Below are 51,131 nucleotides of genomic sequence, written 5' to 3'. Positions count from 1 at the left end.
AAAGCTCTGTAGCTTATTTTGCCAGTTAAATATTCGGCAACTAATTCTTCTTTTGTGATTTGTTTTCTTTTCATTTTGTGCGAATAAATTTACAGTTTTTTCTGTAAACCTATTTCAGGACGAGTCATATGGCCCGTGTGATAGCGTGGGTAAGCAAAAGGCAGCTTATACAATGCAAACACTTTTCTTCCTTAATCTAATCATTGTATAGGCTGCCTGTGGGCTTTTGTGGGAGATTGCAGGGTTTACACCGCAAAACACTTTCTACCTTAATTTAAACAGGTGTAAATTCTGCAATGTGGGTTTGGCTATTCTCCTTTTTTTGTTTTAAATCCTATCTGTTTCCGGGGCTTGGGATTTTCTTTCTTTTCCAGTAATTCATCAAGGTATTGAAAAACAAGTTCAATATTTTTTCCGTGGTTATCCACTTTCTTTTTTATGTATTCAATTTCCAAACGTAATTCTGTATTGCTTAATAGCATTTTACGAAGGGCTACAAAAGCCCTCATTATGGCAATGTTCATTTCTCTGGCTCTTTTACTTTTCAATACACTTGATAACATTGCCACTCCTGTTTCTGTAAAAGCAAATGGGCTGGAACCTCCTAAATATTGTCTGGAAGGTATCACGTTTTGCGATACCACTATTTCCACTTCTTTTTCTGTTAACACGAACATAAAATCATCAGGGAACAAATCCATATTTCTACGTACTGCTTGTTTTAATGCCCTGTTTTCTACTCCGTAAATTTCAGCAAGATGAACATCAAGCATTACTTTTTCTTCCCGTAATACAAGTATTTTACTGATTATCTGTTCCTGCGGTATTAGTAATACTGTTTCTTTCTTTGCCATAGTATCATTGATGTTTGGAAGGTATCACAATTTGTGATACCTTATTGGTTTGCAAAAATAATTTTTATTTAACTAAACGGGTGATGTTTTGTAAGTAAGTCGGTTAATCCTGTTAGTTCCTGTATTTCATAATGCTCGGTGCTGCTGATGTGCTTGTGTCCTACCATATACTGAACCTGTCTTTTGCTATACATTTTTATCCAATGCAGGATTATACTTGCTCTTATATGCCCCGCATTTTTTACTACCTGATTAATTCCTTTCAGTTCGTTCACTAAATACATCATTGTGTTTGCAGGATGGCAATCAAAAAGTTTTTCATTTATAAAATTGTTTTCGCTGATGTATTGGTGCAGTAAAATTATTTGCTTGCTTTCAAGCTTTATTTCCCTGCTGTTGCTTCTTCTTGTGGATGGGATATAGATTACCCCTTCATTTAATTTTACGTGGCTTATTTCAATTTTATTTAGTTCCCCGCTGTGGATGGCCTGCCATATCATCAGGCTTAATATTACTGTATTTCTCTTGTGTGCCTTCTTTCCTTTTTCTTCCCTGTAGTGTTCTTTGGGTTTTGCATATTCCTGGTAAAGCTGTTCAAGCTCTGTATAACTCAAAGGCTGATGGATGACTTTTTTTATATTCCCTTTTATATGCACTCTTCTTGCGGGATTGGCTTCTATTGTTCCTTCCGCTTTTAAATGCTCGTAATACTTTCTAATGCTGTTTAAGCGGTTGTTAATGGATGATATGCCTACGGATTTGCTTTTTAAGTGCTGAACAAAGCCTAATATTTCTGTGTAGGTTATCTGCTCTGTTCCTGTCATTCCTTCCTGCTCTGCCCATTTCTCAAAACGTTCAATATTTTTAATGTGTTCCTGTATGCTGCTTTCTGCAAGCTTTTCATCTTTCAGGAAGTAGTAAAAATTCTGTTGGTTCATCTTCTTGTTTTTTTAATGTGTTTACTATATGGGTGTAAATTTGTGTGCTTTCCAAACTGCTGTGACCTAAAAATTTTGCTATTTCTTCTATTGGCATTCCGCTTTGTAAAAGGTGCGTGGCTATGGAGTGGCGCAGGCTGTGGGTGGAAAACTGTTTTTCTATTTCTGTTTTTTCTTTCAGGTATTTAAAACGGGCATCAAAGCTTTTCATTCGCTTGCCTTCCACATTCAGTAAAAGGGCTAAACTGTCTGCATTCTCTTTTTTCATTCCTTTTTTTACGTGCCAGGCTGTGCGGTTGTCCTGTAAATACCAATAGCGCCCTTCTTCAATATAGCTGCGTAAATCTTCTAAATGTTTCTGTGCTATTGGCACGTATCTTTGTTTGTTCCCTTTGCCTTTCCTTACAAAAACAAGCCCTTTGATTAAATCTATATCGGTAATGTCTAATTTTGTTCCTTCATCTTTTCGCAGTCCGCAACCGTAAAAAATAGCAATGATTGCCCTGTCCCTTTGTCCCATTGCTTTGCTGTTAAAAGTCGGGTGCGGTTCAAAACTGGCTTCGTAAAGGGTTTTTATTTCTTTTCCGGTTAGTATGGTTCTTTCATCTACATCGTTTGTCATTCGCTTTGTAATGATGTCTATTACAGATTTTCCGGTCTGGTTCAGGTAGCGGGCAAAAGTGTTTATTGATTGTATACTTTTATTGATGTGGCTTGCGCTTAATGAACCGCCATACATATTGTTCCTGCGGGTTTTCAGGTATTTTATAAATTCGCTTATGTGTCTCGGCTTTACCTGTGTGATGTGGGTTATTTGCTTGATGGTTTCAAGGTAGTTCAGTAATTCCCGAACGTGAACAGGCAAGGTATTTACTGTGGTTTCTGCATAGCCCAATATGTCTAACCATTCTTTAAAACCTTGTTCTAAATGTTTAAAGTTGCTGCTTTTCAGGTGTAGGTGTTTCATTTTTTTTCTGTGTGGGTCTCTTTTTATTTTTCTGCAACTTCTTTTGTTTTTGCTTTCTTTCCTTTTGTTGGTGCGGTTTTAAGTGGTTGGTTTTTCTTTACAACTTCTTCCAACTTCTCAACTTCTGTTCCTTTCAGTTGCTGCAATATCTGGTCTAATACTGTATTTATGCGGGTTTCCAATTGCTCATATTCTTCAAAGCTGATTACTTCATAATTAAATCCTTTCTTTTTGTCCCCTTCTGTTTTGCGGATGTAGCCGTATTGCTGTAATTCTACCATAAACATTTTTTGCGTGTTGTGATTGATGCGGAAGGCTGACCGGATTTCTTTGTTTGTAAATTTCTGTTGGTTGTGTGCTTTCAGGTGTTGTTTCAGGTTTTCAAAAAAGGCTCTGCAAGCCCCATTTAATTCATCTGATTTTCTTAATAAAATATGCTTCATCAGGGCGTTTGCTTCTGCAATGTCTTCCAATGTGGTTTGTATGTAAAGTTCCCCCGTTTCTTCATCTGCTTTTTGTTCTCTCTGGTATTGATTGTAAAATGTGATTGCTTCTATAAATGCTATGTAGTGGGCGTTTGTCCTTCTCGGCTTAAATACTTCTTTTGGGATTTTTAAATATTCTGCATAGGGGTTTCTGATGGTTACAGGCTGCAAAACTCTTTGAACATTCTGCATAAATTCTTTTACCTTCTTTTCTTCATAGCTGTTGATTTTTCCGGCACTCAATAATCTTTGATACTGCATTACTTTTTCGTCCTGTTCTTCTGATTCATCAAGGTAAATCAGGAAGGAACGGTTTGCATTGTCTTCATAAATTCTTTCCTGTGTGGTACAGCCTGCAATACATACAGGCCCGTAAACTACAAGGTGTATGGTTTTGGCATTTCCTTTTTTGTCTTTGATGGTTACGGTCTTGCTGATTTTCTGCTTGCTCTGTAGCTCCCTGATGGGATAGAGAGCCGCAAGAGCTCCGTCTAAATCTTCTATTAATACAAGCTTGTGGCCTAACTCGTCTTTGTCAAAGTAGTAAAAGGCATTTCCGGTAAGTGATGTAATTTCTATTTTTTCTTCCTGCGGTATCAGTTCCCCTACTTTTTCCTGAAGGTGGCTTTTTCCTACGCCTGAACTTCCAAAGCTTACAATGTGCAAAGGGCGGTATGTTTTTCTGCTTGTAAAAATCAGGAACATTAACAGCCTGTTTAATTCTTCCCCTATTACCCCTGCTTTTCCTATTATTTCATTAGTTCGCTTTAGTAATTCAGGTTGCTTTAAAAATTCTATGGCTGCCTGTTTTTCTTCTGCTGTAAGGACTTTGCGGGTTTCCTGCTTTACTGCCTGTTTCTGTATTTCTTCCAACCTGTAATTTTCAAGCTCATTGATTAACTGTCCTATTGCTTTGCTGATGTAGCTTGTGCCTATCTCTAACCTTTCTGCGGTCTTCCTGATTAATTTGTCTGCTTGGGTATCGTTGTATAAGTCTAAATTGTGCCTGATGGCTTGCTGCTTAAATTCTATTTTTACCGTTACTCTTAACCTGTCCAGTCCTTCAAGCCTTATCCCGCCAAGCACAGAAAATAAAAGCTGCTCATATTTCATTGTAATGTGGTCGGAGTTCTGTGTGTTCAGAGTGTTTGCCATTGTAAAATATTTTTCTTGTTACGTTTCGGTGACAAAAGTAAACTATCCATTCCAAAAAAACAACACTTTTACTAATTGCTTGTTACGTTTACTTGTCTTATTTTTGCCAAAACATTACAGATAAACAACTTTTAGGCACGTATGAGTGTAAAATTTGGTGATAGAATGATGCAAGCCCGTAAAGAAAAAGGGCTTTCCCGTGAAGAACTCGCAGAGAAGATAGGCACATCTGGGCCTATTGTGGGGCGTTATGAACGTGGGGATATGATGCCTTCCGTTGAGATTGCCACTAACATTGCCGAAGCATTGGAAGTAAGTTTAGATTTCTTGGTAGGTAAATCTTCTTTGCTTGTGAAGGATGCTAATATGTTGGAACGGTTGGAAGATATTTCAAAGCTGCCAACTGCTAAACAAACGGAACTCTTTAATGTGATGGATGCTTATTTGAGAGATTATAAAACAAGTAAAGCGTATAGAAAATAAACGCCCAAGCTGTTAAGCCTGGGCGGTGGTACGCTATGGATATATTGCAAAAAGGCTATCGCAAAGATGATTTTGTTTTCTAATGTTTACACTAAAATTTTCTGGAGTAGATACAATATCACATTTAGAGTTTTCTCTTATTTGAGTATGCTTTAAATGAAGGTAAACAGTATTACTGTCTTTTTGAGTATAGTTCCCTAAAGCAATCGGTATTTCTGTTTTATTTCCAACATTGTCCACATAATAATATTTAAGATTTGACAAAAGATTTGAACCTTCTATAAACTTGCCTTTCAGCCTCAATATTACTGATTCTCTAAAATCAAAAACAATAGTGTCTTCTTTTATTTCAAGCGTGTCTTCTGCTTGTGGGTCTTCAATCAACACCAAAGGCCCTTCATATCCTTCAGGAATTAAATAAACCATTACTTTTTCATTCCTGCTACAGCCAAAAAGAAAGAATAAAAGAACAAATATTTTAAACTGTTTCATTATTTTTTCTCTGTTTCTGGTGCTATAATGTCTAATGCTGTTTTATTCCCCTTACCATCTATTGACCAGGCTTTACTAAAGTTCCCATCTTTTGTTAGTTCAACCTGCACATTTACACCAATCATTTGTTTATTTCCATCACCTGGCAAAGACCACGCTGGATTACCCATTGACCCGTGGTTATATGTTCCTAACATCAATGATTGTCCGGAGTTGTCTTTAATGAATGTTTCTGCATCTGGAAAGCCATCACCACTTATTTGTCCTTTAATACTTAAAATCCCATCTTTTTCCGTAATATTCATTAACCCTTTAATATCAATATCGGGTGTTAAGCCACCTACTATTGGTAATTTACCCATAATTGGTTCCGCAGCCGAAGCTTTAAAACCATACATTCCACTTTTATCAGCACCAGCAATTGCTTTTGGACTTGCTACATCAACTTTAGGATTTAAGAAAGGTGCTATTGGATAATGTAATTGAATTGATGGGCTACTAAAGGCATTATATTTTTCCAATTTATTACCATCTGTTTCAATATGCATTTTAAAATGAATACGTGCAGAAGCTGACTCAGAAGTGCTCGCAGTTCTGTTATCCCCTATTGAAGTGAACGGACGTCCAAAAACACCACTGCTTTCATAAGACCTAACAAAGAAAGTAAAAGGGTATTGACCATCTTGGTCAATGTATAAAATAGGGTTTCCTTTAGCATAAGAATAGGGTGACCAACCAGGCATCAATTTGCTCATTGGGTCGACTTGCCATCTTCTTACTAATCTTGGGTCATATCCATAATCCCCAAAACTTATATGATTTCCTGTGCCTTTAACTTCATTATCATTTTCGTGCCCCCCGTATGAGTAGCGGTAATCTGGGCTATTGAAAGAGCGCCCGGGCATTTCCATTCCGCCCGGATAAAAATCCCGTGTCACTAAAATATCGGCAGTATAATAATCAATGGTTCCGTCATTGTTGTCATCAACAGGAATTTTGCGGTCAGACACAACTACCAGCACGTTCCCTAAATGGTCGATTAATTCATACTGCTTTTTACCAACTGTACGCACTATAGGTGAAGGAGTTTCAGTGGAACCTACTTTAAATAATTGGGCAGGAAGATTACCAGTAAGTTTGTAACCTAAAGTTTGGTCTAATCCTTTTGTTCCATTGTTATTGATTGTTGTGAAATAATTGTCGTTGCCAATACCCGGTATATACATTGACCCATCCCTGGCTCTTCTCACTTCTCCATACTGGATGGAATCAGTATAGGTTGAAGCTAACCATCTACCAGTAATAGGATTTGTTGTGTTAATATTAAATTGGAATATATTTTTCTCTGACAACTTGCCCGAACCGTAATCTTGCATGTAAATACCATGTTGAGCAAAGTAAACGTCCTCTGACAGCGGAGAAAAATCCATCCCTGATTTCCCAATGGTTCCTGCCCCGTTATCTGCTATTATGCGTGTTTCTGCGGGAACAATAGCATTGCGATTGCTGGGATCAAAGGTAAATATATTAATTTCAGTTGCCCGGTGATCAAATCCTCCGATTTTCTTCTTCCTACTGTAGTAGGCTATCTTTTTACCATTTGCAGATATATGTAATTCACCGTTACCCGTTGCGTCTCTTCCTGGAATGGAAACCATTACTTCTTTGGAAGGAATTATTGTTCCTGGTAAAAATTCAAAAGCAACAAGTTCTGTAGTGCCGTCATCTGCGGCTGTTACCGGTGCTATGTACCTAGTTGTATACATGTAATTTATTCCTGTCAAGGCATCTTCCAATGCAGTAAGATGAGAGCCGTAATTACCACTGTTATCAAGTGGTGTGTTCTTCTGAACTACTTCTCCCATAGGATTGCTTAGGCCATATCCAACTGAATTCATATTTATACTATGGATAAATGGATTTCCATCGTTTCCTACCGTAAACAAATAATATTCGTTGTTATTGCCAGGACGTTTCATTACTATCGGTTTGGCGTTAAAGTTAGCAATTATTCCATTGCTGTTTTTCATTAAATCACCATTTTTATCGTAAATTAAACAAACATTTTCATTTCCCAGGTAGTTTTTGGCAACTACAGTGTAAAACTGTAAATTTCCATTTATATCTTCCGCAACACTCACTGCATTGCCTGCCTGTCCCATAAATTCAGCAATATTAACAGTATCGCTATATACATTCGCAGTTCCAGTAAAATTTGCCCTTTTGATCTGGCAATTACAGGTTTCTGTTTGGGAGTCAATCGAATATTTTTTTATGGCAGGACTTATCCAGTTTAAGAGTTCGCTATTCTGCATGATGCCTGCTGCTATAAAATCAACATTGTTGGCTGCATTGGATGTAAAACTAGCAGTACCTATTTTAAATTCTGTATCACTTGAGTTTATTGACTGACCTATACGACTGCTTCCATAGATGGGCTGTTCACGCATAAAGTAATCGGCTTCATAGCCTCCGTTAACCGAACGGTTCTTTCGCTCATAAGTTCCCATTACATTCCCTGATGCATCTCTTACATAATAAGTAGTACTTAAAGTAGTAATATTATAGGGCTGTGGTATTACTTCCTTACTTATACGATTACCAGAGGCGTCATATTTAAATTTAATGGTTTGAATATGGGAACCAGCCTGATTTTTTCTTATGCTGTCTATTTTGCCATAAACATTCCAACTAATGGAATTACTCACTGTAACAGGAATTCCTTCTATAATTTCAGGACCTGTTTCGCTGATTAAGTTCCCAATTGGATCATAAGCATAACTGTGAGTTCCATGAAATGTTCCGGAGTTTATGGTATTGAATTCTCCATCTACAACTGTAACCAGTTTATTGGTGCCTGCTGTATAAGTATAACCTAAATCATCCATTAGGTTTGTTGTCTGGTCGTTTCTCTTTAAACTAAGGATATTGCCATTGCCATCGTAAGTATATTCAGTGCCATAACTATTTGGATTATTCCAATTAAGACCTTGATCTGAAGAATTCCTAAAATCTGTTTTCACCAATCGGTTGAGTTGATCATAAGTAAATACTTCCCCTTTTAACTCATTTCCAAAAGCATAAGCTGTTGGCCCAGAATATACATTGGTTAAATCAGTATTTGTGGTCCATGACGAAATGTTACCATTAAAAAGGGCATTATTGGGGCCCGCATAATTATTTGCAGTATTTAAAGGTGAGATGTTCCCCATGTTGGAGCGGATAAAATCACCATTGAAATAACCTAAGCTCATCCCAAAAGCATCTTTCATATAATCTGATCCCACGTAACCATCTTTCCCCGGATCTTTGTATGGATCAAGCAAGGGGGTATTGATACCCTTTAACCAGCCTGAAATGGTATAGGTGTAATCTATTCCTTGTAACTTATCTTCTCCAATTGTGGTGCGTCTTAGAGGGCCATGGTCATAGTAATCATAGGTTCCGTCCCTGTCCCATAATATTCCATTGCGGGAGGTTTGCACCTGTTTTATGCGGTTGTCCTCATCATAACTGTATTTATGAAAAAAACGATCCAGGCGGTTTTCATTAAAACGCACCTTCAGCACATTTCCGCTTATAAGGTCATAATCATAGGCCATGTAGTTCTTACCAAAGCCTGGTATGTCCTGCACAAGCCATTCCACATTTCCATGAGGATCATAGCTGTAAAAAGTCTCTGCACGGTCATCCAGTGTTAAAACATCACCGTCTTTATCTGTAAAAGAATGGCTTACCCTGTTATTTAAAAACCTCTGCTGCTTACCGTTGTAATGAACCGAACCTGCATCAGTGTATACTGTGGTGGTTACCTCTTTATTGTTGGTAAGTGGAAATACCTGATCGTTTGCGTCAAGGTTTAAAAAATGATTATTCAATCCGCTTTCTCCAACTTCTTGTATCCGGCTTAAATAATCATACTTAGTATAAGAAAAGGATGAATCTGCCTTTTGTTTTGCATTTTGCGAATAACGCAATTGTGCGATATCATTGTATTTAAACCTTGAGGTTCCTCCATCAGGAGTGGTTTGCAATACCAATTGAGCAAGGCTATTATAATCATAGGTGGTTGTATGAGTGTGTTCTGGGCGAAAAATAGATGGTGTGTAAGTTGGATTGGTACGGGACTTCAAAAGGTTTGCTATTTCTGTACTGTTCAAGAAATTAACACCCTCCGGAGGCACAGTCTTTGTAAGGTTGCCTGCCCTGTCGTAATAATAAAGTGTATAATGATAATAAGGCAGTCCATATATTATATTAACTTCATCCTTGAAATTGTCTTTTTCCAAACAAGAACTTTGAATGGTTTGCTTTACACTTGCTTCCATTATATCAAGGCATTTGGCAAGCTGCTTTTTAAGGTCATCTTTTATTTCTTCAATTAATTCAGGTATTTGTGTGTTTTGGGCCAATTCTTCCGGTTCTTCTCCATAAAATGGCCGCTCCCATACATACCGAATTTTAAAGGTACGTGAAGGACGTGTGCCATTTGAAAGGGTATCTGTATCTTCTGCAATACATCCCATTGAATCCACTACTTGCACTATATAACTTCCAAGTGGAAGATTTGTACCGAAGGCTGTTTGAAAACTTGTTTCTGTTATACTTTCCTCATTTGGTAGTATGTTTACACCTGATTCATCTTTAACTCTAATCCAGTGGAAAACAAATGGTGTAATGCCATTGTCGGCAGTGGCAGCTAGTTCACATGGGGTTGCATTGGCTTCAAAACTCACACTAAATGGCAAAGGATCAATTAAAATTGTAGATTCTGATTTTGTACAACCTTTAATGTCTGTAACTGTAAGAGTATAATTTCCCGAACTTAAATGATCAGCTGATTGTCCTGTGGATACTAAACTTCCTCCACGAATCCATTCATAGTAATAATCACCGCTACCGCCAATAACGGCCGCATGTATAGATCCGTTCTCAGAACCATTGCAGGTCGGGTTAGATGGAATAAGTACAATTTTCAATGTATCTCCCTGAACTACTGTAAAATCCGTTGATGCCTGGCATTGAAAATTGTTGTCAGAGGCAGTTACCCGGTATGTACCTGATAAAAGTCCGGTTCCTGATGATATACTACTTTCAATTCCATTAATAATTGAAAACCAGCTAAAACTACCACTAAAGGTAGATCCGCCACTAATGAAAACTTGTGGTATTACATCAGCCGATTCATCAAAACAACTTTCAGTGTTTGATACATTAACTGAAAGAATGGCTGGGGATATGTGGAAGTAATTGGTAATGACACAACTGCTATTATCTGTTACGGAAATGCTGTAAACTCCTGCACTTAAACCAGTAATTGTTGAATTGTTGGTTCCTATTTGGATTCCTGATGCATTTTTCCATACATACTGATTTGCTCCTGAACTTAATTGAGCTGTTGCCGATCCCGAGGTGGAACTAGGAGAACAGCCAGAAGGCGTAGTGGTTATTGATAAGGATGGACCTGTATATGGAACTTCAATTATTAAAATTTTACTGCAGCTCCCATTACTCACACTAACCTGATTTACACCTTCTACTAAAGCGTTTGCAATTGCCGTTGTCTCTCCAGAAGGACTCCAACTAATTATATCTCCGCCACTTATACCCAAAACCTCAGCTGAACCATTTGCTGTTCCCGGGCATTTAATACCGTCTAAAAGGTTTAGTGAAACTTGGGGCAGGTTTAAAATTGCAATGGTATGTATGGCAACGCCTTGCTGACCACAGGAATCTGTTACTACAACTGTATAATTACCGCTTAAAGTAACAGGCAATATAGATTGGGTTCCTCCGTATTCACTAGCAATATTTACTGGTGTACCTCCATCAGAATAACTCCATTGATAACTATATTGATTGGAAGGTGTGGAAATGTTAGATATTACCGCATAAAGGTTGGATGATGAACCTTCACAAACTGTTTCTGACCCTGAAATACTAACTAAAGGGGGACCTTTTATTGTTATATACTTGTTAACTTCCTTATAACATCCACCATTGCTTGCCTTCAGTTTAACTTGATAACCTTGGTTAGGGGAAAATGCAAAATAAGTAAAGGTAGTATCAATTGCATTGGATTCATAACCGTTTCCAAAGTTCCATAAAAATTCAGTTGCATCGTTGCTGCTGGTATTGGTAAAAACTACCGGACTGCCTATACAGGCTGGACTTGGTTGCATGGTAAAAGAGGCACTAACAATGGGAGCTTTTACGCTAATTTGTTTTGTTATTAAACTTGTACAATTTTCAAAAGTGGTGGTTAGGCTTACATAATAAGTCCCTGTTGTAGGATAAACATATTGCGGATATTCAGCTAGGGAAGAAGTGCCATCTCCAAAATCCCATAAATAACTAGTTGCCCCTACTGTTACATTGGTCACAAAAAGTGGACTACCCACACATACATCAGTAATGTTGAAAAAAGCCTGTGGATTTCCTGACTTTACATAAAGGGAACATACGTACACGCAGTTTCCGTTATTAACAGTTAGGGTTACTAAATACATTCCAGGGTCAGCATAGTTGTGGCTAGTGTTTTGAAGACTTGAGGTGTGTCCGTCCCCGAAATTCCAGAAATAATTAAGTCCGATTCCGTTTCCGCTGCTGCCACTTCCAAAAAATTCAACAAGAGTAGTATCACAATTTGATAATGCGGTAATAGTGGTTACAGGGCTTGCAATTACTGTTACAGTTACGCTTTTATATACAGTATCTCCCAAAATAATTGAACTTACCGTATAGGTTGTAGTTACTGAAGGACTAGCTGTTACACTGGATCCGGTGTTTGCACTTAATCCAAAAGCAGGTGTCCAAATGTAGTTGTCGTTATCTCCTCCGCAAGCAGTTAAAATGACAGAACTTCCTGCACAAATAGTTACATCTTCTAAACAACCTATGGAACAAGGTAAAACTGTAAGAGTAAATTGGTCAGGACAAGGTCCACGAGTCATCCCCACGAAATAAGTTGTAGTGCTGTCTGGGCTAGCTGTTACTGTTTCTCCTGTGCTGTTGCTTAATCCAATATCTGGGTTCCAAAAAACGCCCTCTTGATAAGGACTAACAGTTAATATAGCACTATCTCCTTTGCAAATAACTGCTGTAGTAGAAGAAATATGAAATGCTTCTCTTGCATATATAATTATGGATTCACAACTCGAAATAAAACTTCCTTCTGACCTTACATAATAGATAGTTGAAATGTTGGGGGATACCTGAATGCTAAACCCTGTATCTATTGGCGTTCCTCCACAACTATCTGCATACCAACTCCAAAAAGAAGCAGGGGCTAGGTTTCCCCCAGTTACACTTAGTGTTTTAGTTTCGCCTGGACAGATCCATGAACTATCAGGGCCTTGAGAAATAAACATTGGTGCAAAACTGAAATGAGCAAGTTCGGAAGTACTGTTATAGTAATCCCTTGCTGTTGCTGTTATGAATGAATGCGTTATTGCTCCAATCAATGCACTCCAATTGCCAGAACTATCGGAAATAACCGTAGTAAAATAGTGATTCGCATTTTCTGGCCCTGTTCCTCCAAATATTTCTATGCTGTCTCCTGCTTCTGATGTTCCGATGACTAATCCTGAAAGATCTACAGAACTTATTACCGGTTTTGCCTTGGGACCTTCATTTGCTAGACGTATAGCATTTGAGTTCTCATAAATTAAATTTCTAGTGAGAAGAATATTGTTCCCGTTAACCTTAATTCCTGAATTATAATTATGATAAGCTATTATATTGAATTCATTTACTCCTGAACCACCCACCAATACCCTGTTGCTGCTGTAATCAATATGTATACCTGAGCCATACAAAGATAAATTTGGGTTATTTATATAGTCTGTCCCTATTATATTTCCTTTTATCTTTCCATCAGATGATTGGGATAAATAAACATCATTCTGACCACTTTGATTTATTGTATTGAATAGGATTTCAAAATAGTTAGCATAATAAAAAGAAACTGCATTATAAGAAAAGTTTCTTATATATAATCCCTTTATAATACTGCTATCATGAGAATGAAAATTAAATCCATCAGATATTAATGATTGCCCATCAACAATAACAGATGGTTCATTTAAAAGGTATCCTGTTTGGGTGCTACCGTCAATAGTTACTTGTTTAGTAATTGTTGGTAACTGATAATCTAATGCTATAATATGCGGAGCTGTGCCGAGAATATTAAAATTAATGGTACTTACTCCGCTTGTGTCATTTGATTTGCGAATAGCCCATTGCAAGGTTCCTGTCAATGCAGTATCATTGGGATTCACTGAATATAAATAGGGATCAAAATCTGTTGTCTTGGTTACAGTTAATACGTTTTGGGCATTTAAACCAAGGCTTAATACGCATAGAAAAACAAGTGTCGTTACAGGTACCTTTAAATCGAGAAAAAAACGAATAGGAGCTTTTTTATTCATTGTAATTTTATTTTTAATCATGCGTTTTTCACTGTGTGCGTATTAGACTAATTCTGTAAAAAAGTGTATACAAATTGAAATAAATACTAAAACTAATGTATTTATTATTTGATTCTCATGATATAGTATAATGCATAAAAAGGCGGTCTGTTTTCATGAGCAGCAGTTGCATCTGCGCCTGAACTGTTTTCTGTATCGCCATTAATTTGACCAGATAAATTAACATTTCCAGTAATTTTAATTGCATGCTTATGAATACCAGCTGTTGCAGTTTTAACATCTCCTGGTTTAATTGGTCCTCTACGAAAACCAGTATTATGAATTCCAGTTTGAGATCCCTTTTGCCTAACCTCAATATTATGAAAATGACTTCCATCGTCTTCTGTAAATCCATCATAATTCATTGTTGCCCCTGGTGCTATTGAAGCAGTCACTTGATGTTTATGGGCAGGTGAGCCAGATTCATTCGATTTAAGCGTATATTTATTTAAACCTCCCTGATTAGTAAATTGATAATTTGTATTTTCCAGTTCTCCATTAGAAGCAGGAAGCTTTTGGCCTACTCCAACAATAAAACTACCTTGTAAATCAGGAGTATAATTATTGCCATTACAAATTGCCCAACCATCATACTTGGCATGTCCTAAACCAGTACCATCAAAAAGATTAGTAATATCATTTGGATTCATTGGGAAAAATGAAATAATTCCACCTACAGGAACCTTGCCGGATGATTCATCACATGTTAATGTTCCAGTCTTATGATTTTCCATTTCTCTCCAGCATGAGGCTTGATCTACATAATAAAAAGCTTGTTTAGTAAGGTCATACACCAACAAGCCTTCTTCAAGAGGGGTTATTGCCATACGTTGAGATGTAGTTAAACGAGGCAATAAAACTCCCTTATTGCTTGAAATTATATCCAGCATTGCAGATACATGAGGAGGATTATCACCCTGTACCAAAGATACTCCCCCAGTCGTATTTACCTGCCCAAATACCTTAATATTTAAAACAAAAAAAGTAAATGCGAGAGCAAGAAAAAAACTATATCTATTAATTGTTTTAATTTTAGTGCGATTTTTCATTTTTTTTAATTTTATAAACAGGTTAATTAAATGGTTAAGGTGTTATTACATTTACTTCATAAACTTTGGAAAAGGGGGCATTAGGACTTGAGGGAGATTGAAAAGTGCAAGGATCTGCAAGATTTCCCCACCATACAGCTTCATCAGATTTATGTTCACATTTTTTATCAATTTGAGGCAGGTCTGGTATAAAATTCCAACTTTGAATCTGAGTTATTCTTTCTCTTTCGCATTTTGGGAGCAGAAGTACATCACAATAGGAAACTTCTTCATAACCTGAGCCACTAAAAATTTTACAATTTCTCAAATATTCCTTAGGATATGCTGTAGTTGCAGAATTTGGATTGTTAAAGTCTTCCTCCAATGGAGAATAAGATCCCACAGTAGCACTTACACGGATTTTAATAGTATCGCATTGTCCAATACAATCACCAACAATTGCATCTACAATTTTTTCTATATCAGTATCTGTTACTATATTATTAGTGTCAGTAGCACATCCTCCAATTTGGTAACAATTTTCCAGAAACATTTTTATGATCCCATTTCTAAAACCATCTCTGCGGCTTTCGCAAGTTGTATTGCAGTTTATAAATAAAGTATCAAAAATTCCTAAATAATTTTGTGGAGTAGGGCAATCGTAACTTAAATCTTCAAATTCTGTTTGAGGAACAGGCATATAACCTACATTATCCAGGTAAAAATTATGTCTTTCTGCTCCCGACCAATTCAAATGGGTACGTGATGCACAAGCTGGTTTAATACATAAATCAGAGGGTGGTTCAACAAAGCAATGACTGAATTCGAGATCAATGTATGCAGGAAAATTTCCGTTTGTTGAAGCAGAAGGATTTACAATATCTGCTTGAGTATAAACAAAATATTTAAAAGCATATTTTGGATCAATAATATAAGGAAAGGTAGGTTTTCCAAAATTAACTAAACCAGAATTTACAGTTACCGGTTTATTTTTAACATAATGAATTGCATCATCCGGATAAAAGGTAGGAATGCCATTTGTATCAAGAATTTGAGCAAATTGATAACCTGCGCATTCAAGGAATAATTTTGGCAAATTTGCAACAAAGGCATTTTGAGGCGATTCGGAATCACCTGCGCCTGAACGATCTTTTCGTAATTCCTTCCTTAATTTTTTTGCGGTTATCCAATCCAATAACCATTGAGCAATTCCAGGGGACTCTTTAGCATTTTTATCGGATTCATTGTTAACAGTGCTTTCAGGACTATCTTCTGTAGAACCTCCTTCATCCATAGAATCATCTGCGCCTTTAGCTACATTGTGGTTATCAGTTTGGGGATCCATGTTTAACAATTGAGCACTTTCAAATTGACTTACAACATTTATCCAGCAAGCCCAAAGTCTCTCACAATCATATTGGCGCTTATTGACAATTAATGTAGAGTCATTACGATCCTCAATATTATACTCATCAACAAGCATATGGTAAATCATGAAGTTGAATTCATTATCTAATAGATTGTATCCTTTAAACATTGTATCCATACTATTTAAACTCAATCCTAGCCTTGCTTTGGCATAGCCTTCAAAATCCAAAAGATATCCATTATCAAGTTCTTGCCAATTATCGTTATAGTAGGTAACTAATTCAGAGGGTTCAAAACAGCTAATTAATGGGGTATATCTTACAGGAATTTTCATGCTGTTGCAACAACCTGCTTTAATGTTTAGAAAATTGGGTCTTGTCGGGGTTAAAGCTAAAGGATCATAGGGCTGATCAAAACTAATTGAATCATCAGGGCTTCTAAGCATACTGTCCAAACCTGGAATTGTATAATAAAGCCCAGGATTCGGAGATTGCTTATCTGTAGCAATATTAGCACTTAAAGTATTGATATTTTCGTAAAAACCAATTAGTCCATTTTCATCATTAACAATTTCAAGCATCCCTAATACTAAATTAACCAAGGGTTTAATTGCTTTTTGTACTTTTTCCATACTTGATCCTGCGATTGAAGCCTGTGCATCGGTTGAAGTGAATATCCTTTTTTCTATAATATAATTTCCTGGTTCTAAAAGAGGTTTCCCACTTGAGGATTCTAAAGCTAAAGTTGGAGCACCTGAAATTGGATACCAATTAATTGAACTGATAGTGCGGTACAATCCATCACAGGATGGTAAAGACATTTGTCCGCTTGTATAAGAATAATTTTCACTGATATTGTGAATAAACAGTTCAACAATATAATTGCAATCAGAGTCTGAAACGGGACATAAAGGAAGGTTTTCACATTCCATACGGTATGAAATATCAACTTTTGTTATCGAAGAAAAAGAAAGCCTTTTTGTGCTTATAAAGCCATTTTCTGCAGGTACATTTACAGTTGTTTGATTATTAACCGTGTATCCTTCATAATTTTCAGGTTCAGAGGATAAAGGATTTAAATTATTCGGGCTGTTTTTGACAAGGCAGGTTGCAATAACATTTCCTTCTTTTGAAGTATAGACCACTGATTCTGTATTGTTTGCATCTACAGTTATTGTTTTAAACACGCTTGTTTCAATAGGTGCTTCATCGCCAAAAACTCTCAATAACTCATCATTAGAAGGTGTTCCGTAATAGGTTCTTACTGTTCGGCCTTTGCCATCAATTTGTGACCCCATCGAATGTATTTTTCCAGGCCCAGATTGTTCCTTAACTCTTCCTGAACCATCATTGTAAAACAAGGTTCTGGAAAATGGATAACCATTTGCGGAAGGAATATTAAGATCAGTGTTGTTATCAGAATAATAAAAATAATCTGATGTGGTTAAGGAAGAATCTACTGGTGAATTGATATTACGACCATTAACATCAAAATTTTCAAAATCCTTTGCTGTATATGTTTCCCCTGAGGAATTTTTTACAAAACCTGATTTGAACTTATACATTTCAGATTCGATAACAGGTACAGGTAAAGTTGATAAAGCGGGCCTTCCACTATAATCAATAATAGATTGTGAAACGATCGTACTTTCTTTAGATTGAATTCGAGCCTGAGACTGGATAATTTGTGATAGACCATTTGCATAGCTTATATTTTCACTTATTCTGTTTCCTTCTGTAAAAACTCTGTTGTATATCCAGTTTATATTATCATCTGGGTCAGTAAAATAGCAGAGAGAAGAACTACCACCTGTTACATCAGCATTTTTATTTAAATTCAAAATGGTTCCTGTAGGTGGAGCTGAACTCCACTGCCCAAAATTTTGGAAATTTGCAATGCTCCCTTCATAAAAGCTCCCTATTGCACGCACCCTCCAAATATAAAATCCTGTTCCCTCTGTTACAGCAATCTTAATCTGTTTTGAACTGCTTTGCGTTTCAATTTTTAATGCTTTACTCCAATCTAATTTAGCAGTAATAATATTTTGGTCACTCAAATTCGCCACTGAACTGTTGTGCAGGCGCAATAATTCAAATTCATAATTAGGAAAGTTATAGGGCGTGGAACTCCAATCGAATGTGTGAACTCTAGTGTAGAAAATTGGATTTGAATTATTTATTAATGGTGCTGGCACTCCAGTGAGCGTTCTAACATCGACCCCATAGTCAATTTCATAATAAAATTTCAATCTTGCTGAATCTTGTATAATAGTATTTATAGTGGAATTAGTGGGAAATGAACCAGTGGGTGGTGTAACTGTAAAAACAAATTCTCTAATTTGTTCAACATCATTTGAAAAATCATAAACAAATATAGTTTCTGGTGTGTCCTCGTTAATTAATAAATTTTTATGAATTGTAGGTACTATTATTCCATTGGACGAATTAACACCAATTAAAGAAAAATCTACAGGTAAAGAAAATTCATGTTCTCCCAAATTATAATCAGCTCCAAGATTTAACAAAACATATATTTTTGCTGATTTTATCTTTGTATTTAATGGTTTTATGTTAAAAGCTGGAGATGTTCCTGGGGTTTGAGTTGAATCAGGATAATAAGGAGTTTTTACTACAATGTCTACTCCAGTCATATTTGCCGTACCAATAACAGAATGCTCAAATACGGACTGTTGTGCAAATGAAAAATTCATAAGCATATAAAACAGTAAATTAAATCCAAAAACAATTTTTTTAATCTCTTTTTTTATCATTACCTTTAGGTTTACCGGTTGTCAATCAATTGATAATACTTATAATAAGGAAGCAATAAATTGTCCTTTCCTACTATTTTTTCACTCACTGGCCTATCTAATTTAACTCCTTTGTAGTCATTCTCATTTTTCAAATAATGGACCTCCATTCTTTTCACTTCATGAGAAGAAACAAAATCAGTAATAACACTTACGACATTACCTGTTTTATTGTCGTAATTATATTCCATTTGATCAATACTTAATTGTTCCCTGGCTTCTCCATTAAATTTTAGAATCATTCTGAGTAATTCCATATTTTCTTTCTTAATAGTTTCACATTTTATTATTGTGGATAAACTAAATAAGGTGTCCTTTAAAGCAGTGATTTTGGTAATCTGATTAATTGCTTCATTTCCTTCTTTCATTTCTGATTGTCCCCAGATTACTTTCTTTTTAGAATGTATAATCATAAATACATCTCGATTATCCTGGTATACTTCTATATCATTAGTAATATATTTAATTCTATACTTATTTGCCCATACCTTTACATCTGTACTAACCGAGGGAGTATTTTTATCCCACATTGTAATTTTTTGATTGTAATTGACATAAAAGACACTTTTTTCAGGCAATACCCTTGAATCATTAATTTTATTAAATTCCTTTACTCTTTGAATACAAAGGTTTGAAACACTTTGTGCAGTGAGATTTGAAAAGAAACAAGAAAAAATTGTTAGAATAATTATTTTCATCCTTTATGGTAAATTTCTTGGAATTAAGGGTGTATGGTATTGTTTTTCCTGAATGGTTTTTAGTCCACGTTCTGTTTCAATTTGATTGCGTACTAATTTACCTTCATCATTATATTGATAATACAATCCAAAATGCTGATCATCAAACTGGGTTAATAATTTAAGACTAGCGACATCATAAACATAACATACTGCTTGTGCATTAAGAGGCTGAAACCTAAAATCATCCATATAAACAATTTCACTATTTTGTATAGTGTAATTTAGTTTAAGGGAAAGAATACTGTTTACAGGAATTGAGTTAAAATCGTTTTGTGATAATTTAGCCTCATACAATGTCCATTCTCCTGTTTGAGCAATTTTTGTAAATGGCTTTTCTAATACATTATTTATTTCAACCTTTAAGTTATTGTTCGAATTTACACTGGAAGGTGAGTAAAATGCACTTTGAACCCAAATTTTAACAGATGCGCCTTTCGTTTTTAATTGTTGATTAAGTATTACTTTTTGTACAGGATTTATAAATAGATGTCCTGGCAAAGCACTGTACACCAAGGATTTATTTCCGGAATGGGCAATTGTATCAATTATAACATTAGGTATAGAACAATTCTCAAAATCCTCAAACTGAACTGAATTATATGAAGCATTTTGAGCTGCAACAGTTACTAAAACGCCTCCATAACCATACTTGTTAGAACTATAAATGTCAAGAATGTTCCTTTCTTCAAGTGGTAAACCATGAGGAGAATATTTTGTAGTTTCACTGGAAATTAACCATGGATTAGATGAGTTTGTTGGAAGAGAATCCCATTTAAACATAGTAAAATTATTAAATAAACCACCAGTATAAATTCTATCATTTAAGCCATTAGAAGAAGTAACATTGGTTCTAAATACATAGCTTGATCTTGAATGCCACTTCTTATTCAATTCAAGCTTCATGTTATTCGTGATTCCATATTCATTATCTATAGTTTCATTACCAGTAATTTCAAACCAATCCTTTTTGTATGATTGTGCAGTAGCACTAACTACTCCATGAAGGTTAGGAGGTATTGATGAAAGATTAGAAATGTTTAAAAATGGACTTTTGCCATAATATGTTATATTTCCAGCCACCTCAGTCAATTGGTTTGTTCTTGAATCTGAATTTGATATTTTAGATTTTTGCCCCATTTCATCATAAATCCAGGAAGCGGGAATTACAAGATTATAATAGGATCCATTTTGGATAAGATTAGCGTTTTGTTGCTCAAGTCGCAATCTGTCAAATCCATCTGTTGTTTTTGTTAAAACAGGTTTACCTGAATGAGGGTTAAAAGCTAAATTCTCACTATGGTTTACTACTCCATCCTGATAGTTAGTTACACTTTTTTGAATTGCAGGATACCTTAACACTTTTGTGGTAGTGTGTGTGTTAAATTCATTTTCGGCATATGTAAAGGAAGGAAACAGACCAAAAGTGGCAGTGGCTCCTGTTGTTAGAATAGATACTACAAGGTCCAAATTGAGTGATAAATTCATATTTATATCACTAAATGAATTCATATAACTTGTTATCTGTTCTTCTTTTCCAGGATTTGTATAATTTATGCTATAGGTTTCAGTATCCTTATTATAAATAAGCATTGGGACTCTTTCACCAGGTAAATAATATTCGTATTCGGAATAGGAACTTAGTTGACCACTATTACCATAGTTTGACATTTTTCTTAATTGGCCATGCATATTGGTATTAATAAACCTAAAGCCTTGTGCAAGCCATAACTTTTGAACAGAGTAATTAAATAGACCTAAAGGAATATTAATTTTATCTTTTTTTCTATTGTCTTTTAATTCTGTATGTTCCACTCCTCTACCTTCTATTTCTGACCTTTCTTCATCATAAAGTCTGTCGAAAGCGAAATCTTTAGCAGTATAATACTCTTCAACTTTAAAACCCGTCCCAGTTTTACCGGTATGAATATTTCGAACTGTTATACGGGAATAACTTACTAAAGGGCTAGGTAATAAAGATTCTCCTAAAGGACCCTCTGATTGTTTTCTATCTAATCCAGAAATTACTTTAGATGCAAAGCTTTGTTTTAAACGAGGCAGGAATGTTTTAAGGGCATTTTCTTCACTACCTGGTTCATTGGTTGCAACTCCACTACTTCGCCCATCTTCTAAAGTGTATGTATATTCCGTTCCATAAACAGTTACATCTCCTGTATTTACTCCATTATCAAACATCAACACTCTTTTTACACGTATTCCGCCTCCTTTTTTATTTGTCGTAAGTAAAGGAATTCGAAGATAGGATAATGGATAGTTAACAGTTCCAACATCATCAACTTTAGGAGTGGGGTAACTAAATTGTTTTTTTGCTAATTTTTTAAGTACCGGTCTTACAAAATCTTTACGAAAATCGGAATCAAAACTATCTTCAAAATCATCTCCGTTTTGTACAGCAACATGATATTGTTCGAGAATTTGCTGATCCACATTTTCTAATTCCCCAAAGCAATCATTGTTATTTAATAATCCATTTCTTTGGGTAGCAAGGAAACTATGAGCAACCCATTTAGGAACATTCTTTTTTCCTCCGTTTTTGGTCCCCAAGCTAAAAAAGATGTTTCCTCCTGAATCAATACCAATGGTATTAACTTCAGTATAGCCTGTAATATAATCAGATTTGCAACTATTCAAAGAAGGATTATTTCCCTTAAGGGCATAAAGGAATTTAAAAAAAACTTTTTCCCTTTCATCCTTGTTTTTTTCTGGCAATAATCCAAAATAAACACTTAATTTATTTACTAATAGGACTTTTTCTGCAGAAGACAAAGTATTTAAGCCAACATCAGCAAGATTCAATAGATATTTTGTTTCATTTGGTTTATTGCTATCAACTGAACCAGGTAAAAGACTAATCATAGCCATTGCAGCTCTATCCTGTACAAAACAATAATCACCTTCTTCATATTGAATGTTAATTTCACCTCCTGATGGTAATTGAATTTGTTTTAATTGCCACGCAGCAGGATCAAATTTATCCTGAATCAGTGCACGATTTTCTTGAGAAACCCAAGGTTTCAATAAAGCTTTTCTTCCAGCTCCCTGATATTGATAATTACCCCAGATATCTAAAGATTCAGGTTGATAATCTGGATTTTGATCAGAAATAGAATATCTTGCCATTTCATTCAAATGTTGGTACTTATTTCCACTTGCGGCACCTGATGTATAATCAGTCCTGTAGATATATTTAAAAACATAAGGCGAAATCTTTGCTTGCACCACACCTTCATATTCAAACCAGATTTTTTTTAAAGTTAATTTTCCACTTTTATTATAGTCCTTGGTAGAGTTAGGATTAATTGGGTAATTTCCCTCTTGAGAATTTGGTAAGTTTCGAACCAAGCTATTGTTGTACTCAAAATGAGTGGTTTGAATTGGTTTTTCAAATCTCGACTTTGCATAAAGAACTATACGTTCTAATTTTTCTACCTTTTGATCATTATTCATGTTTGCGCTGTTTCCTTTAATGGAAGCAGGATCCATACCCTGTGAATCAAATCTCAAGGCACCTAATCCATCAAGTCTATCATCCAAACTTCCATTCAAACTATTAATAATAGTTGCCTTTAAGGCCGGATCCATATTCAGGGGTAAATAATTGTTAAATTCTGTACCAAGTGTTTGATTAGTAATGAAGAATGCTACATGCGTTTTTGTTTCAATTGCTTTCATATAATAAACTTGTTTTTCACCCGTAGAAACGGTGGCAATGTCGTCATGAGAATCTGATAAGGAATTTTTCTGATAAAGCAAGCCTGAATAAGGAGTTCGATATTGGTACCATTCTGAAGCTAAAAGATTGTTGGTAAACGCTGCATTTCTATATCCAAATTTTGTCCAGCCTCCAAAATCTTCTGGACCTAAACCATTTGTTGTAGCATCATTTGGATTAACCACATTTACATAATCTGGAGTTGTGATTTGGGTAAGCAGATAGGCAGTAGCATAGGGCTTATTTTTTGCTTCTCCAGTTATGGTTTTATTCTTTAATGGAAACTTAAGGTTAACAGGATTGGCAGCTGGTGAATAATATAAGTAGTTGTTTTCAACAGTTCCTTCTTTCTCAGTACCAATTTGAAAATTTCTTTCGTTCCTTGCATAAACAGGTAAGCCATAAACATAACGTAAACCGCTTTCATTATGAATGCTTAATTCGGCAATACCATCTTTCATGGCTTGGTCATAATTTTTACTGATGATTTTTAATCCAGGGTCTTTTTCAAATCGTTTGTTTTCATCAGTTATAGGAAAAATATTATAATCAATAAATGAAGAACCACCAACAGAATAATCTTCTGAATCAATATTCCTAAGGCCCATGTTTCCTAATTCTGCATAAAAATGTTTGGTTGCTGGAATTATTTGAGGAATATTAACACATGGAAAATTCAAAGTATCGCCTGGTCCAAACCCATAAAAATCAATAGTTGGAATTTCAGTAATCCCTAATAAGGTAAAGGCCGCAGTAATGAAGTCCTGGGGACTGGGCGATGAAGGCAAAACCAAAGAAGAAATTCCTGGCTCAGAAACTTCAGCAGTTACAGCATCTGAATTGCCATTTATAGAATATTCTACACTTCCTCCTAAATCATTATTAAATCTAAAAAAACCTTTATCACTTGGATCAAATTGGAAATCGGCAGGTGTTTTTTTGCATACAGGATTCCCAGCGGCTCTCCAATCACTTATTTCAACTTTATGTTTTCCTGTTCCAGGAACATTAAAATTAAAGCCTATTCCAAGATCAACAATTTTTCCAACAGAAAAACCAACAGTAAATTCTAGTGCTAATTTTTTCAATTTTTGTTCACTGGTTAAAAAATTTGGATAATAATGGCCCAATTTTTTATGAAACAATTGAAAACCTCCTCCTAAGCCCTCCCCTGAAATAAAATAAGAATCTGAATTACTAAAAGGCATTCCAAGAAAATGGTCCCTTTTATTATAAGGATTTCCTTTTTCAACAAAATGATCAGAAAGAATTTTATCTCCCCCTGAAACCAATAAATTATCAATATTAGGGTTATACATAAAACCACAAGCAAGTCCTATAAATTCAGGATCATTTGCCTGAATATTATAATTTCCAGAATGCCCAAACTCAATTCCATAATTTGAACGGCCAATATCTACTTTAGAATTTAAAGCCCAATCATAAGAAACTCCTTTATATCTTGCTACACTTACATTACTGGAGAAATTTGAAATTGAATGTGTTCCATATACACTAACTTTATTTATGGCTAAATCCCTAGCTGCCTTTCCAACATTTTTAAAGTCGCCAACAGTTTTAGCTTTACTGGATTTATATGACCTATTTACGAAAGATTCTTTTTTGGTTTCACTATCTACAGTTTCTTGTGATGTATTATTTGAATTGTTTTTTTTCTTAGAACTATTCAATATATTTAAAACATCCACATTTGCACTAAAGGTTATTCCTCCGCCACTAACATTTGCTCCAACTGAGCCATATCCAGCTATATTAACATCAAATCCTGTGCTAGGGGAAAATCCCTGGTAATTATTATACCTTAATGAGTGGTCTAATCCTAAGGATAAACCGACAGTGGAAACAGAATCTTTAGGCGAGTCCTTCTTTTGCTTATCTTTTGATTTTTTTTCAATTTCCCCATCTACAGTAATTGCAGATGACCAATTAGGTCTAACCTTATTATATTGTGTAACTGTATCATTTTTATAATCATCTGGAAAACCTCTTAAGGAACGATTAACTGATCCTGCATTGAGGGTCCAACCAAAACCTACCCATGAGGCTTCCTCTTCAGATGATGCTCCGCTATGATAAGACAATGACAATGGATATCCTCCTCCATCTGGTCCTGGAATTTTAATTACAGGTAAATTGTAAGTGAAATCTCCTGAAAAAGGATTAACCATATCAGTTGTGGCAACGGGCTCAAAACTGGAAAATTCCGGAGCGTTCGGGCCACCATTAAGTGCAAATGATAATGTTGGACAAAATAGTTGATTAATAAAATTAATCAACATAAAAAGTGCTATTGATTTTCTGAGTGTTTTATTCTTGATCATAATACTATTATTTTTTCCAAAATTTTATTAAAGGAATAGATTCTATATCTTTTTTTTGAAATACAAAATGATTTATTCCTGTTTCAAAAATCTCATCATTATATACCAAGTCCAATTCTTCAAAATCAGTGTAATTTGTTTTTTCATCTGTTGTAAATACTAAATGAACATTCCTGTCTTTTGATAATCCATATACATTTTCAAGATTAATTAATACAGGTGACAACTTTTTATCCTTAATTTTTAAACTGATGAAATCGGTTAGATCAAAATTCATTGAAATAAATTTTTCTTTATATTCTTCATAATTTTTCACCCCGTATCTCATTACATCCATGTCATTTTTATTCTCTTCATCCAATGCAATGTTCAATAAAAAAGTATGGTTGAATTTGTACCACTCCATTAAACTATCTTTTAAAAAAGTATTGAACTCATCATGCGTTTTCAAATCTTTATACACTAAAAATTCAGGAGGTAAATACTTAGCTGTTACCTTAATTCCATTAATGCTTTTAGATTTTATTAAACCATTTTCTAAATTGTTCATCCACTTGAATAATTCTTTTTCATTAGAAAAACCTTTTTTACATGAATTCAAAAAAATGATGCAAAAAAGCATTAAAATAAATACAACAATAAAAGATGCCTTTTTCAATTTCTGTAATTTTTATTTAAATTCTCTAAAACTATGGGAGTAATATCTGCGGCTTTTTCACCATACATTATATTTCCTGAGGAATTTGTTCCTAAAATAATTAGGTAATCATTTTCTTTCCCGTATTGTTCAATGTAACTGTTCACTTTATTCAATACTCGTTGGGTCATTATTTGATCTTCCTCCTCCGCTTTTTCTGCAACTATTTTTGAATATTCCAAATATGCTTGTTGTAAATAATTTAGTCCTTTTAATTTCTCTATCCTTTCATTCTTTGAGTATGTCAATGAATCTTTTGAATAAATAACAATTTCTCTTTGCAAAATTCTTTTTAAAGAATCAATGTTATTTTGCCATTCAGCAGCTTTTTTTTGATATTCCTCACTTGCCTCTTTCATTCCATCAAAACCATTTACTAATTCTGCAGTCCGAACATATGCAACTTTGGGTGCAGTTAATTTCACCCATATACCTAAAGAAATACTGCATAATGCAATTGCAAGAATTATATAATCTTTAATTTTCATCATTGTACAATAAATTGACCTTTAAAAATTTTAGCACCGCCCACTACGCCATGAGTAAGCTGAATTTTATAAACTCCTGGAGAAGGAACCTCTGATATTTTTCCATCCCAAACACCTAATGGGTTTAACACCGCATTTCCTGAAAGATGGACAATAGATGTATTATCTTGACTAAAAATTTCAAGTTCAAGATTTAAATCATTCACTACTCCAGAAACAACTACCTTATCCCCAATACTAGTATTTAGTAATATAGGATCTGAAACTCCATTATTAAATTTAATCAGAATAGGAGAATCGCAATTTATTTCTGTGCTTTGGGGAGCGTTGTTAAATAATATAGTGGTTCCATTTACAATGGAAAATAATTCAGGAGAAAGGGGATAATTTAAATCTAACAGGGAGTCACTATCAACAACATGAACATTGCTAATTGCTCCATAACTATTAACTTCCCAGCATATTCTTACTCGAGTATTATCAATGTCATCCAAATAAACTTGACAATAAGTACCTGCCAAAGGTAAGCCGGTTACTACTCCTCCACCAGAACCATCAGCATTCCCACTAGTATTTAAAGGGGTTTCATCATTACAAGGGGCCGATGTAGGACATGGGCCAGTTACATTACTATTTGTACCATCCTGATTTCCATATCCAGCACCTGTATTTATTACAAAGCCAGCTTTGTTCAATGTGAATATGGGATGAGCATAATCATTCCATGCCTTTATTGCTACAAAATCCATGTTTGGATAGGCATTTGCAGCAATTAAACTATTATATCTATTTTGTTCTAAGGGAAAAATAAATGCATGATTTCCAAGGTAATCATTTGTGCTTTTCCAATAAGGTACAACAGGAGAATTAAAAATTACAGATTGCACAGGAGTCTCACTCCAATGAGCAATACTTTGAAACTGATCATCGTTGTTTTGAAAATAATAAAATCCAATGTCACTTGTTTCCGATGGAATAGTATTATTTAACCAATAATAAAATTTATCATTTATGGTATGAACATCCTGGTACTTAACTAAAATTGGGTGAGTGGAATTTGAATCGGCTGGATTTAAGGGTAAATCAGGACTATTATTGATCATTCTAACACTAAAAATTAATGGGTTAGACGTAGAATGTGCAACAACAACCGGGCGATATCTTGCATTTTGCAAACTTGAGCCGACAGGAAATAGATAAGGCTGAGTATTGTTTATAGCCCTTGATAATTTCCCTTCAAAAAAATCACTGCTTACAAAACCAGATGTGCGTAGGATTGAGCCATTTGAATTATTTTTAATAAATAAAGTATATGATCTTGTTGCCATTTCCAGATGCTGGAGATTTAATTCCTTATTAACATCAACATCAATATACATAGATTTGATACCAGTTCCACTAAGAGTAAGATTATTGAACTGAGTTACTGATGTACCTCCAATTTTTTGATTATTTCCATATAATTCAGTTTTACCAACAATCGGAATAAATAAATCTCCCGCATTGTTTCTCCAATCTTTGGTTAGTTTAATCAGACCTAAATTCATAAATATTCCATTTTTATTATTATCAAAGGATCTATTTTCAGCGGCCCTTTCATTTAATAGATGTCCAACAATATTTAATGTTGTAGTATCAAATGGTGAAGCAAGACTGGAATCGGAAAATATATTTACATAAATACCATAGTTATTAAATGATATTCCAGTTGTTGGTTCTGCTGTATATTCATAGAAAGGTTGAGAAATAACAACAATATCTTGAATAACCGATGCTGAACAACCATTCATTTCAACTGTATAAGTAACTGAGTGAGTTCCCGTTCCAGCCTCATTAGTGTAAAAAATATTATTTATTACACTTGTGCCTGAATAAGTTCCACCTATAGGATAACCTCCAAAAAGTTCAAAGGAAGAATCTGTAACATTTATACTATTGTATGGAAGAAGTGTCACTTTTGGTGCTACAGTGATTTGAATAACATTAGCAGCTACATTATTACAGGCTGGAGAACTAACATTTCTTCGATAATTAGTTGTTTCAGTTAAATTTGAAGGAGTGTAATTTACAGAATTTGCTCCTTGTAAATCTGTCCATACTAAACTATCTGTTGAATATTGCCACTGGTAATTAAAAGGACCAGTACCTGAAGCAGGGGAAATATCACTTAGTATACTTGGAGTTGAATCATTGCAAATTATTTGATTACTTCCTATAATTCCAGGATGTGTTATTATAATGTACACTTGGTTGCTTGTTTCAATGGGACAATTCCCTGATTCAACCTGTCTTCTGAAATATGTAGGTATAGTTAAGCTTCCTGGGTAATAAATATCAGCGGTAGCGCCTGAGATAATTGACCAATTGATATTATCTAAGGAAGATTCCCATTGATAAGTGTAGAAACTAGGACCTCCGCTAGCTACAGGATTACTTATTAAAGCTCCTGCAGCTGAATTATAGCAAACTTCCGAATCATCGGAAATTATAGTTCCTGAAGTTAATTGAGTAGCAGTATTAATTATAACATAAGCTCCAAATACAGTATCACAACTGTTAAAAACCTTCCTCCTATAATATGTTTTAACAGTTATGGCCGATGGTAAATATGAGCTGGAATTGGTTCCAGGAATGTCGGTCCATACAATTCCACTATCTGAATATTGCCATTCATAAGTATAAGGGCCAAATCCACCTGAAGGCAAAACCAAACTGATAATTGAATCAGGAATGGAATTGTAACAAATAGTTTGATTGTATCCAATGGTGCCAGGTGCGAGTTTATCATAAACAGTTATTAAAACCGGAGATGTTGGTAAAAATCCGCATCCAGGAGAATACACAACTCTCCTAAAATATTTTGATGAATCTAAAATACCTGGAAAATATGAGGATGAAAATGCTCCTGCTATTGGATACCAATTTTGATTATCCCTGGAATTTTCCCAATGGTAATAGTATTCACCCGTTCCCTCTGTGGGTGATGTTAAACTTATTAAAGTATCCGCTTTCGAAAAATAACAGATTGTCTGATTATTACCAATTGAACCAGGAGTTAAAGGATTTGTATTCACTGTTACGGTGACTAAACCAGAATTTAATTCACATCCATTGCCCATTACTCCTGTAACTGTATAAGTAGTTGTTTGATAGGGAGATGCATGTACAATGTTTCCAATTGTTGTATTTAAACCAAGTGCAGGTGTCCAATAAAAATTTATATTATCATAAAAGATATCTTCAACAGGCAGGTCAACATCTTCATTACTTACCCAAAATGTTCCGTTGTTTAATGTTCCATTTACAGCTGAAACCTTGTTAAAAATCACAGTATCTGAACCTTCATTTAAATCCCAGTAAGCAATTAATCCTGCTGTTTTTAATGTGTCAGAAAATGCAATTTTATTTATTTGACTGGAATCTAAAACTGAATTGTAAATTCTTATGTCATCTAGATATCCTTTAAAGTAATTGCCACTTCTGTCTCTGGCAAAATAAATATCACTATTTTCATTAGGCATATTTCCTAGAGCTCCAGTAAAATTTGTTTGAATTATAGTGTCTATATATAATTTTCCGAAATCACCAACTCCTTCTTTTACAATGGAAATAAGGTGCCATGCGCTGTCTTGCAATGGCACTGATAAAGAATAGGTTCTTGTTAAACCCCCGACACTCCAATATAATTCGCTGGATGAATTTATTCCAAATGAAAACCCTCCGCTAATTGTTGTACTATCAGCATCAAATAAAGCTGCCGGTGATAATCCAAAAGCATCAACACCAATCCAAAAAGAAACAGTATATTCATTCGTATTTTTAAGGGTTTGAGTATAACCGTCAAGTATTTGAATATAATCATCATTCCCATCAAATTTAAGCGCATGGTGCTCATTTAGCAATCCAACAGATAGTTGGGTAGTATCCCCTGGACAAATAATAACATCAGGTGAAACTTCAACATTAAATACAGAAATATTAATCACACTAACTACCACGGAATCTATTCCCTGGCATCCATTTTCATCAAAACCAATTACAGTATAAGTGGTTGTAGATTTTGGATTTGCAATGGGATTAGAGATTTTGGGGTTACTTAAACCTGCATTTGGACTCCAGTCGTATGTAGTAGCACCAGTTGCATTCAATTGAACACTGTCTCCGGGACAAATGCTTTGATCTGGACCGGCATAAACAGTTGGAAGGGATAGAACTGTGACTACTACTGTATCGACTTTTTGACATCCATTGGTCGTACCTGTTACAATATAATTGGTTGTAGAAGTCGGACTGGCAACCGGGTTAGAAATATTAGAATTACTTAAACCTGTAGTCGGGGACCAGGAGTATGTATTAGAACCAGTTGCATTTAATTGAACACTGTCTCCAAGACATATACTTTGATCGGAACCAGCATTTAAATTTGGAGAGGGTAATACTGTGACAACTACTGTATCAATTTTTTGACATCCATTGGTAATACCTGTTACAATATAATTGGTGGTAGAAGTCGGGCTGGCAACTGGGTTTGAAATGTTAGGATTACTTAAACCTGTAGTCGGGGCCCAGGAGTATGTGGTTGCCCCTGTAGCTGCTAATTGGACATTACTACCGGCGCACATACTTTGGTCGGAACCTGCATTTGTTGTAGGAAGAGGAATGACAGTGACGTGCACTGTATCATTCCTTTGACATCCATTGGTAATACCTGTAACAATATAAGTGGTGGTTGAAGTCGGACTGGCAATTGGGTTGGAAATATTAGGATTACTTAAACCCGTTGTGGGACTCCATAAGTAGGTTGTCGCACCAGAAGCTTCTAATAGCACACTGTCACCTTCACATATTGCTCGATCTCGCCCCCCATCAACATTTGGAAGGGATAATACTATGACAACTACTGTATCGATTTTTTGACATCCATTGGTAATACCTGTTACAATATAATTAGTGGTTGAAGTCGGACTGGCCACTGGGTTAGAAATATTAGGATTACTTAAACCTGTAGTTGGGGTCCAGGAGTAGGTGGTTGCCCCAGTAGCTGCTAATTGAACATTACTACCGGCACACATGCTTTGATCGGAACCAGCATTTACAACAGGAAAAGGAAAAACAGTAACTAAAACTGTATCAACAGTTTGGCAAAAATTTAAATCTGATGCTGTTACTAAGTAACTGGTAGTAGAACTAGGACTAGCTTTTGGATTGGATATATTGGGATTACTTAAACCTGCAGTGGGACTCCACGAATATGTTTCCGCTCCACTTGCGATTAATTGAGTGCTGTCTCCAACACATACAAATTTATCCACTCCTCCATTTACTCCGCCTAAAGTATAGATAATAATAAGTTTTGGACGTAAGTTTACAGAATCATGATCGCTTGAAGCATAATACCTATCATTATAATATTGTTCATTTTGAAGTCTCATTAATAAACTATTGCGAGGAGACAAACCAGAGTGAATTTCTCCCAAATAGGATGTCAAATTAAGTGTATCAATTTGGGTAGATGATGTAGTTGAAGAAAGACTGATTTGACCTGTTGTAGTAACACTTGGCTGACTATTCCAGGTAACCGTACTTTCAGTAAAATTATATGCCCTTTGAAAATAAACTGAATTATTACCACTTAATGGATCATGCCCAATTCCATAAAGAATTAGTTTTGCATCGGTGATTGTAGCATTACAAGGGACGGAAGAAACATCAAAACTAATTAAACTTCTGTAATACACCGCTGTTCCTCCTCTTCCGGTTGAAGCATTTGCTCTAATTGATTTTCCGTTACTATGCGTATTGTCGCTATAATTGTTATTGGGAGAAGAAGAAAGAATCGTAGCATCTAAATCAGGATAAAGGGTGACTGTTGTTTGAGCGGAAAGAGTTCCAAACAAAGCAATAGTTAAGAAATTAACTATATTAAAAATAAAGAATTTGTTTTTCATTACTGTGTTTATTGCGTCCAGGAATTCCACATAAGGGGTTGAGACATTGCACCAGAAATATATTCAAGTTTTGTTTCATAATAATAATTACCAGCACTAAATTGGCCTAAATTAAGTTTAACAGTATTTGCATTTCTATAATAACTCTGGCTTCCAGGAAAACCAGCATTAATATCAAATAGAAAAGCATAATTAAACATATTTGATGCTCCATTATAAGTTCCAACTTTCACATGTATTCTAGAAACATTAATAGTATCCTGTAAGATAAGTATACATTCCATATTATAGATAGTATCAAAATTATTTACTTCTATATCATTCGGTGTCATTTGAATTTCAAAAGAAAAATCAGGAATACCTTGAGCTTGCACAGCAGATGCTAAAAAATGTGCGATAACAAATGCAAGAATTTTAATTTTCATATTTTCGCTATTGATTTATTATTGAATGTCCTTTCAGAAATTTTTTCAAGAGGTCAAAACTAGGCTAAGTCAACATGAAAAAAAAGACCCAAAATTATTCAGTCAGGGACACAGATTCTCTGAAACCATTTACAATAGTGCATTCCAGAGATTTAAAAAAATGATTTTTAAACCGTTTTGGATACTTTTCGAATTAAACAGAAATAAAAATTGCTAATCTTGAATTATCTATTTATAAAAATAAAAAGTCAAAAACTCCTATACCATCAGTAATTACTGTGCATTATAGTAATAAGCTACTAAAACATTAGAATAAAATATATTATCCTCTTTCTATTCCATTTTCCACTTATATCAACACTTTGCCGACTTCCATGTCCCCTTTTTAATAAATTTGGGTTCATGATTTTTTGTAGAATTAATCTAAATTAGCCGCTATATTAATTAAGATTTAACCCAATTTTATAACTCTTACGGCTTTGAAGGATGCACAACTGTTTTTTGTTTATTCTTTTACTGGGGAATTACTTCATGGGAAAACCTTGATTTAATTCTATTCAAATGAAAAAGAAATTACTTTTAACAAAGCTCCCAGCATTTACCTTAACTGAATTATTGGTAGTGTTAGTAATAATAGGCATACTGGTTTTACTCGCATTACCTAACCTGATGCCTCTAATATCTAAAGCAAAAAGTACGGAGGCCCAATTACAGTTGGAGCATATTCATACTTTACAAAAAAGCCACTTTTACCTTCATTCTAAATATAGCAGCAATTTCGATGAAATTGGTTTTGAACATGTCAAACTTGTAACTCAAGATGGAACAGGCAACTATCAGATAGAAGTTGTGGAAGCAGGCACCACAACTTTTAAAGTAAGGGCTACCGCTGTAATAGATTTTGATGGTGATGGAACATTTAATGTATGGGAAGTAGATCAAGACAAAAACCTGAAGGAGGTTACAAAGGATTAGTGTTTATTTTTTTCATGGTGTTTGACAAAGGAATATCAACTTGTATAATATGGAAATTACAAAGATCAAAATTACAAAGACTCTTAAATACGAATGAGTTTATTTTATGACATTATGAGTATAAGTTTGCTAAGTATAATAGCTTTTCAGGATTTTAAATACAAAGCTGTTTCATGGATGGTGTTCCCTGCTCTGTTTTTGCTTTTCGTATTAGCTGCGCTTGAACAAAATACCATTGGATTTATAGCAGAACATTTTTTATTAAATATGGTTTTTGTGCTATTTCAACTCTTGATGGTTACAGTTTACTTTTCAATTAAAAGCCGTAAGATAATTAATATAGAGAGGAATTATCTTGGATCTGGAGACATCTTGTTTTTTATAGTTTTAGCTGTTTCCTTTTCATTTTTAAATTTTGTTTTTGTTTACATTCTAAGCCTCATTGCCGTTGTAGCAGCCTATTTATTTTACCGGTTGTTTAAAAAAAATACAGCAGAACAAATACCTCTTGCAGGAGGAATGGCAGTACTGCTCGCGTTTTTTTATGTCTTGAAAATTATTAATATGCCATTTAATTTTCACGATGATTCCTTTGCATTGGAGCTTTCTTCCAGACTTATACTATAAACATGGTGGAAGAATCAACTTATTTCTCGCTCAATACTGACTTACAGCAGGTAATAACTATTGAGCAAGCATGGTATTACTCCATTATACCGAAGACTTTTGATAGCAATTCTATAACTTTATATGCAGATGCATCAAAAATAAAGCAGGGAATTAAGGATGAACTTGAGATTTTGTTTGGAAAAACAATAGAACTTGTAGAAGCATCACCAGAAATTATTCAAAAAACACTAGTAAAGTATTACCGGAAAAACAATACTCGTAATCAAGGAGTAAAAGCAGCGGACACCAATAAAGCAGATGATTTTCTGAATCATTTAATTGCAGAAGCAAAACAATTGGGAAGCAGTGATATACACATAGAAGCATTTGAAGAAAGGTGTCGCGTAAGAATACGGATCGATGGACAGTTAATTGAACGCTATACTATAGGAAAATTAGATTATCCTGCATTAATTAATAAAATAAAAATAAAAGCACATCTGGATATTGCAGAAAAACGACTTCCACAGGATGGACGTATTTTTTTTGAAAGCGATGGAAGTAAATTTGATATCAGGGTATCCGTACTGCCAACCCTGCATGGAGAAAAAATAGTTTTAAGACTTTTAAATAAAGATTCAACAGATATTGATATCAATCAACTTGGCTTTTCAAAAAATGAACTGGAGAATTATTTTGAAGGGATCAAAAAACCTCATGGAATTGTACTTATTAGTGGACCCACTGGTTCAGGAAAAACAACAACGCTTTATGCAACACTAAAAATTTTAAATAAAGAAAAAACCAATGTATTGACAATTGAGGATCCGATAGAATACACATTGGAAGGGATTAACCAGGTTCAATTAAAGGAAAGTATTGGCTTAACCTTTTCTAGTGCATTAAGAACATTTTTGCGTCAGGATCCAGATGTAATCATGGTAGGGGAGATAAGAGATGGGGATACTGCACAAATCGCGATTCGTGCTGCCTTAACCGGCCATATGGTATTATCTACCATACATACAAATTCTGCTTGGGGAACAGTTTCCAGGCTCATTGATATGGGAGTTCCTCCATACCTGCTTGCAAGTACTTTAAACACTTCTGTAGCCCAACGCCTAATAAGATTGTTATGTAATGATTGTAAGAAAAAAGAACAGTTTACTGAAAAATTATTCCCATTGCATTTTAAACCAAAGAAATTAATAAGTGAGCATCATATGGCTGTTGGATGTGAGTCATGTTACTACACAGGCTACAAAGGCAGAAGGGCAATTTATGAAGTTATTCCAATCGATTATGAATTTGCCGAAAGTATAAAGAATAGCATTTTCTCAATTGGTTCCCTTTTATTAGAAAAGAAAATTAAAACCCTTACGGATAATGCTTTTGAAATGCTTGAAAATGGAGAAACATCCGTAGAGGAAGTATATCCTATATTATTAAACAATTATTAACTGACTTTTGAAAACAATAATTAAATTATTACTTGGAATTTTTATCTTTTTTATTTCCATTAATTCATTAACAGCCCAAAAACAGGAGCGGTTATCAGCAATAGAAATTAAGCTAATGGAATTGGCAAAATCAAATCCTGGTTTAATTGAAAAAGTAGATCTTTCTGTTACCAATGTTTCCTTACAGGAATTCATCCGTGGATTGGGAGTCTCTAACAACTTAAACATAAGCATTGATCCAGGACTAAAATTAAGTATTACCAATAATTTTTCGAATGTCACTGTAATGGATATAATCTTGTTTTTAGTAGAAAAGTATGACTTAGAAATAAATTTTATTGGATCAATTATGTCCTTTTCCCAGTACTCTATTCCCCTTCCTGAACCTGTAATTTACGTACCAAAAAGACTTGCAATAACCTATAATTCGGCTAGTGACATATTGGGACTTGATTTAAAGGATGACAGCCTATATTTGGTGACTAAAGAAATTACAAGGTTATCACAAAAAAATGTAGTACATGCTCCTTATTTAGGTCAAAAAGTGGTAAATGGTTTTATTCAGAATATTTCCTTCGAAAATTCTCTTGAAAAGTTTGCATTTGCAAATGATTTAAAAATTACTAAAACAGAAGATAATTCCTATCTTATAGAAAAAAAAGATGCTGAAACAAATGTTCCTGTTGGCAAATCAGAAAAAAACAATAAAAAAGGAAACTATCAGTCAATAAACACTGGAGGGGCCGATTTTAATATTAAAGTTGATAACAATTTATTAACTGTAGATGCAGTAAATATTCCTATTTTAGATATTATTAGTGGAGTGTCATTTGAAACAGGAAAGAATTACTTTCTATTTTCAGAACCAAAAGGCAATGCAACTTTAAAAATTAAGAATGTTAGTTATGATCAGTTTTTAAGCTATCTTTTAAATGGAACTGATTTCACCTTTAGAAAGGAGGGGGAAATTTACCTTATGGGTGACAGAAATTTAGAGGGGCTACGCGCAACAAAAGTTGTACAATTGCAAAACAGGACCATCGATAAAGTAATTGATTTTATTCCAGTCGATTTAAAGAAGGGAGTAGAAATTAAAACGTTTCCAGATCTAAACAGTTTTATATTAAGCGGGTCTCTGCCAAGAATTGTAGAAATAGAAACATTTATACGAGATATAGACCGGGTTGTACCAGTAATAATGATAGAAGTAATACTTGTAGATTTTAAAAAAAACCGAACAGTATCAACAGGTATAAATGCAGGTTTAAAAGATGCACCTGTAACAAGTGGAGGAAAAATTTCTCCTGGTATTGATTTTACTTTTAGTGCCTCTTCCATAAATAATTTAATTTCGATTTTTAACGGTTTTGGTGTTTTTAATTTAGGGAAAGTAACCCCTAATTTCTATCTTAGTATTAAAGCACTGGAGGAACAAGGCATATTAAATACTCGTTCAACTCCAAAGCTTGCAACATTAAATGGCAATGAAGCTAAAATGAGCATTGGGAAAACAGAATATTATCTGGAGATTTCAAATAATGTTATTGGCTCCCAAAATCCTCAAAACATAATTTCTCAGCAATATAAATCCGTGAATGCAGACCTTTCTTTAACAATAAAACCCATTGTTTCAGGTGATGATCAAATTACATTAGATATAAGAGTCCAACAATCTGATTTTACGGCCAGGATTAACCCTAATGCCCCTCCGGGAACAGTAAAAAGAGATTTTCAATCCTTAATTAGGGTTAAAAATGAAGAAATGATCATCCTGGGAGGACTGGAAGAAGAATCTACCAGTGATACAGGTTCTGGATTGCCTTTGCTTTCTAGAATACCTGTGCTTAAGTGGATTTTTAGTTCCCGGATTAACAGCAAAAGTAAAAGCAAATTGAACATTTTTATTAAACCAACCATTATCTATTAAATGTTTAAACAAATAAAATACAGTTCTATCTTAAAAAGCAAAAACATTGCAGGTGTGGAAGCAGTGTTTTTGCCTGAAGGAGGATTGCATTTTAATGTGACAATTTTAAAAAAATCAAAATCAGGCCTTAATGTTCATGCGGCTCTTACACAGATTATAGGTATTGAAGAATTGATAAAAGTAGTGGACATGAATTTTCCTATTCATATTGTAATAAGTGGAAAAGGAATCATTCATAAAAAAGTTGTTTTAAAAGATGGAGAGGATGAGAATAAACTTTTAGATAAGATATTGCCAAATGCTAAAATTAATGACTTTTATGTTCAGAGAACAGAGCTATCGGGAGATACAGTATTTGCATCAATTGCTAGAAAAAACACAATTGACGGGCTGTTGGATGCTTTTATAAATAAAGGATACTATTTTTCTGGAATTTCATTTGGGCCCTTTTGCATAAATGGAATAATTCCTCTTTTGAACCTTTCAAAGGATCATTTACTTCTTGGGAACTACAAACTAATGATTTTTAATGAATGGATAGAAGATTTCCAGGAAAACAGTGAACAATTTTCATCAAAAAAAATTTCAATAGCTGGAGAAGAATTAAACCAACAAGCAATCCTTGCTTTTGCCTCAGCTTTTCAATACTTCTTTTCTTTTCAAGGAAAAACATCCTTTATGGTTCCACTTGTAAAAGAAAGTAGAGAAGAATTGGTACAGAAAAAACTTTTTCAATTTACAGGGATATCTGCTTTGGTAGTTTTTCTAACCATTTTATTTTTCAATTTTTTTCTGTTCAATTATTATGGCGACCAGGTTCAACAAATGAATGCAGCTTTTTCAGGTAAAAAGGAACAATTGGAAATTGTAAATGAACTGAATACAAAAGTGAAAGAAAAACAAGACTTTCTTGAAAAAACAGGCTTGAAAGGAAGTTCTAAAACTTCCTTTTATGCAGATCGTATTGCTTTTGATTTACCTGAAACAATTCAACTTACCCATTTGTACTTACATCCTTCTGAAAAAAAAATAAAAAAAGATGATCCTTTTGTTTTCCTCAAGAATACAATTGTTGTAAAGGGAAACTGTAAAAAAAGCACTGAATTGAACGAATGGATCAGAACCATAAAGCAAATGAAATGGGTAAATGATGTTTCTGTAATAAACTATAAACAGGAAAATTACAAAGAACCCGGGGAGTTTGAAATAATAATAACTATTTCCTGACAAATGTTGAAACAACTCACATATAAGAAAAAGAACCTGGTTCTAATTTCAGGTATAGCCCTTTTCGCACTTATAGTTTATTTTTTGGCCATAGGGAAAACAGTTGACTTATATTTTCAGTGCAATGAATTAAAAGAACAATTGGAATTTTCAAATAATGCCTCAGAACAATTGAATCTCTTGCAAAAACAAATGAATGAAATAGATGGTGTTTTTGAAAGCAATTCTGAACTAAACAAAAACTACCAACAGGGCCTTCTGGAAAACATCAGTAACTATTGTAATCAGACAAGTGTTATTTTGCGCGAGTTTCCTACACAAATCATATTAAATGAGCGGGATTTTTCAGTGGAAACCAATCTGGTTGTTGTGGAGGGAAGCTTTACTAATTTATTGAAGTTGGTTTACATGCTGGAACAAAAGAATAAAACAGGAAAAGTATCATCCTTGTTATTCAATTCGAAAAAAGATTATAAGACAAAACAATTGACTTTAACCGCTAGTATTTATATCCAAAATATCAAGAAAAAATAAGGGGAACCCTAACTAATAAAATAGAATGAATTGCCAAATAATTAAAAGAAGTAAATGATTGTGAACCCTAATTATAATTTAATAATAAACGCATTAATAAAATGAATTCAAAAAATCTATATTTCACAGCTTTCTTAATAAGCCTCCTTACCTATTCCTGTGGAGATATCTTTGAAAAAAATCTTGCAAAGGAACCAGTTTCATTGTTGGCTCCAACTAATAATTATCAAACTACAACTTTTACCCAATCTTTTTGGTGGGAAGAAATTAAGGGAGCAAGCAATTATCATCTGCAAATTGTTTCACCAGCTTTTTCAAACATAAATCAAATAATATTGGATACTACTATAACTGATAATTTATACACCTATACTTTAAATCCAGGAAGCTATCAATGGAGGGTTAAGGCCATAAATGGTTCAAGCAATACTGCATACACTACATACACATTAACAATAGATACAACTTCTGATTTAACAAACCAGATAATTGCACTGCAGGAACCTATAAATAACCTTTATACAAACATCCTAAATCAAACACTTAAATGGCAAAGTTTATCCATTGCAACTTCCTATACTATCCAAGTTGCAATTACTAATTTTTTATTTTCTTCAAATATAATTTTTGACACTACAATTACCACAAACTCAATTAATTTTAGTTTTCCCCAGGATTATATTTATCAATGGAGAGTTAAGGCAGTGAATGCTACTGGATCTTCTAATTTTTCAAATCCCTATAATTTAGAAGTTGATGTTACGATTCCCAATACTCCACTTTTATTAAAACCTGAAAATCAGGATTCGGTATCAGCACCATTTACTTTATACTGGCATAGGGGAAATTCAACAGGAAGTCCAATTTCTGACAGCCTTTTCGTTTATTCTGATTCCCTAATTACACTTATAAATTCGATAAAAACTTCAAACACAAGTTATCCTATTGACTCACTTACCACAGGTCCCTATTTTTGGAGAGTCCGTTCACAAGATGCTGCAGGAAACATAAGTCCATATAGCATTACAAAAAAATTCATTGTTCAATAATTTATACTAAATTGAAAAATAAAAAAATGACTTATTTGCTTTTAGTACTTGTATCTATTATTTGGGGAATAATATTTTACCGGTTAGTATTTGTTTCAAGTTCTGAACCAGTACTTTCTGTTAATGAACATATCCTCCCATTAAAGCAAACAAGCAATTCTGTACCTGATTCATTCAGCATTTTTGCCAACTACCGTGACCCATTTTTAAACAAGGTTGTTTATGCACAAGTGGGAAATAAGATCAAAGTTCCACCAACAGCCACTCCTGTTATTAAAACTGAAAAAGTAATCATACAATTGAAATGGCCTACTTTAACTTATGGCGGTATCATCAAAAATCAAAAGTCAGGAAAACAATTTGCAATGGTTAATATTAATGGCCAGGAAAATATCATGAAAGTAGGAGATACAGTTTCAGGTATTCAACTATTAAAAGTGAATATGGAATCCATTGAAGTATCTTTCGAAAAAGAGAAAAGGGTAGTGAGCAAGTAGGAAAGTATGAAGATTGCCTAAACTTAGGAAATTTAAGTGTTGCAATATTTTTAATAATTGTTAATAGTATGATTTTTAAGCATAAAATAAGAAATATTTATTTGAAAATTAATTTATATCATGAGTAAAAAAGCCCTTTTATCCCTTTTTGCAATTCTTTTTTCATTGTTTGCAATTGCTCAAAAGGATCCTTCAAAACGTAAAAAATATGAAATGACGGTTAATTCAACCCATGCAATTGTAAAAATTGAATTGCCAACAAAGCAAAAAGTAGTTATACCTGAAACAGGATTAGTATACTACTGGTACAAATCAAATAAAATAATAAATACAGAAGGAGGAGTTGATGGAAAGCCACTACACGGAAAATATACTTCCTTTTATTTCAGCAATAATTTAATGGAGAAGGGCAAATTTAACAAAGGCTTAAAAAATGGAGAATGGAGGGCCTGGACTGAAAACGGAAAATTAAAGGAGACAATTAATTGGAACAATGGATTTAAAAACGGTAAAAATATTACTTATAACCTAAATAGGGATCTTTTAGATGAAGGAAATACCAATTACTTTTTGGAGAAAGGAAAATTTAAAAATGGATTGAAAAGTGGGGAGTGGAAATTCTGGTATGAAAACGGGAAATTAAAGGAGATTATTCATTTTAAAAAAGGATTCAAACATGGGTCCTATATTTCTTATAATTCCATAAATGAATTGGTATTAGAAGAAAATTTTAAAAATGGGAAGCACCATGGATCAGTTAAAAATTATGAGAAAGGTGAACTTTTAAATGAAAAAAAATTTAAAAATGGAAAAGAAGTAATGCCAAAAGAAATAAAAGAAAAGGAAAAAAAGAACACGAGTGATTTAAAGGGTAAAACTGGGAATACAAAAGGTAAAGAGGATAAAAAGAAATCCAGATTGAAGGAACAGTTTAAAAAAATAAGCTTCAAAAAATCTGAAAACAAATCATCAAAAAAAATTGTAAAGCCTGAAAAGAAATCAAATGATAAGATTGTTAACCCTGAAAAGAAATCAAATGATAAAATTGAAAAGCCTAAGAAAAAGGAGAATCAGATTTCACAACAAAAACAAGAAATAATCAAAGCTAAAAAGCCAGAAGATAACAAGCAAAAGCAGGATATGCCAAAAGCTAAGAAAAAATAATAGGCCCATATGTTAAAAGCAAGTGCTCTTTTTTATGCAATTGTAGTTGCCCTGATTATGGCTTTAATTAGTAGTTCATTGATTTTGTTTTCATACTACAACAGATTGCAGTTTCAAACCTTACAATTGCAGGAACAGGCTATTCTCAATGCTTCATCAGGCATTAATTTAGTATTGGCCAACAGTTCATTTCTTGATTTAAATGAACACAAAATAATTGATTTGTATGGGAATGGAACGGATTCAGTATTTCTTTTAAGAAAGCAATGGGGGGCTTTTGAAATTGTTGTTTCGAAAGCATTTTTCAAGGAATTTGAAATCACAAAATCGGCCCAGGTAGGAGCCAATATTACTGAAGATCCCAAGGTAGCATTGTACCTTGCAGACCAAGACAAGCCATTATCTCTTTGTGGCTTAACGATAATAAAAGGGACATGTTACTTACCCAAGTCAGGTGTAAAAAGGGCCTATATAGAAGGGCAGAATTTCACAGGCGATCGTTTAATAAACGGGGAAGTAAAAGAAAGTGCCAAGTCAATACCAGATGCCAATAAAGAACTGCTTTTGGCTAATTTGGGTTACTTTTCAAATAAATATGAAGAAAATGACAGTATACTTATTATGGAAGATCATGAAGTCAAAGATTCTATAATTCATTCCTTCACACACAAAACAATGCTTTTATACAGCAATGGTAAAATTAACCTTTCAAAGAAATATTACAGTGGTAACTTAAGGATTGTTTCTGCCCATTCAGTTTATATAGCTTCAGATGCTCAACTCAAGGATATTTTGATTTATGCTCCAAGTGTAGAAATTGAAGAGGGGTTCTCCGGAAACATACAAGTATTTGCCACTGATTCCATTCTTATTGGTAAAAAATGCTCACTTAATTATCCCTCAGTAATAGCATTAATTAGAACTGACAAATCCCCTGAAAACATTGGGCTGAGAATTGGGGAAGAAACATTATTATCAGGAGTTTTACTTGGATATCAGGAAAACATCAACCACAAAAAGCAATTAACCCTTACAATTGATAAAAATGTTATTGTTCATGGCCAGGTTTATGCAAAGGGATATGTGGATTTGAAAGGCAAAATATACGGCAGTCTTACCTGTACCAAATTTATACTCAGTACTCCTTCATCTGTATATGAAAACCATCTTTTGAATGCTACAATTGATCATACTGGATTATCACAACATTTTGCAGGGGTAAGTCTAATTAACCATTCACAAAGCAAACAAATTGTAAAATGGCTTTACTAACAAAAAAAATTAAAGCAAGTACCTTAATTGAAGTGATTGTAGCATTGATAATTGTGATGATCACCTTTGGAATTGCAATGGTTATTTTTATCAATGTAACTCATTCTGATAATCAGGTACAAAAACTAAAAGCCAGTTTGATTCTAAATGAATCTGCCCTCAAAACAAGCAAAGAAAACTCGTACATAGATGAAAAAACTGAAGTGGATGGTTTATTCATAAACAAAACAATAAATCCGTATGAGAATATTCCTGGATTAAATTTAGTATTGTTTGAAGCTTTTGATGTAAACGGAAAAATAATTGCTGAAAGACGGGAACTCATATTATTAAAATGATAAAAAAAGTAAAAGCATTCACAATTATTGAATTGGTAGTGGTAATGATACTTACTTCAATTGTTGTAGGTATTGTTTATTCTTCATACAGTATTGTTGGGAACCAATTCTATATGTATAAAAAAACAGGTATACAAAATTCACAGGTAGCCTTATTAAAAATGCTGTTAAATAAAGATTTCACAACATCGCAAACCATTAAAAAAGGAAATAACGAGCTCTTCTTTTATCAAGAAAACAATTTAATCCTGTATGGATTTGGCGAAAACTTTATTACAAGAAACAGCAATGCTGTTAAAGATACTTTTGCCATTAGCCCGATTAATATAGATACAAGGTTTCTAAACCAAGTAATTTTAAATAACAACGACATTGTTGATGAACTCTATTTTGAAGCAGAAATTTTTAAACAACAACAGGTTTTTCAATTTAAAAAGCAATATGCTGCAGATGTTTTAATTGAAAACGAATCAGAACAAAAATAAATGGCAACTATTAACTTAAGTAAATATCCTCTTAACAAGAAAAACAACGTTGAGAAAAAGAAGATTGATGAAACTTCTATTTTTGATTTTTTAAATAAAGATATTTCAATTTTCGGATCACAGCTCAATGATAAGAAGAAGGAACGGTTTTATTCTGAATTAAATATTTTATTCACTGCCGGAGTGGACATTAAAACTACGCTGGAACTAATAGAAGAGGAACAGGTAAAAAAAGTTGAAAAAGAATTATACAGAAAAATCAGAGAATCGGTTATTAATGGAGTCAGCTTGTCAGAAGCCATTAAACTAACAGGGAAATTTTCAACCTATGAATATTACAGTATAATGATAGGTGAAGAGAGCGGGAGATTAACTACGGTACTAGATGAACTTGCTGTTTTTTTTTCCAAAAAGATAAAACAGAAAAGGCTTGTTCTTAATGCACTGTCCTACCCTACTATTGTTCTTTTGGTAGCATTTGGAGCAATATTTTTCATGCTGAAATTCATAGTTCCAATGTTTGCTGATGTATTCCTTCGTTTTGGAGGAGACCTTCCCTATATTACAAAACTTATAATTAAAATTTCAAAAGCCTTTTCACTATATGCCTGGTACTTCATTTTTTGTGTTTTGGGAATCAGCATATTTTTTTTCCTGCAAAAACAGAAGGATTGGTTTAGAAGATTAAGTGCTGATTTCATTATGAAAACGCCCATTTTTGGAAATATAATTCAAAAAATATATTTAGCACGTTTCTGCCATTCAATGAATTTGTTGATTAGTGCTAAAACACCCTTGTTGCAGGCCATACAATTGGTAAAAAAGATGGTAGGTTTTTACCCTATTGAATATTCATTAGGAATAGTAGAAAGCAATGTACTTAAAGGAGAACCCTTATCATTGAGTTTATCCCGTTACCCTGTATACAATAAACGACTGATCGCATTGATAAAGGTTGCTGAAGAAGTTAATCAGTTAGATCTTGTGTTCGGGAAACTTGCAAAGCAATATACAGATGAAGTAGAGCATCAAACAAGCCTTATTGGAAGTTTGATAGAACCAATAATGATTATCTTCCTGGGATTATTGGTTACAATTATCCTGGTAGCAATGTACTTGCCACTGTTTCAATTAAGCACTTCATTTGGATAAAATTTAGGATCTAAGCATATTTCAAAAAGCATCTAATTAACTACTTCAGATATAATTAAAACAGTTAATTAAGCTCTTGAATACGGGCAGATTCTACTTTTAAAAGTAGGGAAGTCATTATCTCCTCCACAGGAATTAGTTCAGAACCGAAAGGTTGCCAGGGAGAGGCCTTCAAGCTATCCATTAAATTATTTAGCTTAATATCATTAGAATGCACATTGTAATTTTTTTTACAAATATGTTGCATTATTTTAAAAATAATCAAATTACGGCAACTATAACCTTTATTAAGGATGGAATTTCTTTTTACCTGCTTTTTTAAACAATCAAAATCTCTAATTACTTCATCTTCTTTTCCCTGGAACAAATTAATAAATAGTTTAAGAATCCGGCAGTTATACTCCTGTCCCGTCACATCTTTCAAAGTTTCTTTTCGCAAATAAAGCTTGTCATTTACTTCTTTGTACTCACATCTAATGAAATTTAAGTTAGCCTTGTAAATGCTTAATTTTTCCTTTTCTAATAAGTTATATGCAGAAGTGTTTTTAAATTTTAAAAGAAGTACTTCCTCTGCTTGCTCATAATGTTTTAAATAAATATTAGTTAAAAATTCATATTCCTTGAATTTTATTTGAAATATGCTGCCGCTTTCAAGATGTATTTGTGATTTATTCAGTAAAATCAAAGCCTGATCATAGTTTTTAAGGTGTACTTCTGATTTAATTAAGTAGGAAGTTATTGTCAATAATTTCTCTTTTGATTTTACAGTATGTTTTTCTGAAATAAATTGAAGTAACTCAATGCTTTTTTCTTTGACAGTTAAATAATCTTCATTTATTAGATTCAAAATTAATTCATAAAAACACAAGTAATATTTAATATTATCAGATTTAATTATTTTCAAATTTTCTTTTAATGTTTGTATATTATTAACGACCTCTTCCTTATGTTTTGTTGGATTTTGAAAAGGACAATTAAAAATTGTGAATTTTATATAATTCTCTTTTGCCTTGTTTACAGCATCTCTACAACCTTCATAAAAAGCAATTTGCTCTTTTATTTTATTGAATGTTCCCTCACCTTCATTGGAATTTATTAAATTCATTTTAATTACGAGATATTCCACTGTTAAATAATAAAATTCATTTTTTGCAGATTGTTGAATTATATCATCAAGCAAGTGTTTCATGAAATTAGGACTTCTCTTTTCTAAAAACGATTGTATTACAATGGCCTTTCTTAAAATAACTACCTTTATTATTTCAGGATCCTTGGGAGTATATTCATCCAATTCCTTTTGAAAATTCACAAAACTATCGTTACACAACATTATTGCTTCTAAAACCTTGTGCTTTGATCTATATACAAGCTTCTTAAATGAATCATAGGATTTAGGAGAGCTTTTTCTATATACAGCTTTACAAACATCCCTTAATTGGGGAAGGATTGCTTGATTGAGCAAAAAATCAAACAACCGCATTTCATTTGTTTCAATATAAGAGCTATTCTTAATAGTGCGATTGATAAGTTCAATCTCAACTGGATTCAAATCTTTAATTAGTTCAAAAAGTTCTTTATGAAGCATGTTGATTGTTTTCTTTTCAATAATTATAATTGATAAAGAAATAGGTATTTAATACGCTTTCTATAGACTATTTAGATGATTTGGGGACATCCTTTTTTCCCATTAATGAACGAAAGAATATATTTTGATCACCTTTTAATCTATCAAATTATGAATATTGAATTTTAAAAAATGAATCCATATTATGAAAAAACACGGTGAAAAATGCAAATACTACTAAGAGTACCATTGGCATAACTGTTGTACATTTTTATAAAAAAATGAAACAATTAATTTACTTTTTTCTGTTGTTTTCTGCATTTAGAGCAAATGCGCAACAAGAACCAGAATTACCAATAAGTCCCAGAAGAAATAATAGAATACATGAAAATAATATTGTAGAAAAATATGCATGGTATAAAATATTTAATCAACATCCAATACAAATAGGATCTGCATACCTATTTTCACAATTAACTCCTTTAGAAGTATTTATCCCAATTCAAAACATTATTCCTTCAGCTTTTGATCTGCTATTATTTACGGTTTATAATTCTCCTTTTGATGATAGAAGAATTAAAATATCTACTCATTATATTCAAGAAAATGGTGTTTTTTCATTTCAATTGTTAGAAATTCTTGCCTTACTTTCGTTTGATACAAATAGATTTGAATTGGCTAAATTTGCTTATCCTTATGTTATTGACAAGGAACACTATTTTCTGGTATTGAATGCTTTTGAATTAGAAAGATATAAAAGTGAATTGATTGAATTTATTTATAGGTATTAATTATATTTAACAATGAATTAATAATTCCATTAATTTCAGTGTGAGAATCGAGGTAATATAATTTGTTTAAAACTGTTTAATTTAAATGGTTGTAAACGAGAATATAGAATTTAGTAAAACTTTTTTTGTATAAATATTTCTACAAACCCTGTTAAATATTACCGGTTTGAAAAGCCTTATGTTCATCAAAAAAAAATGCATTAGAACGAAGTGGATTATCGTTGATAATGGAATTCTCCCAATAATTTTCTTGCCCGTTATTTATCGTTTATCCCCATTAAAATTTCATCCAACAGAATGTGAATCAGGTTTTAATGATTCTGTTTCTGGTACTTTTGTTTCTGAAATCATGGAAAAATTAGACCTTATTTTAATCATCTCCTAATGTACTCAATAATTAAAAAACATAAAACCATAATTAATGATATTAACTTAGGATTCGGATGCCTTTGATGTCTATTTTGTAATTTATTAATTATAAAAATCAGGTAATTTTACGTGTTGCTTTTTTGAAATACTAGATTTAGATTTGACCAAGAAATATTTTTCCACTGCTGAATGGTTATTTAAAAACTAATATTAAAAAATATGTGGTACTGTTATACAAACCGAGTTTTAAAATTTGAATATTGCTCTGGTTTTATCCTCAACTTTATTTGTTTTTTTGGTTTATTAAATTTTTCAACAATAAGTTTTGCATTTCGACCTATAGGACATGTGATTTTGAAAAATGAGGTAGCTGCAAATTTACCTGAAGACAATTTTTTCAAGGGAGCAATGCTTAAGTATCCCCACATTGCAGCATGGGGAGCCGTTGGACCTGATTTAGGATATAACCCAGATTTTAGCCAAACAGGATGGGGGTGGAAAAGGCACATTAAAAATTCTTTTCAATTAGCTGAAATTTCTCATTACAACCAGGTTGGTTCATTTGCATTAAAGTTAATTCAAGAGGCTAAATCAAGTAAAGATGAACGTTTTGCTGCATTTGTAGGGGGCTGGATTACTCATATTGCTGGTGATTTTGGTGCACACAGCATTTTTGTTGAGCCGGAGGCCGGCTTTTATATTTCCAATGAAAGCGGAAGGCATCTTCATGGTGAACTTGAAAAGTATTCAGATGCCTATTTATTTAAAAAATATGCAAAGAAGTATTGCCTTTCAGGTTGGGATGTGAATATAAATTATTTTTGGGAAGAATTCTTTGGCATTCCAGCCATTTATCAAAACAAAACTGAAGCTAAACTCTCAAAAGATAAATTAACTGGGTTGATAGGTGATGTTGAAATAAACTTTAAAAGGATTTATTATCAACATTACGAGACAGACACCACTTTTAGCCTAATTCAACTTGCCAAAACCTATCATAGAGCCTTAGGTGTGAAGGTGCCTAAGTTCATTGGTTTCGATCCTTTTTCAATGGAAGTGACTATGGAAAAAATCAAGTTAAATGAGAGGGGTAACAGGATCGATTCAGCATTTAATGCTTCACTGGAGTTGGCTTATGAATATTTAACAACCAACGATCCTAATGTTTTTAGTAATAAATGGAATCTCGATATTGGGATTGATGGAGGAGCAACGTATGTTGTTAGAATTAAGACTGATAAAGGACACTTTGCACGCTCAAAAAACGATCTTTACATTCAGTTTACTGATAAGAATGGTAAGAAAAGTCCCGTTTCTCTGCTTACTAGTAAAATTTCAAAAATGAAGTTTACTGTTTATCAATCTGACAATTACTATTATCATATCAATATGGGTGGTTCGCATGGAGAACTTAATTGCTGGGATTTAGACAATCTTCAATCTGCACTTATAATATCCAGACCCAAATATTTCTATAGTAATATTTTAAGAATTCATAAAATATCACTTTTTCATAATGGAATCGAAATAGCAAAAAAGGAAAGATCGGTTGATGAATATCTTAGGTTAACAGGCACATTAAACCTTCCGATAAATAAACCACACTAATTTTTACTTTAGCTTTTTGTATTTTTTCATATGCAACTTCAAATTCACTCACTTTTTATTGTGCTTTTTTCTTATACTTCCTTTTCACAAGAAGTTCCTAAAGAAAAAAAATCACATTTAATTCAAGGTTTTAGACTTGATTTTGAGCAAGACTTTCTACTTGAATATATGGGATTTCCTATATTAAATTCGGACAGAAATTACACACAAGGAGCAGGCGTAACATTATTTTTAAAGCCATCACAAAAAATTACTAATTGTTTGTTTTCAAATTTTTCACAAAATGGTTCAAATTTTTTTTATCCAGCAGAATTTTCTTTACAACTTGGTGCTTTTACTCCTAATGAATTAAGAGACCCGAAGCCAATTATTGGCGACAGGCCTTACTCAACTTTAGTAATGCTTGGAATAAAAAACTCCTTAATGATTGAAGCAGAAAAAAAATTAGTACAAAAAGGTTTATATCTCGGAATATTAGGAATTGATGGTCCAGCAAGAGATCTGCAAACCAAAATCCATAAAGGCATGAATGAATTTAATACAAAATCGCCTTTCAATCCAATGGGTGTAATCGGTAAATAGCAATACACAACTTTTGGTAAATAAGAATACACAGAAAATGGAAACAAGAGTGCACAGCTTTTAAACTTCAAAGGGGGTACCCCCTTTGAAGTTTAAAAGGATATTTGTCGG

33 protein-coding genes are annotated in these 51,131 nt (G+C 33.6%); 18 read left to right on the top strand and 15 right to left on the bottom strand.

What is annotated here, in order from left to right:
• Positions 1–308 precede the first annotated feature (308 nt).
• The 4 genes from H0V01_04510 to H0V01_04495 all read right to left on the bottom strand — a co-directional run bounded on the left by H0V01_04510 (position 309) and on the right by H0V01_04495 (position 4,399).
• Positions 309–854: an ORF6N domain-containing protein gene (locus tag H0V01_04510; GenBank protein MBA2582634.1), complete on the bottom strand. Its 546-nt coding sequence runs from the start codon at positions 852–854 to the stop codon at positions 309–311.
• A gap of 68 nt (positions 855–922) precedes the next feature.
• Positions 923–1,792 carry a site-specific integrase gene (locus H0V01_04505; GenBank protein MBA2582633.1) on the bottom strand — a complete coding sequence of 290 codons (870 nt, stop codon included), beginning with the start codon at positions 1,790–1,792 and terminating at the stop codon, positions 923–925.
• Positions 1,755–2,759, bottom strand: a complete 1,005-nt coding sequence (locus H0V01_04500) for a tyrosine-type recombinase/integrase (GenBank protein ID MBA2582632.1) — start codon at positions 2,757–2,759, stop codon at positions 1,755–1,757. Before H0V01_04500 ends, H0V01_04505 begins: the two co-directional genes overlap by 38 nt.
• 23 nt (positions 2,760–2,782) lie before the next feature.
• Positions 2,783–4,399 (bottom strand): hypothetical protein, encoded by a 1,617-nt coding sequence (locus H0V01_04495; protein MBA2582631.1) that lies wholly within the window; start codon positions 4,397–4,399, stop codon positions 2,783–2,785.
• A gap of 141 nt (positions 4,400–4,540) precedes the next feature.
• On the opposite strand from H0V01_04495, the gene H0V01_04490 reads away from it, so the two are divergent.
• Complete coding sequence (locus H0V01_04490; protein MBA2582630.1) at positions 4,541–4,882, top strand: helix-turn-helix transcriptional regulator; 342 nt, start codon at positions 4,541–4,543, stop codon at positions 4,880–4,882.
• Between the two features lie 33 nt (positions 4,883–4,915).
• Here H0V01_04490 and H0V01_04485 read toward each other — a convergent pair whose 3' ends face one another.
• The 10 genes from H0V01_04485 to H0V01_04440 all read right to left on the bottom strand — a co-directional run bounded on the left by H0V01_04485 (position 4,916) and on the right by H0V01_04440 (position 33,417).
• Positions 4,916–5,374 carry a hypothetical protein gene (locus H0V01_04485; protein MBA2582629.1) on the bottom strand — a complete coding sequence of 153 codons (459 nt, stop codon included), beginning with the start codon at positions 5,372–5,374 and terminating at the stop codon, positions 4,916–4,918.
• Positions 5,374–13,803 carry a PKD domain-containing protein gene (locus H0V01_04480; protein ID MBA2582628.1) on the bottom strand — a complete coding sequence of 2,810 codons (8,430 nt, stop codon included), beginning with the start codon at positions 13,801–13,803 and terminating at the stop codon, positions 5,374–5,376. Before H0V01_04480 ends, H0V01_04485 begins: the two co-directional genes overlap by 1 nt.
• Before the next feature lie 104 nt (positions 13,804–13,907).
• On the bottom strand, positions 13,908–14,891 hold the full coding sequence (locus tag H0V01_04475) for a hypothetical protein (GenBank protein ID MBA2582627.1): 984 nt from the start codon (positions 14,889–14,891) through the stop codon (positions 13,908–13,910).
• Between the two features lie 34 nt (positions 14,892–14,925).
• The gene (locus H0V01_04470) at positions 14,926–18,948 is read right to left on the bottom strand and encodes a hypothetical protein (protein MBA2582626.1); all 4,023 of its coding nucleotides are present in this window, start codon (positions 18,946–18,948) and stop codon (positions 14,926–14,928) included.
• Positions 18,949–19,019: 71 nt separating this feature from the next.
• Positions 19,020–19,745, bottom strand: coding sequence for a hypothetical protein (locus tag H0V01_04465; GenBank protein ID MBA2582625.1), 726 nt, complete (start codon positions 19,743–19,745; stop codon positions 19,020–19,022).
• Positions 19,746–19,748: 3 nt separating this feature from the next.
• Entirely contained in the window at positions 19,749–25,859 is a 6,111-nt protein-coding gene (locus H0V01_04460) for a hypothetical protein (GenBank protein MBA2582624.1), read from the bottom strand.
• A 7-nt stretch (positions 25,860–25,866) separates the two neighbouring features.
• Positions 25,867–26,409 (bottom strand): hypothetical protein, encoded by a 543-nt coding sequence (locus H0V01_04455; GenBank protein ID MBA2582623.1) that lies wholly within the window; start codon positions 26,407–26,409, stop codon positions 25,867–25,869.
• 104 nt (positions 26,410–26,513) lie between these two features.
• The gene (locus H0V01_04450; GenBank protein ID MBA2582622.1) at positions 26,514–27,047 is read right to left on the bottom strand and encodes an OmpH family outer membrane protein; all 534 of its coding nucleotides are present in this window, start codon (positions 27,045–27,047) and stop codon (positions 26,514–26,516) included.
• Complete coding sequence (locus H0V01_04445; protein MBA2582621.1) at positions 27,044–32,992, bottom strand: LamG domain-containing protein; 5,949 nt, start codon at positions 32,990–32,992, stop codon at positions 27,044–27,046. The genes H0V01_04450 and H0V01_04445 overlap by 4 nt, the downstream gene beginning before the upstream one ends.
• Positions 32,993–33,000: 8 nt before the next feature.
• The gene (locus tag H0V01_04440; protein MBA2582620.1) at positions 33,001–33,417 is read right to left on the bottom strand and encodes a hypothetical protein; all 417 of its coding nucleotides are present in this window, start codon (positions 33,415–33,417) and stop codon (positions 33,001–33,003) included.
• Between the two features lie 561 nt (positions 33,418–33,978).
• Between H0V01_04440 and H0V01_04435 the strand changes: the two genes are divergently transcribed.
• The 13 genes from H0V01_04435 to H0V01_04375 all read left to right on the top strand — a co-directional run bounded on the left by H0V01_04435 (position 33,979) and on the right by H0V01_04375 (position 46,106).
• Positions 33,979–34,392, top strand: coding sequence for a prepilin-type N-terminal cleavage/methylation domain-containing protein (locus H0V01_04435; GenBank protein MBA2582619.1), 414 nt, complete (start codon positions 33,979–33,981; stop codon positions 34,390–34,392).
• A gap of 93 nt (positions 34,393–34,485) precedes the next feature.
• Positions 34,486–35,019, top strand: a complete 534-nt coding sequence (locus H0V01_04430; GenBank protein MBA2582618.1) for a hypothetical protein — start codon at positions 34,486–34,488, stop codon at positions 35,017–35,019.
• A 2-nt stretch (positions 35,020–35,021) separates the two neighbouring features.
• On the top strand, positions 35,022–36,461 hold the full coding sequence (locus tag H0V01_04425) for a type II/IV secretion system protein (protein ID MBA2582617.1): 1,440 nt from the start codon (positions 35,022–35,024) through the stop codon (positions 36,459–36,461).
• A gap of 7 nt (positions 36,462–36,468) precedes the next feature.
• Positions 36,469–38,388 (top strand): general secretion pathway protein GspD, encoded by a 1,920-nt coding sequence (locus H0V01_04420; protein ID MBA2582616.1) that lies wholly within the window; start codon positions 36,469–36,471, stop codon positions 38,386–38,388.
• On the top strand, positions 38,389–39,615 hold the full coding sequence (locus H0V01_04415; protein MBA2582615.1) for a hypothetical protein: 1,227 nt from the start codon (positions 38,389–38,391) through the stop codon (positions 39,613–39,615).
• A gap of 3 nt (positions 39,616–39,618) precedes the next feature.
• Positions 39,619–40,149, top strand: a complete 531-nt coding sequence (locus tag H0V01_04410) for a hypothetical protein (GenBank protein MBA2582614.1) — start codon at positions 39,619–39,621, stop codon at positions 40,147–40,149.
• Between the two features lie 101 nt (positions 40,150–40,250).
• Positions 40,251–41,198 carry a hypothetical protein gene (locus H0V01_04405; protein ID MBA2582613.1) on the top strand — a complete coding sequence of 316 codons (948 nt, stop codon included), beginning with the start codon at positions 40,251–40,253 and terminating at the stop codon, positions 41,196–41,198.
• 11 nt (positions 41,199–41,209) lie between these two features.
• The gene (locus H0V01_04400; protein ID MBA2582612.1) at positions 41,210–41,695 is read left to right on the top strand and encodes a hypothetical protein; all 486 of its coding nucleotides are present in this window, start codon (positions 41,210–41,212) and stop codon (positions 41,693–41,695) included.
• 120 nt (positions 41,696–41,815) lie between these two features.
• Complete coding sequence (locus H0V01_04395) at positions 41,816–42,859, top strand: hypothetical protein (GenBank protein ID MBA2582611.1); 1,044 nt, start codon at positions 41,816–41,818, stop codon at positions 42,857–42,859.
• A 9-nt stretch (positions 42,860–42,868) separates the two neighbouring features.
• A complete protein-coding gene (locus tag H0V01_04390) occupies positions 42,869–44,131 on the top strand; it encodes a hypothetical protein (GenBank protein MBA2582610.1) in 1,263 nt (420 codons plus the stop codon).
• On the top strand, positions 44,119–44,469 hold the full coding sequence (locus H0V01_04385; GenBank protein ID MBA2582609.1) for a hypothetical protein: 351 nt from the start codon (positions 44,119–44,121) through the stop codon (positions 44,467–44,469). Before H0V01_04390 ends, H0V01_04385 begins: the two co-directional genes overlap by 13 nt.
• Entirely contained in the window at positions 44,466–44,954 is a 489-nt protein-coding gene (locus H0V01_04380) for a prepilin-type N-terminal cleavage/methylation domain-containing protein (protein ID MBA2582608.1), read from the top strand. Before H0V01_04385 ends, H0V01_04380 begins: the two co-directional genes overlap by 4 nt.
• A complete protein-coding gene (locus H0V01_04375) occupies positions 44,955–46,106 on the top strand; it encodes a type II secretion system F family protein (protein ID MBA2582607.1) in 1,152 nt (383 codons plus the stop codon).
• Positions 46,107–46,170: 64 nt separating this feature from the next.
• Here H0V01_04375 and H0V01_04370 read toward each other — a convergent pair whose 3' ends face one another.
• A complete protein-coding gene (locus tag H0V01_04370) occupies positions 46,171–47,691 on the bottom strand; it encodes a hypothetical protein (protein MBA2582606.1) in 1,521 nt (506 codons plus the stop codon).
• Positions 47,692–47,951: 260 nt separating this feature from the next.
• Here H0V01_04370 and H0V01_04365 point away from each other — a divergent pair, with 260 nt between their 5' ends.
• The 4 genes from H0V01_04365 (at position 47,952) to H0V01_04350 (ending at position 51,020) form a co-directional block, all read left to right on the top strand.
• Entirely contained in the window at positions 47,952–48,461 is a 510-nt protein-coding gene (locus H0V01_04365) for a DUF4476 domain-containing protein (protein ID MBA2582605.1), read from the top strand.
• 178 nt (positions 48,462–48,639) lie between these two features.
• Positions 48,640–48,846 (top strand): hypothetical protein, encoded by a 207-nt coding sequence (locus H0V01_04360; protein ID MBA2582604.1) that lies wholly within the window; start codon positions 48,640–48,642, stop codon positions 48,844–48,846.
• Between the two features lie 338 nt (positions 48,847–49,184).
• Entirely contained in the window at positions 49,185–50,438 is a 1,254-nt protein-coding gene (locus H0V01_04355) for a zinc dependent phospholipase C family protein (GenBank protein MBA2582603.1), read from the top strand.
• A 30-nt stretch (positions 50,439–50,468) separates the two neighbouring features.
• Positions 50,469–51,020 carry a DUF2219 family protein gene (locus H0V01_04350; protein ID MBA2582602.1) on the top strand — a complete coding sequence of 184 codons (552 nt, stop codon included), beginning with the start codon at positions 50,469–50,471 and terminating at the stop codon, positions 51,018–51,020.
• Positions 51,021–51,131: the final 111 nt, after the last annotated feature.

The sequence above is a fragment of the Bacteroidota bacterium genome (assembly GCA_013696965.1).
Taxonomy (GTDB): domain Bacteria; phylum Bacteroidota; class Bacteroidia; order JACCXN01; family JACCXN01; genus JACCXN01.
The sequence above is the reverse complement of the archived record's forward strand: the minus strand, read 5'-3'. Positions and strand labels throughout refer to the sequence as shown.

Excerpts from the sequence above, each read along its gene's own strand:
- H0V01_04495 (MBA2582631.1), bottom strand. The coding sequence starts at position 4,399 with ATGGCAAACACTCTGAACACACAGAACTCCGACCACATTACAATGAAA.
- H0V01_04490 (MBA2582630.1), top strand. The coding sequence starts at position 4,541 with ATGAGTGTAAAATTTGGTGATAGAATGATGCAAGCCCGTAAAGAAAAA.
- H0V01_04460 (MBA2582624.1), bottom strand. The coding sequence starts at position 25,859 with ATGATCAAGAATAAAACACTCAGAAAATCAATAGCACTTTTTATGTTG.
- H0V01_04430 (MBA2582618.1), top strand. The coding sequence starts at position 34,486 with ATGAGTTTATTTTATGACATTATGAGTATAAGTTTGCTAAGTATAATA.
- H0V01_04380 (MBA2582608.1), top strand. The coding sequence starts at position 44,466 with ATGATAAAAAAAGTAAAAGCATTCACAATTATTGAATTGGTAGTGGTA.
- H0V01_04375 (MBA2582607.1), top strand. The coding sequence starts at position 44,955 with ATGGCAACTATTAACTTAAGTAAATATCCTCTTAACAAGAAAAACAAC.
- H0V01_04385 (MBA2582609.1), top strand. The coding sequence starts at position 44,119 with ATGGCTTTACTAACAAAAAAAATTAAAGCAAGTACCTTAATTGAAGTG.
- H0V01_04390 (MBA2582610.1), top strand. The coding sequence starts at position 42,869 with ATGTTAAAAGCAAGTGCTCTTTTTTATGCAATTGTAGTTGCCCTGATT.
- H0V01_04455 (MBA2582623.1), bottom strand. The coding sequence starts at position 26,409 with ATGAACAATTTAGAAAATGGTTTAATAAAATCTAAAAGCATTAATGGA.
- H0V01_04410 (MBA2582614.1), top strand. The coding sequence starts at position 39,619 with ATGTTGAAACAACTCACATATAAGAAAAAGAACCTGGTTCTAATTTCA.
- H0V01_04370 (MBA2582606.1), bottom strand. The coding sequence starts at position 47,691 with ATGCTTCATAAAGAACTTTTTGAACTAATTAAAGATTTGAATCCAGTT.
- H0V01_04500 (MBA2582632.1), bottom strand. The coding sequence starts at position 2,759 with ATGAAACACCTACACCTGAAAAGCAGCAACTTTAAACATTTAGAACAA.
- H0V01_04485 (MBA2582629.1), bottom strand. The coding sequence starts at position 5,374 with ATGAAACAGTTTAAAATATTTGTTCTTTTATTCTTTCTTTTTGGCTGT.
- H0V01_04395 (MBA2582611.1), top strand. The coding sequence starts at position 41,816 with ATGAGTAAAAAAGCCCTTTTATCCCTTTTTGCAATTCTTTTTTCATTG.
- H0V01_04405 (MBA2582613.1), top strand. The coding sequence starts at position 40,251 with ATGAATTCAAAAAATCTATATTTCACAGCTTTCTTAATAAGCCTCCTT.
- H0V01_04475 (MBA2582627.1), bottom strand. The coding sequence starts at position 14,891 with ATGAAAAATCGCACTAAAATTAAAACAATTAATAGATATAGTTTTTTT.
- H0V01_04360 (MBA2582604.1), top strand. The coding sequence starts at position 48,640 with ATGTTCATCAAAAAAAAATGCATTAGAACGAAGTGGATTATCGTTGAT.
- H0V01_04435 (MBA2582619.1), top strand. The coding sequence starts at position 33,979 with ATGAAAAAGAAATTACTTTTAACAAAGCTCCCAGCATTTACCTTAACT.
- H0V01_04415 (MBA2582615.1), top strand. The coding sequence starts at position 38,389 with ATGTTTAAACAAATAAAATACAGTTCTATCTTAAAAAGCAAAAACATT.
- H0V01_04440 (MBA2582620.1), bottom strand. The coding sequence starts at position 33,417 with ATGAAAATTAAAATTCTTGCATTTGTTATCGCACATTTTTTAGCATCT.
- H0V01_04505 (MBA2582633.1), bottom strand. The coding sequence starts at position 1,792 with ATGAACCAACAGAATTTTTACTACTTCCTGAAAGATGAAAAGCTTGCA.
- H0V01_04480 (MBA2582628.1), bottom strand. The coding sequence starts at position 13,803 with ATGAATAAAAAAGCTCCTATTCGTTTTTTTCTCGATTTAAAGGTACCT.
- H0V01_04465 (MBA2582625.1), bottom strand. The coding sequence starts at position 19,745 with ATGAAAATAATTATTCTAACAATTTTTTCTTGTTTCTTTTCAAATCTC.
- H0V01_04425 (MBA2582617.1), top strand. The coding sequence starts at position 35,022 with ATGGTGGAAGAATCAACTTATTTCTCGCTCAATACTGACTTACAGCAG.
- H0V01_04510 (MBA2582634.1), bottom strand. The coding sequence starts at position 854 with ATGGCAAAGAAAGAAACAGTATTACTAATACCGCAGGAACAGATAATC.
- H0V01_04350 (MBA2582602.1), top strand. The coding sequence starts at position 50,469 with ATGCAACTTCAAATTCACTCACTTTTTATTGTGCTTTTTTCTTATACT.
- H0V01_04450 (MBA2582622.1), bottom strand. The coding sequence starts at position 27,047 with ATGATGAAAATTAAAGATTATATAATTCTTGCAATTGCATTATGCAGT.
- H0V01_04365 (MBA2582605.1), top strand. The coding sequence starts at position 47,952 with ATGAAACAATTAATTTACTTTTTTCTGTTGTTTTCTGCATTTAGAGCA.
- H0V01_04445 (MBA2582621.1), bottom strand. The coding sequence starts at position 32,992 with ATGAAAAACAAATTCTTTATTTTTAATATAGTTAATTTCTTAACTATT.
- H0V01_04470 (MBA2582626.1), bottom strand. The coding sequence starts at position 18,948 with ATGAATTTTTCATTTGCACAACAGTCCGTATTTGAGCATTCTGTTATT.